We start from the raw sequence: 55,346 nt of genomic DNA, 5'->3' as shown, positions 1-55,346 counted from the left end.
TCAAGATGGCCCTGCAGTACTGGCGGTCGCGCGGCCGTACGGACCGGACGCGGCTGTTCACGCTGCGCGGCGGGTACCACGGGGACACCTTCGGCGCGATGGCGGTCTGTGACCCCGTCGGCGGCATGCATCACCTGTTCACGGACCTGCTGCCCGCTCACGTCTTCGCGCCCCTGCCACCGGCCGCGTACGAGGCCGCGTACGCCGCGGAGCTCGAACGCCTCGTCGCCGCCCACGCCGGCGAGTTGGCCGCCATCATCGTCGAGCCGGTCGTCCAGGGGGCCGGCGGCATGCGCTTCTACGACCCGGCGTACCTCCGCCTGCTCCGCGACCTGGCCGACGAACACGACGTGCTGCTGATCCTCGACGAGATCGCCACCGGGTTCGGGCGCACCGGCACGCTGTTCGCCTGCGAGCACGCCGGGGTCCACCCGGACATCATGTGCGTGGGGAAGGCGCTCACGGGCGGCTACCTGACGATGGCCGCCACCCTGTGCACCGACCGGGTCGCCCGCGGCATCGCCGACGGCGAGGCGGGCGTGCTGATGCACGGCCCGACGTACATGGCCAACCCGCTCGCCTGCGCCGTCGCGACCGCGTCGATCGAGCTCCTGCTGGAGCGCGACTGGCGGACCGAGGTGTCCGGGATCGAGAAGCTGCTCACGGCCGGCCTCGAGCCCGCGCGCGACCTGCCCGGCGTGGCCGACGTACGGGTGCTGGGCGCGATCGGCGTGATCGAACTGACCGGCCCGGTCGACGTCGCCGCCGCCGCAGAGACCGTCATGGCGCACGGCGTGTGGCTCCGGCCGTTCCGCAACCTGATCTACACCATGCCGCCGTACGTGACGTCCGACGTCGACCTGGCGCGTGTCACGACCGCCATGGTGGCCGCCGCGCGGGAGCACGCCACGGCCGTCTGACGGGTCGCCCCACTCCGGCACGCGCGCGGCGGCCGCCGTCAAGTCAGGGCCGCCCTAAAGGGTGTTTTCGGCCGCATAGCCGGGACGGCCCGGAGGCGTCTTAGGGGTGACGCAACCCGGAGGTGACGAATGTCCACCGCAAGCCACGTGGTGTCGTTGAGAGCCGAGGCGCGGCCGACCGCCGAAGACGGCCCACACGAGGAAGTGCCGGCGCGGGGCCGGATGACGCGGATGATCGAAGTCCTCAGGCGGAACGTCGCGTTGGTCCTCGGGCCCGAATCGCATCTCCACGCCGGAGACGACTCGCACGGCCTGAACCCGGACGGCGACCCGGACGAGCTGTGGTGACGGTATTCGCCGAGCTCATGCGGGAGACGGTGGACCGAGAGATTTTCGGTAGGTGCCGACGCATAGCCGCGGCGGCCCGGAGGCGTCTAAGGGGGCTGACGCACTTCGGAGGTGACGATGGATGACGCGGCTGAGCGACATTTCCAGGAATTCGTGGTGGCACGGTCGCCCGCACTGATGCGCCTGGCCTACCTCCTGACCGGCGGCGATCAGCAGTCGGCCGAGGACCTGCTGCAGATCGCGCTCGCCAAGACCGCGAGCCGCTGGCGCGCCGTCGACGATCCCGATGGTTACGTCCGGCGCGTGATGTACCACCAGCAGGTCAGCTGGTGGCGACTCAAGTGGCGGCGGCGCGAGACCCAGGTCGCGCTCCCGCCCGAGGAGGCACGGGACGACGACACCGCCGCCGTCGACCTCAGGGTCACCGTACGCCGGGCGATGGCGCGGCTCACCGCCCGGCAGCGCACCGTTCTGGTCCTTCGCTACTTCGAGGACATGCCCGAGTCCGAGGTCGCCCGGGTCCTCGACTGCAGCGTCGGCACCGTACGCAGCACGACGCACCGATCCCTGGCCCGTCTCCGGCAACTGGCGCCCGAACTCGCCGCCCTGAAGAACATGACGGAGGTCCCCCAGTGAAGCTCGAGACGCTGATCCAGCGGTCGCTTCAGGAATGGTCGGCCGAGGCCCGGGTGCCCACCGGCCTGGCCGATCGGGCGCTGCGCCGACGCACCCGCCGGCGGATCCGGAGCGCCGCGCTGGTCGCGGGGGCGGTGGCCGCGGTCGCGACGACGGTGGTCACGGTCGACCTCCGGACCGAGTCCGCGTCGCGTCCGGCGGCGCCCCTCATGCCGAATGACACCTCGCTGCACGCGGACCCCACGCACGCGCCGCCTCGGCGCCTCGTCGCGGCGGGCCGGGTGGCGATCTCCGCCTACTACATCGGGCAGCAGTCGTCCGCGGGCGGAAAGGCGGTGCGCCAGAACATCTGGTACCTGTACGACCCGGCATCAGGCGGCTATCGGAGGACGTCCTGGACGTACGTCGACGTGGCCCCCGGCCTCGGGCAGGCCGCCGTCCTCGAGGGGCCGCTCCCGGCCGCCCGGGTCGGTCTGCTGGACATGCGGACGCAGAAGGTCACCCGCTGGATCACCCTGGGGCGCCGGGCCGGCGGCCTGGCGTGGTCCCCGGACGGCCGGCGGCTGCTCGTGACCACCTACGACAGAACTCCGGACGCGCCCGGTGGGGTGGGGACGAGTTCGCGGACCGGCTACTACTTGGTGACCGCCGCGTCGGGCAAGGCGGCCTTCCATGCCCTCCCGGCGGACCGGAACACCATAGGCGCCAGGCAGGACCTCGGCTGGAGCCGCAACGGGAGGCTGCTGTGGGCCCCCACGAACACAGAGCCGGCCAAGCACTTCTACGACCTGAACGGCAGGCCGCAGCCCGCGCCGCCGCACGAGGACGAGACCTACGTGGGTGACGCCGGACTGTCCCCGAGCGGTCGCTTCCTCTCACGCGGAAATCCCCATGCTGTGCCCGGGAAGACCATCGCCGACTGGCGCAGACACAACCTCGGGCTGGATCCGGCCACGGCCGTCCAGGACGTCACGACGGGGAAGCAAGTCGGCGTCCAACCGGTGGAACAACTCAAGGCCTGGGCGGACGACAGGCATCTGATCGCGGTCGCGTGTCAGACCAAGGCATGCTCGGGAAGAGGGGAGTTCTACAACCGGTACGTGCTGGTGAGCGTCGACGGAAAGACCATCACACCGCTCACCGGATACCAGAACAGCGACGCGGTCGGCGCCTGGCACCCGATCTTCACACCTCGCTGACGACCACTTCGGAGTTCCGAGAGGCGGGCCGGTCAGACGGCCAGGACTCCCACGCCCGCCTCGCCTTCGATCAGACTCTTGAGGTCATTCGGATCACTGGTCAAGATGATGACCGGCCGCGTCTGGACGAGTGCCGTCGCCACCACCATGGCATCGATCGTCGCGGTGGCCGGAAGGCCACTGCGGCCGAGGAGCGCACCAGCGGCCCGTCCGAGCTCCCGCGTCAGGGGTACGACCTCCACCTTTTTGAGGACACGGTGCACCGCCGCGTCGCGAGGAGTGCCGCGAAGCACCTCCGCGAGCGTCACCGCGCTGGCCACCACCGGAGCCTGGCGCTTGCGTGCTTCGACGATGTGCGGGACGACTGCGGGATCCTCTTGGGCGAGCTTCGAGAGCCCTTCCGAGTCGAGCACGAGAGTGCGGGCTAGAAACCTTCCTCGGCCCATTTGGCCTCGAGTTCGTTCCACGCCTTCTCCGCTTTGTCGAGTGCCTCTTGGGGCAGGGGGCCGTGCCGTGTCACGTAGTCGGCGATGAGGTCGTCGAGGTTGTCCATCTGGAGCTGACGCATGACTGCCTCCGTGACGTAACGGCTGAACGACCCGGAATCTACGCGCTCTCTGACCTGCGTGATGAGCGATTCCGGCATCGAAACGCTAACTTTCCGCACTCGGTCGGATACGGTACGTTCGGAGTTGTCTGCCCTGTGAGGGTCACTCATGGCGTCAGGTTACTACCGGCGGTAGCAACTTCAGAAGTGTCTTTGGCGGACAGCCAGTAGGCGAGAGCTGCCAGGGCGTAGCCGCCGCCGATGAGGGCGAGTACGCCGTACGACCTGCCGTTCGCGGGCAGCAGGGCGGCGGCCAGGGCGAAGCCGGCGACGTACAGGCCGTTGAAGATCATGTCGTAGAACGAGAAGACCCGGCCGCGGAAGGCGTCGGCGATGGACGTCTGCACGATCGTGTCCACGCACAGCTTCACGCCCTGCGAGACGAGGCCCAGCACGAAGGCGCCCATGATGAACGGCACCGGCGAGAACGGTGCCGCGAGGATCACCTCGGCGACGCCGGCGAACGCCAGCTGGGCCGCGATCCACGCCTCCTTGCGGATCCGCGCGGTGACGAGCGGGGTGATGACGGCGGCGAGGAAGTATCCGACACCGGACACGACGAGGACGACGGCGAACCCGCCCAGACCGGCCTCCGCGCTGCTCGCGAAGTAGTTCCGGAACAGCAGCACGGTCATGATCGTGGCGATGCCGTAGAGGAACCGGTGGGCGCCGATCGCGCCGAGCGCCGCCGCGGCCGGGCGCCGGTCCCGTACGTGCCGGGCGCCGTCGAGCAGCCCGTGCAGCACCCGGCCGAGCGCCTCGCGGGTGTCGGTCCGCAGCTCGCTCATCTCCGGGCCGAGCCGGTCGCGGTCCATGCGTGTGGCGATGAGCGCGGTGGCGACGTAGAGGGCGGCGGCGGCGAAGAGGATGCCGGCCGTGCCGCTCCGGCCGGCGCCGAACAGCACCCGCAGGACGTAACCGACCCCGGCGCCGGCGAACGTCATCATCGTCCCGGAGGTCACCGACACGGCGTTGGCGGTGATGAGCTCCGGCGCGCCGACGACGCGGGGCAGCGCTGCCGACAGGGCGGAGAGGAAGAACCGGTTGACGGCGAAGACCATCAGCGCCGCGAGGAAGAAGGGGATGCCGTCGTCGCCGCGCGTCAGCAGCAGCGCCGTCGCCGCCACGGCGACGGCGCGGATGAGCGGGGCGCGGACGAGGATCTGACGGCGCCGCCACCGGTCGATGAAGACCCCGGCGAACGGGCCGAGCACGGAGTACGGCAGGAGGAGCACCGCGGCCGTGGCGGCGGCCTCCGCGGCGGTGGCCTGCTGCTCGGGGGAGAACAGGACGTAGCCCGCGAGGGCCACCTGGAATACGCCGTCGGCGAGGGCCGAGACGACGCGCGTCGCGAACAGACGGCGGAAGTCCTGACCCCGGATGACCAGACGCAGGTCGGCGGCGTAGGACATCGCCCCAGACTAGAGGAGCGAACGGCCGGCCGCCCCCGAGGGGACGACCGGCCGTTCGCGGGCGGAGTGCCGCTACTCGAGACGGACGCGGGGGTCGAGGAAGGAGTACACGATGTCGACCACGATGTTCGCGAGGACGACGAAGAACGACGCGATGAGGACCACGGCCATGATGACCGGCAGGTCGCCAGTGGTGAGCGACCTGACCGTGAGCTGGCCGATGCCCTGCAGGCCGAACACCGTCTCAGTGACGAGCGTGCCGCCGATCAGCACGCCGACGTCCACGCCGAACTGGGTGAGCACCGGCGTCAGCGCCGAGCGAAGGCCGTGGCGGTAGATCACCTTGTTCTCCGGCAGGCCCTTCGCCCGCGCGGTGCGGATGTAGTCCTCACCCAGCACGTCCAGCAGCGAACCGCGGGTCAGCCGCGTGTAGATCGCCGACTGCAGGAGAGCGAGCGTCACCCACGGCAGCACCAGGTGCTGGAACCAGCCGGCCGGGTTCTGCGTGAGGGCGGTGTAGCCCGGGCCGGGGAAGATCGGCAGCTTGCTGGTGAACACGAGCAACAGCGTGAGCGCGACGACGAACGCGGGCATCGAGATGCCGACGAGGACCGCCGCGGTGATGCCGCGGTCGAGCAGCGTCCGGGCCTTTGTCGCGCTGATCACCCCGGTGACGATCCCGGTGAGGAGCCAGATGATCGCGGCCCCCAGAATCAAGGACAGGCTGGCGGGCAGCGCGCTCTTGATCATGTCGTTGACCGGGCTCTGAGTGACGAAGGAGTACCCCAGGTCACCCTTCAGCAGACGCGTCAGGAAGTGCCAGTACTGCACGGTGAGCGGTTGGTCGAGGCCGAGCTTGTGGCGCACGAGTGCGAGCGTGTCCGCCGTCGCCGACTTGCCGGCGAAGCGGGCGGCCGGGTCCTTCGAGGTCGCGAAGAACAGCAGGAAGACGCCCAGGGTGACGATCCACAACACCACCACGCCGAAGACGATCCGCCGGATCAGGAAACGAAGCATGTCGGTGGTCCCTTACTTCTTCTTTTTCCGGCCGGCCTTCTGGGCCGCGAAGAGACGCTCGGAGCGGGGGTCCAGCGCGTCGCGCACGGCGTCGCCGAGGATGTTGAACGCCAGCGTCGTGATCAGCAGGAAGGCGGCTGGCACGACCAGCGTCCACCAGGCGACCTGGTAGGTCTCGGTGGCGTCGCTGAGCATGTTGCCCCAGCTCGGCGTCCGGGGGTCGATGCCGGCCCCCAGGAAGGACAGCGTCGACTCGAAGACGATCGCGACCGGGATCGTCATCGTGGCCAGCACGATCAGCGGGGCGAGCAGGTTCGGGATCACGTCGATGAAGATGATCCGTATGTTGCCCGCGCCGAGGGATCGTGCCGCCTCGACGAACTCCCGTTGTTTGATCGAGATGACCTGCCCGCGCACGATCCGGCCGATGGAGGCCCACGAGAAGAAGGTGATGACCAAGACCGTCAGCGGGGTGCTGGCCCCGAACGCCGCCGCCAGCGCGATGGCGAACAGCAGGTACGGGAACGACAGCGTCACGTCCATGAAGCGGGCCAGGACCGTGTCGATGACACCGCCGAAGTAGCCCGCCATCGCGCCGACGACGACGCCGAGGATGGTGGCCAGGGCGGTCGAGACGAGGCCGACGATGAGCGAGATGCGCGCGCCGTACACGGCCCGGACGAGGAGGTCACGCCCGAGGCGGTCGGTGCCGAGCGGGTGGTGCCCGTTGAGTCCGACCGGCAGGCCGTCCTCGGTGATACCGAGTTTCCGGTCGCCGAAGGCGGGGGCGTACCCGATCCACTTGGAGATCAGCGGGGCGATCAGCGCCATGACGATGAGCAGGACGATGATCGCGAGGGATATCATCGCCGCCTTGTCGCGGCGCAGTCGTGCCCAGGCGAGCTGCCACGGGCTGCGCCCCTGGATGGGGCCGGCCGCCGCTACTTCTTCCGCGGCCGGAAGCGAGGCGTCGGCTTCGAGGTCGGTGAGGCTCATGGTCGCCGCCTATGCACTCGGGAGCGTGGGCTCGGTGGACAGCTGCTCGATCGCCGCCTGCTCACGGGCGAGGTGCTCTCCGGCCTCGACCGGGAAGTGACACGCCGTGACGTGATCGGCGGGGTCGCCCGCACGCGCGATGAGGACGGGGACCTCGCCGACGCACGTCTCCTGTGCCTTCGGGCAGCGCGGGTGGAAACGGCAGCCGGACGGCGGCTTGATCGGCGAGGGTACGTCGCCGATGAGGACGATGCGTTCCCGCTTCTCGGCGGCGTCCGGGTCGGCGACCGACGCGGCCGACAGCAGCGCGTTGGTGTAGGGGTGCCGGGGCCGCTCGTACAGCTCCTCGCCCTCCGCCCCCTCGGCGATCTTGCCGAGGTACATCACGGCCACCCGGTTGGACACGTAACGGACCACCGACAGGTCGTGGGCGATGAAGATGTAGGTCAGGCCAAGCTCGTCCTGCAGGTCCTTCAGCAGGTTGATGACCTGCGCCTGGATCGACACGTCGAGGGCCGACACCGGCTCGTCGCAGACGATGAGCTTGGGCTTGAGCGCCAGGGCCCGTGCGACGCCGATGCGCTGCCGCTGCCCGCCGGAGAACTCCGCGGGGAACCGGTTGAAGTGCTCGGGGTTCAGACCCACGAGCTCCATCAGCTCCTGCACCCGACGCTTCCGCTCGGCACCGGAGGCGGTGCCGTGGATGTCGAACGGGTCGCCGATGATCGAACCGACCCGGCGGCGCGGGTTCAGCGAGCCGTACGGGTCCTGGAAGATCATCTGAACGTCGCGCCGGAACGCCTTGCCCGGCGACCTGCCGATGTCCTGCCCCTCGAAGAGGATGCGCCCCTTCGTGATCGGGTGCAGACCGGTGATGCAGCGGGCCAGCGTCGACTTGCCGCAGCCGCTCTCACCGACGATGCCCAGGGTCTCTCCGCGGCGTACCTCGAGATCGACGCCGTCGACCGCGTGGACGCGGCCGACCTCCTTCTTGAAGAAGATCCCCTGCTTGATGGGAAAGTGCTTGTAGACGCCTTCGAGCTTGACGAGGGCGTCACCACTCTGGCTCACTGTGCCTCCGCCCCCTGGGTGGTGATGTTGGTCGCCGTGGTACGTCCCACCGCGACCGCCTCCTGGCGAATCCCCTCCGCCTCGGGTTTCAGGCCGATGGCCTCAATGGGGAGCCAGCACGCCGACCGGTGGTTCGGATTGGTTCCGCCGTCCGCATCGAGCACCGGCCTCAGCTGCGGCTCATCCGTGACACACCGGTCCATGATGTACGGGCAGCGCGGGTGGAACGTGCAGCCCGTCGGCGGGTTGATGAGGGAGGGCGGCTGGCCGGGAATCGGCTTGAGCCGGTCCTTCGCGCCGCTGGACCCGGGGATGGACTCGAGCAGTCCCTTGGTGTACGGGTGGTGCGGCCGGTAGTAGAGGGAGCGCCGGTCGGCTTGTTCCACGGGCTTTCCGCCGTACATCACCAGCACGTTGTCGGCGAGGTCGGCGATGACTCCCAGATCGTGTGTGATCATGATGAGCGCGCTGTCGAACTCACGCTGCAGGCGCAGCATGAGGTCGAGGATCTGCGCCTGAACGGTCGCGTCCAGCGCGGTCGTCGGCTCGTCGGCGACGATCAGCTTGGGATTCAGCGAGAGCGCCATCGCGATCATCGCGCGCTGCCGCATACCGCCGGAGAACTGGTGCGGGTAGTCGTCCACCCGCTGGTCCGGCTGCGGGATGCCCACCATGCCGAGCAGTTCGACGGCCCGCTTGCGGGCCTGCTGCTTGGTGACCTCCGGCTCGTGCTGGCGGATCATCTCCACGATCTGCCGGCCCACCTTGTACAGCGGGTGGAGGCTGGAGAGCGGATCCTGGAAGATCATGGCGATCTCCTTGCCACGGATCCGCCGGAGGTGGTCTTCGCTCATGGTCAAGAGATCTTGACCTTCGAAAAGAGCCCGCCCTTCGATCCGTGCGCCGCCGGTCAGCCCGAGGAGCGTCTGGGTGGACACGCTCTTACCGGAGCCCGACTCGCCGACGATGCCGAGGGTTTGCCCCCGGTCGACACTGAACGACACCCCGCGGACGGCTTTGACCACTCCGTCAGAGGTGTCGAAGGAGACCTTTAGGTCATGGACCTCGAGAAGGCTCATGTCCTCCCCTTCGAGAACTGTTTAGAGAGCAGAGCCACAGCATGTTTACCTGATGAGAGCGGTCTCGGCGACTCGGCCGGGCAAGGAATGCGAGGCGATCTGCGGGGGGGTGCCATGTGACGCGGCCGGGCACCGGAGTCCGGGGCCCGGCCGCATCGCGTGGGGAGATGCGTGGATCAGCTACCGCTGAGCCACAGGTTCGTGAAGTCGAACTGCTGCGCGATCGGGAGCCAGGTGGCGCCCTTGACCTTCGAGGAGTGGTACCACGGGGTCTTCTGCGCCATGAAGGGCACGATCGCCGCGTCCTTCATGATCTGCTGGTCGGCCTGGTGCCAGAAGTTGGCGGCCTCGTCGACCGTCTTGGCCTCGAGGGCCTTGTCGATCAGGCCGTTGGTGACGGGGCTGTCGTAACCACCGTAGTTCGAGGTTCCGTCGGCCCAGTTGCGGCCGTCGAACAGCGGCGAGACGACCGACCGGCCGTTGTTGCCGAACCAGTCCGGCACCCAGCCCGGCGCGGCGACGTCCCACTTGCCCGCGATGGTGTTGTCGGTCTTCTGCAGGAACTGCGAGTAGAAGTCCGCCTGCGGCACCGGCACGCCCGTGACGGTGATGCCGCACGCCTGGAGGTCCTGCGCGTAGCTCTGGAAGATCGCCGGGTGGTTACCCGCCTGCCGGTACGCGGCCTTGATCTTGAGCCCGTTCGGGTAGCCGGCCTCGGAGAGCAGCTGCTTGCACTTGTTCGCGTCGCCCTGGCTGCCGTTGGTCGGGTACAGGTTGTAGTCCTGGTAGCCGACGCTGTCCGGCGGGATGATCGTGTTCAGCGGCGTGTTGTACTTCGGGCCGCCGTAGACCTTCGCCAGCGCGACCTTGTTGATCGCGTACTCGATGGCCTGCCGAACCTTGAGGTTCTGCATGGCCTTCTTCTCGTTCGGGCTCTTCAGGTTGAAGACCAGATACGGGTTCGAGATGGGCGGGCCGTTGACCGTCAGGTTCGGGTCGTTCTTGGCGGCCAGGCGGCCGAGCGCGGACGCCGGCACCGGCTGGTCCAGCGAGATGTCGGCCGAGGTGCCCCCCTCGAGCTGCTGCTGGACCGCCTCGGGCGAGCCCTGGCCCTCGGTGACCTGGATCTTGTCCACGTACTGGTGGCGGAGCGGGTCCGTGTCCGCCTTCCAGTTCGGGTTCTTGTCCATGGTGATCGACTTGTTCGGGTCGTACGAGGTGATCTGGTACGGCCCGGCCGAGACGAGGTGCTTGAACTGGTTCACGCTGCCCGGAATGTACTGGTAGTACTCGACCGGCACCGCGGACGCGAACGTCATGGCCAGCAGGCTGATGAAGTCAGAGGCCGGCTTCGTCAGGTCGAACTGGATCGTGTAGTTGTCCAGCGCCTTGACGCCGGAGATCTCGTGACCGTTCTCGTAGTCCGCGATCCCCTTGGCGTCCTGCTGGAGCTTCTTGTCCTTCAGGAAGGGGTCGCAGTAGGACTGCATGCCCTTGATGTTCGGCACGTAGTAGTTCGGCGCGCCGACCGGCGAGGCCGGGTTGCACATGTGCTTGAAAGCGCGGACGAAGTCGCCGGCCACCATCTCACGCGCAGGGCTGCTGTTCCACATGACGCCGTGCCGCAGCTGGATCTTGTAGGTCAGCCCGTCCTTGCTGATCCCGCCGTTGTCCAGCGTCGGCATCGACGCTGCGACGTCGGGGACCGGGGTCGAAGCGGCCTTCGGGTCCTTCGACGCCGGGTACGCGAAGAGCTGCCGTGAATACGTGCGCTGGAGGGCGCTCGACACAGTGCTGTAGGCGCTCGTGGGGTCCAGGTTGTCCTGTCCGCCGGCGCCGACGACCTTGAGGATGCCCCCCTTCTTCGGCTTGCCATCGTCCGAACCGCTGCTGCCACCGGAACCTCCGCCGCAGGCGGCGAGGCCCAGGGCAAGGGTGCCGATCGCGGCGGCAGCCGTCAGCCCTGACTTCCTGCCAATCATGTAGCCCTCCATCCGGCCGTTGCGGCCGTCTTGCACCGTGTTGAGATGCACCAGGTCATGGCGCGTCCAAGGTGGAAGAACACCGTGAGTTACGGCTTCTGTCCAGCTCAGCCTGGTAACGAGTGGTACCAGTTACTCAACCGTTGAGATCGCGCAATAAGTTTGTTATTGCTCATGCACTATGGGTGAGATGGGCGCCGCTCTCAGTATCTACCGAGGTCAGCGGCGCTAGATCACCGTTCGACTCTGACCACAGCGCCTTCTCTCCCCCGATGACACGGCGAACGCCGTCTCCGCGCGACCACCTACCAGACCGGACGTCAGCGCGTCGACGTCCGGCCGCGGTCCAGGGTATGACCCCAGCTCAGGTGGGGGGAACACCGGGTTGTGGCGTGGACGGACCCACCCGGGCCGCGACTCCACCGGCTCATGCGCGAGGCCCGCACGCCGGGTGGCGTGCGGGCCTCGCTGGACGGCACTCGAACCGCCGTACTCCTCGGTTCAGCGCCCCTGCTCGACGATCACTCGATGGTCGCCTGAGCCTTGTCGTTGACTATGCGGTCAGCGCTCCACGTCCCCGCGGATGAATGCCTCCACGGCGTCGCGGGCCTCGTCGTCGCTGTACTGCACCGGCGGCGACTTCATGAAGTAGGAGCTCGCCGACAGGATCGGCCCGCCGATGCCGCGGTCCATGGCGGTCTTGGCGGCACGGACCGCGTCGATGATGACGCCCGCGGAGTTCGGGGAGTCCCAGACCTCGAGCTTGTACTCGAGGTTCAGCGGGGTGTCGCCGAAGGACTTGCCCTCCAGGCGGACGTACGCCCACTTGCGGTCGTCGAGCCACGGCACGTGGTCGGACGGGCCGATGTGGACGTCGGCCCTGGCCATCTCGTGCGGGATCTGCGAGGTGACCGACTGGGTCTTGGAGATCTTCTTCGACTGGAGGCGCTTGCGCTCCAGCATGTTCATGAAGTCCATGTTGCCGCCGAAGTTGAGCTGGTACGTGCGCAGCAGCTCGACCCCGCGGTCCTCGAACAGCTTGGCCATCACGCGGTGCGTGATCGTGGCGCCGACCTGGGACTTGATGTCGTCACCGACGATCGGGACACCGGCGTCGGTGAACTTCTGCGCCCACTCCGCGTTGCTGGCGATGAAGACCGGCAGCGCGTTGACGAACCCGACCTTGGCGTCGAGGGCGCACTGGGCGTAGAAGCGGTCCGCGTCCTCCGAGCCCACCGGCAGGTAGGACACGAGCACGTCGGCCCGGGTGTCCTTGAGCACCTGGACGACGTCGACCGGCTTCTCGTCCGACTCCTCGATGATCTCGCGGTAGTACTCGCCGAGACCGTCGAAGGTGTGACCGCGCTGCACGGTGACGCCGGCCGGCGGCACGTCGCAGATCTTGATCGTGTTGTTCTCACTTGCGACGATCGCCTCGGACAGGTCGCGGCCGACCTTCTTGGCGTCGACGTCGAATGCGGCGACGAACTCCAGGTCGCCGACGTGGTAGTCGCCGAACTGTACGTGCATCAGACCAGGGACACGAGTCTCGGGCGAGGCGTCCTTGTAGTACTCGACTCCCTGGACGAGCGAGCTCGCGCAGTTGCCGACACCGACGATGGCCACGCGCACTGAACCCATCCGGATGCTCCTTTGCTTTCTGTGCGGGGGGACGACCTTGCGCCCTCAGCCGTTGTTCTCATCTGCTTGCTGTGCGCGCTCGCGCCCGATCAGCTCGTTGAGCCACCGGACTTCGCGCTCGACCGACTCCAACCCGTGCTGCTGAAGCTCGAGCGTGTAGTTGTCCACACGCTCCCGCGTACGTGCCAGCGCGGCGCGTACGCTCTCCAGCCGTTCCTCGAGTCGGCTGCGCCGGCCCTCGAGGATCCGCAGCCGTACGTCGGCGCGGGTCTGGGCGAAGAAGGCGAAATGCACTCCGAACCCCTCGTCCTCCCAGGACGCCGGGCCGGCCTCGGACAGGAGCTCCTGAAGGCGCTCCTTCCCCTCGGCCGTGAGCTTGTAGACGATCTTCGAGCGCCGGGTGCCCCCCGGACGTGCCGCGACGGGCTCCTCGTCATCCTCTGTGATCAGTCCCTGCTCGAGCAGCTGCTTGAGGCAGGGGTAGAGGGACCCGTATGAGAACGCGCGGAACATGCCGAGCAGCGTGTTGAGCCGCTTGCGCAGCTCGTACCCGTGCATGGGGGCCTCGTGAAGCAGCCCGAGCACGGCGAGCTCCAGCACGCCGGCCTTGCTTCTCATGGCCCCTCCGTTCGACCGCTCGATTCGATGTATCGATCGAATGTATCGACTCGATACATCAGGAAGATACGTCCCCCCCGGCGCCCCTGGCAAGCGCGGCGTCCGGACGACGGGGTCGCGGCCCAGGTCGGGGCCGGAAGAATCGCCCTTCGGCACCGGCTACGAAAGGGCGAATCTCCCGAACTCGACGGAGGCGGCCCGGGCTCGGGACGGCGGGTGTGTTCAGGGAAGACGCACGTACGGTGCCTGGAATGTCACGGATCGGGGATTGCCGACCGTCGTAGTCTGCTGACATGTGGTCCCAGCGACTGGTCGTCGACTACGGGCTCGCCCGGCGGGCCACGTTGGCCGAGCTGTCATCCGGCGGCCTGACCGTCGCGGACGCGTGCGACGCGCACCCATATCTCCTGCGAGCGGCGAAGTACCATGGCGAGCCCACCGACCGGCCCTGTCCCGTCTGCCGGAAGGAGCGGCTCACCCATGTCACCTATGTGTACGGCGACGAGTTGGGCCGGTACGCGGGACGGGTCAAGGTGGCGGACGAGCTCCAGGCCATGGCCCGTGAATTCGGTGAATTCCGGGTCTATGTGGTTGAAGTGTGTCAGGGTTGTTCCTGGAACTACCTGACACTGTCCTACGTCCTTGGGCACGGAGAGACCGCTCCCGACCAGGGACATAGCGTCCGAGAGTAGTCGCACGACAGCGCGGCGTACCCGGCAGGCGGTCCTCGCTCACTTGCCTACACAGTACTGTCGGACGGATTGAAAAAGCCGTACCCCAGTGAACGAGGTCGCGTGAGTTACAGCAGCGATTACGGGCCAGAGTACGGTCGATCGGGGTCTGCTGGTCCTGCCCCGACCCGGCCGCAGCCGCAGGTTGAGGGATCCAACCTCCCCGCGCTCCCCAGCGGGCCACGCCCGGGTGGCCCGGGTCGACCCGGTGGTCCCGGCGGTCCCGGAGGTCCTGGCGGACCCGGAGGCTCAGGTGGCGGCGGTGGCCCGGGTCGCCGGCGTCCTGGGGGCGGCGGCGGTGACGGCACCCGCCGCGGCTCGGGCAAGAAGGCCAAGAGGAAGGGCTGGCGCCGCCTCCTGTCGTGGAAGCTGTGGCTCGCCGTCTTCGGCATCGGCACGCTTGCGTCCATTTGCGCGGTGGGCGTTGCGTACGCGATGGTCAAGGTGCCGAAGATCAACGCGAGCGTCCAGGAGCAGGGCACCACCATCTACTGGGGCGATAGCGCCAAGAACCCTAAGGTCATGGGGCGGTTCGGCGCCACGCGCCAGATGCTGCCCAGCCTGGACAAGGTCAGCCCGCCCATGCAGGCGGCCGCGCTCGCGGCCGAGGACCGCCATTTCTACCACGAGGCGGCGATCTCGCCTACAGGCATCGGCCGCGCGGTGTACAACAACCTCACGGGCGGCGACACCCAGGGCGGCTCGACCGTCACCCAGCAGTACGTCAAGAACGCCTACCTGGAGCAGGAGCGCACGTTCACCCGGAAGTTCAAAGAGATCTTCATCGCGGTGAAGGTCAACAAGCAGAACAGCAAGGACCAGATTCTGCTGGACTACCTGAACACCATTTACTTCGGCGCGCCGGTGAAGGGGAACCAGGGCGCCTTCAGCGTGGAGAGCGCGGCCCGCATCTGGTTCGGCACCACCGCCCAAAAGCTCACGATCCCGCAGGCGGCGCTCCTCGCGTCGAACATCAAGCAGCCCGGGTACTACACGCCCCTCGGCAAGGGACAGCAGCACACGGACACCCTGGAGCGCTACAACTGGGTGCTCCAGGGTATGCGCACGATGGGCAAGATCTCCGACGCGGACGTCGCCCGTTACCAGAACCACCTGCCGTCGGTCCGCAAGTCCAAGGGCAGCGCCTGGCAAGGGCAGAACGGCTACATCCTCGAGCGGGTACGCCAGGCACTGCTCTCCATGAAGACGATCGATCAGACCAAGATCGAGACCGGTGGCCTGCGGGTCTACACGAGCTGGGACCCCGATCTGCAGCAGAAGGCCGCGGCGGTGGTGAAGCAGAGGCTGCGCGGAATGCCCAGCGACACGCGTGTCGGCGTGGTCACGATCGACGCGAAGACCGGCGAGGTCAAGGCGGCATACGGCGGCAAGGACTTCACCAAACGATCCGTGGACGACGCCTACTTCTCGACGGCGCAGGTCGGCTCCTCGTTCAAGCCGTTCGTTCTCGCCACCGCGCTCAAACAGGGCATCAGCCTTAAGACGACGATGGACGCGACCAACCCCGCTTACATCAACACCAGCGGTGATCGCGTGCCTCGCTCGGATCCGAGCGGCCACGCCTTCTACAACGACGAAGGGAACACCAACAAGGTCGTCAACCTGGTCGACGCGACGGCGGACTCCCTCAACACGGTGTACGTGCCGCTCGGGTTCAAGGCGCATTGGCAGAACGTCCTCCAGGTCGCCGAGGACGCCGGCCTTCCCAAGGCGGCGCTACAGCGAGGGCACCCGGGCGAGGGTGGTTTCTTCCTGGGGCAGTCGGACATGCGCCCGTTGGACCTGGCCGGCGGATACGCCACGCTCGCCAACGACGGGACGTACATCGTCCCGCACAGCATCCGCAGGGTCGAGGACTCCAAGCACAAGATGCTCGCGGAACCGTCGAAGAGCGGGAAACAGGTGATCCCCTCGGAGGTCATCAAGGACGTCCAGTTCGCCATGCAGGCGGTCGTCAAGCGCGGTACCGGCAAGAACGCCCAGCTCGCCAACCGTGAGGTGGCGGGAAAGACCGGCACGACCAACGACAACTATGCCGCCTGGTTCTCCGGTTTCACGCCGCCGACCACGGGCTCCAAGCCGAAGCAGTACGTGACGACGGTCGGCATGTGGCGGTATGTCGATCAGGTCACCAAGGGCAAGCACAAGCATGCGGGCTACTACAAGAAGCTGCAGAACGTCGGCGGATACGGCCACATCAACGGTGGTGACCTGCCCGCGCGCATCTGGCACGACTACATGACCCAGGCGCTGGACGGCACGACGACCGGGTCGTTCCCGCCGCCGGCGTACGTCGGCGAGAACAAGATGTTCGCCACGCCGAGCCCGACGGCGACCACGCCGACGCCGTCGCCGACGCCGACGTGCCAGGAGGGTCAGATCCCGCAGCTCGACCACTGCAAGCCGAGCAAGACGCAGGACCCGACCGACCCGCGGGGGTGCATCAAGCACCCGAACCGCCCGCAGTGTCACTCGACCGGGCCCACTTCTCCGACTCCGACTGGCACGTGCAAGCCGTGGGACCTCAACTGCTCGTCGCCCACGCCGGGCTCGGGCGGCGGCGGGGGAGGGCGTAACGAGACGCAGGGACGGGCGGCGCGGCCCTTCAGGGAATAACCTGCTGGCATGCCGGAGTCACAACTGATCGACGGGGCCGGGGGAGCCGCGGGCTCCCCCGGCCCCGCCGGTGTCCGTACGGGCCTCCGGCAGCTGCTGCCGCTGCTCGTGTCCACGACCGCCGTCGTGTCCGTCCTGGGGTACCTGCAGAAGGTCCCGTGCAAGCGGGCGGGCTTCGACTTCATCCCGACGGTCCGCAACGCCTGCTACACCGACATCTATCCGCTGTACTTCGGGCGCGGCCTGGCCGACGGCAAGATCCCGTACCTCGACAAGATCCCTGAGCCGGTCGAGTACCCGGTGCTCACCGGCGGCCTCATGCAGGCCGCGGCGACGCCGGCGCGCTGGTTCGGTGGTGCCGACGTCGTTTCACGCGGCATGTGGTTCTTCAACCTGACCGCCGTGCTCCTCGTGCTCTGCGCGGCGGTGACCGTGCTCGCGACGGCGCTGGTCGCCGGGCGGCAGAGTCGCCGGGCCGGGCTGATGGTCGCGGCGTCGCCCGCGCTGCTCCTCACCGCGTACATCAACTGGGACCTGCTCGCCGTCGCCCTGTCCGCGCTGGCGCTGGCGGCCTGGGCGCGCCGTCGCCCCGGTCTCGCGGGCGGATTGCTGGGTCTCGCGGTCGCGGCGAAGTTCTATCCCCTGATCTTCCTCGGTCCGCTGTTCCTGCTGTGCCTGCGCGCGGGGAAGTGGCGGGAGTTCGGCCGGTTGCTGGCGGGCACGGTCGTCGCGTGGCTGGTCGTCAATGTGCCGATCATGCTGGCGGCCTGGGACAGCTGGAGCCGGTTCTACACGTTCAACCAGAAACGCTCGGTCGACTGGGGCTCGGTCTTCTTCCTGGCCGAGCGCAAGGGCATGTCGTCCGTCGACAACGTGCCGACACTGAACCTGATGGGCGAGGTCGGATTCGTCGTCCTCGCGTTGGCCGTCGCGCTGCTCGTGCTGTTCGCCCCGCGCCGTCCCCGGCTGCCGCAGGTGCTGTTCCTGACGCTGGCGGCGTTCCTGCTGACCAACAAGGTCTGGTCGCCGCAGTACGTCCTGTGGCTGGTGCCGCTGGTCGCGCTGGCCCGGCCTAAGCTCCCTGCCTTCCTGCTGTGGCAGGCGGGGGAGGTCGTCTACTTCTTCGGCATCTGGTGGTACCTCCTGGCCGGAGCGAAACAGCATCCCGGCGTGGGGCTGTCCGCCACCCTGTCCGCCGTCTTCTCCGGGCACGCCCCGGCGGCGGGCATCGATGACAACGTCTACTACATCGCCCTGCTGGCACGCTTCCTGACCGTGCTGCTCCTGGTCGTCCTCGTCGTGGTCGACATCCTCGTGCCCCGGCTCGACGTCGTGCGAGCCGACGGCGTGGACGATCCGGCGGGCGGCGTCCTCGACGGCGCCGAGGACCGCGTCGCGCTGGTGCGCCGTCCCGCTCCGTGGCCCGCCTGACCCATGGACCAGGCGAGACGCCGGTACGGCATCGGCGCGGACCGGCTCCGCCATGGCGACCGTCTCGCCCTGGGCGCCTGGGGCGGTACGCGTATCGCCGTGCTGGGGATCTCGCTCCTCGCCTCGGCGCTGTGGTCGCACGGTGACCTGCACGACTCCTTTCTCGATCGATGGACCCAGTGGGACGTCGACCATTTCATCGAGATCGCCCAGTACGGCTACGGCGGGAACCCCGCTCACCCACCGGACGCCGGGCTGCCGGCGTTCTTTCCGGGCCTGCCGCTCATGCTGCGCGCCGTCCATCCGCTCATCCCCGACTGGCGGCTGTCGGCACTGCTGATCGGTTTCGTGGCCGGAGCGGTGGCCATGGTGGCGCTGTCCCGGCTCGGCGAGAACCTCGCGGAGACGGACGGGGCCGCGGCGGCCGGTGCGCACGCCGACCGCCGCCCGAGGCTGGGGGCGCACGCCGGCTCGTCCGGGAGCACCGGTCTCGTGGGTCCGCGGGCGGTGCTCGCGCTGCTGCTCAGCCCGTATGCCGTGTTCCTGTTCGCCGGTTACTCCGAGAGCCTCTTCCTGGCGTTCGCCCTGCCGGCCTGGCTGCTGGCGCGGCAGCGGCGATGGGCGGCCGCGACCCTGTGCGCCGCGGGCGCGACGTGCGTGCGGGTGACGGGACTCTTCCTCGCCGTCGCGCTGATCGTGGAGTTCGTCACCGCGGACCGGCGGTGGCGGGCGGCCCCGTGGCTGGCCGTGCCGTTCCTGCCGGCCCTGGGCTACACCGTCTACCAGTGGCGGCGTACGGGCGACTGGTCGGCGTGGCAGCACGCGCAGCAGGCCGGCTGGGGACGCTCGACGGTGTCGCCGTGGACCTCCCTGCGGACGACGTGGCAGGCGGCCTTCGATACGCACGATCAGTTCACCACGGCCTTCCGGGTGGAACTGATCGCGGCCGCCGTGGGCGTCGCGCTGACCTGCTGGCTGCTGGCCCGGCGCCGGTGGGCGGAGAGCGCGTACGTCGGGTTGCAGCTGGCCTCGCTGCTGACCTCGGCGTACTACCTGTCGATCGGCCGGGCGACGCTGCTGTGGTGGCCGCTGTGGCTGGCGGCCGGCCGGTGCCGGCGCCCCGCGTACCTCGTGTTGATCGCCGTCTTCGTGCCCCTGATGACGGCCGAAGTCGTGATCTACAACTCCGGAGGATGGGCGGGCTGACGCGGGACGGGTGTACGGAGGATCATCGAAGGTAGAACAGCGACCGGTACGACCGTCGAACCTTCGAGCGGGTGACTCATGATCGCGGAGCTGCTGGCCGGACACCGGGAGCCGGGCGTGTACACCTGGCCCGTCGACCGGAAGGAGGCCGCGCGTGGTGTCACCGAGGCCGAACGCGCCGGATGGCGGGCCTTCTGGCTCAACGGCCACGGTGTCCACGACAAGCAGGCGCTCCTCGACCGCTGTGTCGAGGAGTTCCTCCTGCCGTCCTACTTCGGCCGCAACTGGGACGCCCTCCAGGACAGCCTGACCGACCTGTCCTGGGTACCGGCGAACTCCGGTTACCTGGTGGTGTACGACCGCTGGCGTGAGCTGGCCGACGCCGACCCCGAGGCCCACCGGACGCTGCTGGACGTCTTCGGCACCGCCGTCGAGTCCTGGCGGAACACCCCGACCCCGATGGCCGTGCTCCTGCTGGTCACCGAGGAGGACCGCGAGGACACCCCGGTAGGACTTCCGGACGACTGAGCCGTCTCCCCGTTTTCCACAGGCTGTGGAGATGCGGGCGACGTGTGCGCGGCGTATCGGGCGGTCCACCACGGCGGCAAGTCATCCACAGGCTGTGGAAAAGTCTCGCCCGCCGATCGCCTCAGCCGAGGCGTGACGCCGACGCCACGATCATGGCCTTCGCCCTACCCGCACCACGTCCCCCGCGCGAGGTGTCCCCCTCCCCCCTCGCTGGAGGGAGGGCCGGGACCGGTTCCGATGGCGTCCAGTGCGGACCGGGTCCCGGGCCGAACCGGGACGCTCTTCAAGCGGCCGCAGGCGTCCAGGAGGCCATGATCGGCGAGGGTTTTCGCACCGATGGAAGCGAAAACCCTCGATGATCAACCGTATGGCCCGGATAATCTGGGACTGGGATTCCCTCTCCTCCGGAGGGCTCATGGAGCTACGTGCCGACTTTTCGACGGGTGAGCGCATTCGTCACTTCCGTGAGAAACGTGGCATGACACGTGCCGTTGTGGCGAATCTCGTCGGTTACTCCTCGGACTGGCTCAAGCGAATCGAGGCGGGGCAACGAGGAGTGTCGATCCCGGCGCTCGTCCGGCTGGCGCGGGTCCTGAAAGTCGATGATCTGTCCGAGCTCATCAACGGCGCCATGCCGATGCCCGTCAGTGCGTGGGAGGGGCCGGCGCACCCGGCTGCGACAGCAGTCCGGACGATCGTCGGTGAGACGAGATTCCGTCTGGCCCGGACCGACACCGCCGCACCGGATGTGCAAGAGCTGTCTTCTCGAGTACGGCGAGCCTGGCAGGACTGGCATTCCCTGGCCGACAACCATTCGGTGGTCGCGAGTGTGCTGCCCGCTCTGATCGGCGAACTCGAGCGGTCGGCGATCGTTCTGGAAGGAGCCATGCGGCGTGCGGCCAATGCCGCTCTTGCCAGCGCCTATGGCCTGGCGCAGCACTTGGCGGTGGACCTGGTCGAGCCTGAGATCGGCCGGGTGATCGCCGACCGGGCGGCCCGGGCGGCGCAGGCGGCCGACGACCCGGTCAGTCTGGCGTTCGGCGCATGGACGCATGGCCACGTGCTGCGGTCCGTGGATGCCGACGCGGCTCTGCGCACCGTACGCGAGGCCGCGACCGAACTGCGGAGGCACATGGAAGGCGACAACGACGCCGCCGGTCTTTACGGCAGTCTCTGTCTGCATATGGCGATCAGCGCCGCCTATCAGGGACGGGACGGCGAGGCCTGGCAGCTTTGGGATGTTGCCGACGAGGTCGCCAGAAATCTTCCCAATGGTTATTTTCATCCGCAGACGATATTCGGGTCTTCCAACGTGGACATCCACGGTGTGAGCCTCGCGGCCGAACTGCGCCGTTTCGGTGAGGCGGTCGCCAGGGCGGAACGGATCGTCCCGGGCGAGGTTCCGTCACGTGAACGCCGAGGACGTCTCTACGGAGAGATCGCTGCGGGCCACATGCAGCGGCGCGAACTTGAGGACGCTCGGCGCTATCTGGAGCTGGCGTATGTCGAGTCGCCGGAGGAAGTGCCGTTCTCCCCGTTGACGCGCGGAGTCGCCGTCGAATTGGTGCGTACTTCGCGGGGCGGTCTTAAGGCCGACGCCGTGAGGCTGGCGGAGCGAATCGGGGTTCTCCCGGCCGGTTAGCCGGAATCCTCCCGGCCTGTCGAGGCGAATGGGGACGGGCTGTCCCTCCTGGGCTTCCGGTGTCTGCCTACCGTTTCCATTGCTACGCAGCGCGATCCGTCGATCGCCATGTGTGAACGGGTCGGAACTCGGCAACGGAAGGTGGATGGGTCATGGGCGAGGAGACGCCTGCCGGAACGATGATCCGTCATCTGCAGAATGTAAAGAAGTGCGCCGAAGAGACCGGATTGGTGGGGCGCGTCGTACAGATCGATCCGGCGAGGCCGCCGGTGCTGGTGGTGATCAATCCGTACGCCCACGCGATGTCGGAGGAGATCGCGTGCAGCCTGCGGGACGATGGCGACTGGTGGCTGCACTGGTCGTGGGGCGAGCCGATCTGCCGCGCCGACGACCTCGACGCCGCAGCCGCGGCCGTACGGCGGGTCGTGTGGGGTGACCACCGTTGATCGCCTGGTCCGATGAGGCGATCGATCCGTCAGTGTGGCTGTATCACCTCCGCCGCACATTCCCTCACGTCGGTTTTCTTTGGGACGGCCGGCGGTGGATCGCCATCCAGGGCAGGGATCGCGTCATGGTCGCCATGAGTCCGACCGAACTGTACGACCGGTTGATGGCCCGCCGGGAACAGACGAGCGCTCATCGGCGATAGGGGGCCGGCGGGCTTCAAGACGGTGATTCATGCTGCGGTCTCGACGGAGGGGGGCTCGCGCCGGGAGGCGTCTTCCGGCGCGAGACGCCCTGGTCAGCAGCCGAGGTCGCCGGTGGTGGCGTCGGGTTCATCGCCGAGCAGCGCGGCGATGATGCCGAGGCCGTGCGACTGCACCGCGCGGGATACGTCGCGGCACGCGCCATCGGCGACCCCCGTGCGGTCGCCCTCGCCGTCGAGGGACTCGCCGGGGCCGAGGCGTGCGCGGGCCGGGCCGGACGCGCCGCGACCCTGCTCGGGGCGGCCTCGGCGCTGCGCCGCTCCATCGGGGCTCCACTGCCGCCCGGCGAGCGCGGCGACGTCGACCGGATCGCCACGGCGGCCCGAGTCACTCTGGGCGACGAGGCGTTCCGGGCGGCGTTCACCCGAGGCACCGGCCTGGACGCCCACGCCGCGGTGGATGGGGAACCCGGATCCGCCTGACCGGCCGCCTGGCCCTCACCGGTGCACGGACGGCGGCGAGGTCAGAGGTGCTCGCGGAGCCAGGCGATGTCGGCGGCCTGCCCGTCGCCGGGCGTCTCCACGATCACCGGCGCTCCGGCCGCGCGTATGACGGCGAGGATCAGCTCCGGGTCGATCTGCCCATCGCCGATGTTGGCGTGCCGGTCGGCGCCGGAGCCGAAGGCGTCACGGCTGTCGTTGCAGTGCACCAGGTCGATCCGGCCGGTGATGGCCTTGACGCGCTCCACGACGTCGACGAGATCCTCACCCGCCGCGTGGGCGTGGCAGGTGTCCAGGCAGAACCCGACGTCGAAACCGTCGAGGGCCTCCCACAACCGGGCGATCCGGTCGAGCTTGCGGGCCATGGCGTTGTCGCCGCCCGCGGTGTTCTCGATGAGAACGGGGACCGGGCGGTCCTCCATCCGCTCGAAGACCTTCCGCCAGTTGTCGAAGCCGGACTGCGGATCGTCGTTCTTCAGCACGTGGCCGCCGTGCACGATCAGACCCTTGGCGCCGATCTTCGCCGCACCCTCGAGTTGCTGCGTGAGGATCTTGCGGCTCGGGATCCGGATGCGGTTGTTGGGCGACGCGACGTTGACGACGTACGGCGCGTGGACGTACACGTCGACGTCGGAGTCGCGGATCGCCTCGTGGCCCTCGGGCAGGACGGGGGCCTTCCAACCCTGGGGATCTCCGAGGAAGAACTGGACCGCCTCGGCCTTCTTCGCGGCCGCGGCGGCGAGCGGGTCGGTCTGGTCGACGTGGGCTCCGATTCGCAGCATGACGACGAGCCTACGCGTGCGGTCGGACGAGGACGGCGACCGGCGAGGATCCGGTGACGCGGAACAGCCGGTCCGGTGAAGAGGACCGGCGGCCGGGGTCAGATCGCGAAGCCGCCATGGGACAGGCCGAGGCCGACGCCGACGAACGCCATGCCGATCCCCAGGACGTTCAGCCAGCGCTCGGGGGTGGTCGCGGAGACCATCTGGGAGTAGAGGCCGAAGAAGAACGCCGCGATCCCCACGCACACGGCGATGAAGTGCGTGTCGTGGACGGCGCCGAGAACGAAGGCGACGAAGCCGGCGACCACGGTGGCGATCGCGAGGGAGTTCTCCAAAGGATGTGCCTGGCGAGCGGTGAGGCGTCGTGGAATCGCTGCTGGTGACATTCGGTCTGCCACCTCCTCCGAGGGACGGTTTCTCCCAGGGTGTTCCTCGTCGCGGTGCTGGTCAAGCCCCTGGTCGGGGTCGTCGGGGCGGCGAGCGTTCTGTCGGTCCCGCGCGATAGTGTCGAACGTGGTTTCGAACGGAGGATGCCATGACGATGATCACTCGTGACCTGGCCGGCATCGACGACGCCGAGTTGGTCGAGGAGCTGTCCATGCTGACGACCCAGACGGCTCGCATGCGGTCGCGGATGGCCGACATCATGTCCGAGCTCGACCGGCGCCGGGGCCGTTAGCCGGTCACCGCAAGCGTGCCGATTGAGCTGCCGGTTGTTGGTAGCCTGTGTCGGTCTCGCGTTCCGATACGCGGGGCGACGCAAGAGCCCTCCTGTCACGGAGAGACCGTGACCGCACCAGTCCAAAGGAGGTTGGGACCCGCATGCGTCGTTACGAAGTGATGGTCATCCTCGACCCGAACACCGAGGAGCGCACGGTCCAGCCGTCGCTCGACCAGTTCCTCACCGTGGTGAAGGACGATGGTGGCAGCGTGGAGAAGGTCGACGTCTGGGGCCGCCGGCGCCTGTCGTACGACATCGCCAAGAAGTCCGAAGGCATCTACGCGATCGTCGACCTGACGGCCACGCCCGCCACGGTCAAAGAGCTTGACCGGCAGCTGAACCTGCAGGAGACGATCCTGCGCACCAAGGTCATCCGCCCCGAGGCCCACTGACCGTCTCCTGCTAGCCCAGGACCTGTCAGCCCACGACACGAAACGATCCGTAACCGGAGAGCCGCATGGCAGCAGGCGACACCCAGATCACGATCGTCGGCAACCTGGTCGCCGACCCCGAACTCCGCTTCACCCCCAACGGGCAAGCGGTGGCGACCTTCCGCGTGGCCTCCACCCCTCGCTTCCGCGACCAGCAGTCCGGTGAGTGGAAGGACGGCGAGAGCCTGTTCATGACCTGCAACGTCTGGCGGCAGGCGGCCGAGAACGTCGCCGAGAGCCTCCAGCGCGGCATGCGGGTCATGGTTCAGGGCCGTCTGAAGCAGCGGTCGTACGAGACCCGCGAGGGTGAGAAGCGCACCGTCTTCGAGATAGAGGCCGACGATGTCGGCCCGTCCCTGAAGAACGCCACCGCCAAGGTCAACAAGAGCCAGCGGCAGGGTGGCGGAGGCGGCTTCGGCGGGGGCGGTGGCGGCGGCTTCGGCGGCGGGGGTCAGGGCGGCGGCGGTCAGGGCGGCGGCTTCGGCGGCAGTCAGGGCGGTCAGGGCGGTCAGGGCGGAGGCGGCTTCGGCGGAGGTGGCAACGCACCTGCCGACGACCCCTGGGCGACCGGGGGCGGCGGCGGTGGTGGATTCTCCGACGACCCGCCGTTCTAAGTCTTCACGGGCATCACTCATCATCCGACCGACCATTCCCGCGTAAGCGGGGCTCTCTTCTTAAGGGGCACCACGATGGCGAAACCACCACCACGCAAGCCGAAGAAGAAGGTTTGCCTGTTCTGCCAGGAGAAGCTCTCCTACGTCGACTACAAGGACACGGCGCTGCTGCGCAAGTTCATCTCCGACCGCGGCAAGATCCGCGCTCGCCGGGTGACGGGCAACTGCACCCAGCACCAGCGTGACGTCGCCACCGCGATCAAGAACGCCCGCGAGATGGCGCTGCTGCCGTACACCAGCACGGCTCGCTGAGAAAGGAGTCACTCTTCATGAAGCTCATCCTGACTCAGCAGGTCTCCGGCCTCGGCGCTCCCGGCGAGGTCGTCGAGGTCAAGGACGGTTACGGCCGTAACTACCTGATCCCGCGCGGCTTCGCGATCCTGTGGACCCGCGGTGCGGAGAAGCAGATCGACTCGATCCGCAAGGCCCGCGCGGCCCGTGAGATCGCCAGTGTCGACCAGGCGGAGGCCATCCGCGGCGACCTGGAGAAGCTCAAGGTCCGGCTGCGGACGCGCGCCGGTGACAGCGGCCGGCTGTTCGGTGCCATCACCCCGTCCGACATCGCCGGTGCCGTGAAGGCGTCCGGTGGCCCGGTGCTGGACAAGCGCCGCATCGAGGTGAAGAACCCGATCAAGACGGTCGGCTCTCACGAGGTCGCGGTGCGCCTGCACCCTGAGGTGAGCGCGAAGATCTCTCTCGAGGTTCTCGCCGGCTGACCTTTCGATCAGCATGAAGGGCCGGGTTCCCCACGGACCCGGCCTTTCGCGCGTTCTCGGGTGCCGTAGTTCCACGTGAAACACCCAATTCGGCCTCCTCGCATTCCGTGCTCTGATCACTACGCTTGGCGATCAGTCGTCCACGGGGGGTGGCCGCGGTCGTGGGTGAGGGGACGCTGCGCCGGAATGTGCTGCGGGCGATGCTGGGTGTCGTCGCCGCCGACGTCATGATGGCCGGCGGGATGATGTGGGCGAACGCCGACGTGACGCCGAGGGTGTACACGCGCAAGGAGTGGGGTGCGGCGCCGCCCAGGCGCCCGTCTCGGGTGCTCGACCGCGCGCCGGACCACATCATCGTGCACCACACCGCGTCGCCCAATGTGCCGAGCCTGTCGCGGGCTCACGCCTTCGCGCTTTCGCGGCAGATCCAGCATGACCACATGCAGTCCCAGGGCTGGGACGACATCGGGGAGCAGCTGACGATCAGCCGGGGTGGTCACGTCATGGAGGGGCGGGCCGGTTCGCTGCAGGCCATCCAGCAGGGGCGGTTGGTCGTCGGCGCGCAGTCGCTGCATCACAACGATCACACGATCGGCATCGAGAACGAGGGAACGTACCTGAAAGAGGACGTGCCCGGCGGCCTGTGGGAGTCACTGGTCGGCGTCTGTGTCTGGCTGTGCACGGCCCACCAGCTCGATCCGGCCGTCGCGATCATCGGTCACCGCGACTACAACCAGACGGACTGCCCGGGCGATGTGCTGTACCGGCGGCTGCCCCGCCTGCGGGAGGAGGTGGCGCGTGCGCTGGACGACCTGGCCCGCCGCACCGGGCCGCCGCCGCCCGACGAGCGACGGCGCATGACCTCGCGTCATCACCGCCGGCTGCGGGATCATCCGGGCTGACGGGCTGACGGGCTGACGGGCTGACGGGCTGACGGGCTGACGGGCTGACGGGCTGACGGGCTGACGGGCTGACGGGCCGGTGCGGCGGACGCGGCGGGTGCTCGGCGTCCCGGCGAGGAGGCCCGGGCCGCGCCGGGCCGCGCCCGGCCCCATCGCTCAGGACTCCACGGTCGAATAGCAGGCGCGGCGGCGGGCGATCTCGGGGTCGAGCCCCTCGACGAGGGCCCAGATGCCAGCCACCCGCTCAGCCCACGCGTCCGGCGGAAGGCCGCCCAGGCCTTCGGCCGCCAGGTCGTCGATCGCTCGAGTGAGGCGAGCCAGGCGCTCCCCTTTTGTAGAACACATGTTCGAAGTCTAGCGTCACCGACCGACACGGGAGCGTATTTCCGCGCCTTCGACGCGCGGTCATCTTCGCCGCCGGACATGGCGCTCACGTGCCGCGTCGAGGTAAGCCTGCCGGAGGCCACCGACATCCTCGCAACCCCTTTCCGGCTCATCGGGCGACGCCGGCGACGGTCGGAGGCCGGGATCAGGCGGCCACGTGTGCGGTCCCGCGGCGTGGGGTGACGCGGTCGCGTACCCGTCCGACCGCGGCGGCGGCGGGCCAGAGGCGGGTCGCCAGGTTCCGGGCCGCGATTCCGGTGCGGGTGGCGGGGACCATCAGTGCGGCGGCCGTCGCGACGTTGTTCTGCTTGGGATCGACCAGGGTGCGGTGCCGTGCCTCGTACCGCGCGAAGGCCGCCTGCGGGTCGGCGGGGGTGGCGGCCAGTTCCTCGGCGAGGGTGTACGCGCCCGCCATGGCGAGGGTGGAGCCGTCGCCGAACAACGACACCGATGAGGCGGCGTCGCCGAGGAGCGCGACGCGGCGACCCCGACCTGCTCGGCAAGCTGGTCGCCTCCCGTGACACCGCCATCGATGAACGGCACGGCAGGATGGCCCACGCCTACCTGAAGCTGCTCTCCGCACACGGCCTGCTCCGCGACGACATGGACATCGACGAGCTCGGCTACGCCTACCAGGCGACCTTCGAGGGCTTCCTGCGCGCCGAGGAATCCGGCCCCGAAGACGGCCTCGACCGGCGGGCGGCCCTGCTCGCGCAGACCGTCCGGCGGGCGTTCGAGGTCGATTCGGTCTCCCCTGACGCCCCGCTGGAGGACGTCGCCGCCGCCACCGTCACCCTGCTCGACGAGCTGATCGCCGCCGACCGCGCCGAATCCGACATCCCCGAGGCATGACGCCCACGCCCCGTCCGAGTGAGCGGACCGGGTGGTCCTGAGTCTCGGCCGGATGGTCGTGCGAGTGCCGGAGATCTTCGCCTCCGCCGACAGCTCCGCTGTTCCCATCGCTATGTCTACGCTGTAGTCTACGCCGTAGATGCAGGGGTCTACATCGTAGACACGTCTGTCGGCGACCAAGGGAGTGTGGGGCGATGGAGGCCGCGGAGGAACTGGTTCAGACCAAGGGGGCGCTGCTGCACGTCGAGAGGGCCGGCGAGGGTCCCACGTTGGTGCTGATCCCGGGCGGTGGAGGCGACGCGGCCATGTACGAGGAGGTGGTTCCGCTGCTGGCAGGGCGGTTCACGGTCATCACGCTCGACCGGCGCGGGAACTCCCGTAGCCGGTACACCGAGCCCGACAGCGCGATCGGCATACCCGACCAGGCCGGCGACGTCGTCGCGATCCTGGACCACTACGGGATCGACCGCGCGTACGTCTTCGGCAGCAGCGGTGGGGCGGTCATCACCGTGGAGCTGGTGGCCCGGCACGCCGACCGCCTGCTGGGCGCCGTGGCCCACGAGCCTCCCCTCGTCCAGCTGCTGCCGGACGACAGCGCCGAACGACGGGAGCTGGACCACATCTTCCGTCTCTGCCGGGACAAGGGGCCCATGCGGGCGTTCGCGGCGTTCGGCGCGATGACGATGCCCCACCCGCCGTGGATCTTCCGGTCCGCGGCCGGGCAGGCGGTGATCGCCGTCGCCACGCGGTGCGGGCTGGCCGTGGGTTCGATGGTGCGGCGGCTCACCGGCCGTGAGCCGTCGCCGATGACCCGCATGCTGGGCAACGCCGGTCTGAACATCGGGCGCGAGCTCCCGGAGATCTGCTTCGCCTACCGGCCCGACCTCACCGCCCTGCGCACGGCGGACGTCCGCTGGTGCACGGCCGTCGGCGACGACAGCACCGGCCGTCCGTACCATCGGCCTGCGCTCGTGCTCGCCGAACGGGTCGGCGTATCCTGCGAGCGGTTCCCCGGAGGCCACATGTCGTATCAGGAGTCTCCGGAGGAGTTCACCACCCGGCTCACCACGATCCTGGACCGCTACTCCTGATGACACCCAAGGGCCGTACCAACGGGACACCGCCGTCGCGACCTGCCCGGGCGCCGCTCGACCGCGGCCAGATCGTCTCCGCCGCGCTGGCCCTCATCGACGCCGACGGCCTGCCGAAGTTCTCCATGCGCAGGCTCGGCGCCGCGCTGGGAGTCGACCCCATGGCCGTCTACCGTCACGTCGCGGACCAGGAGGCGCTCTTCGACGGCATCGCCGAGGCGATCTTCGACGAGGTCGACGTCGCCTCTCTGCCGTGGGACGGCACCTGGCGAGAGCTGGCCGAGCGGTACTGCCACCGCCTTCGTGACGCCCTGCTGCGACACCCCCACGCCGTCACGATCTTTGCCACCCGGCCGGTCCGCTCCCCGGCGTCGATCGACGCGGGCGTCGCGATGGTCACGCGACTTCAGGACGCGGGCTTCGCGCCGGACGCCGGCCTTCGGATCATCCGCTGCCTGCGGGAGTACACCCTCGGACACGCTCTCAGCGTGGCCGTCCTGCGCCTGGGCGCCGGCGCCCGAAGCCGGCGACCCGCCCCGGGCACGCCCGATTACAACCTGCTGGCCGAGGCCGCCGACGCCACCGAACCCGGCGATCACTTCGAGGTCGGCCTCACCGCGATACTGACCGCTTTCACCCCAGCAGGCGGCGCTTAGGGCGTGTCCTGAACAAATCCCGTTCGTGCAGTCGGACAGCGGATTTGTCAGACAGCCCCTATGCCGCGGTGGGCGGGAGGCCGGGCCCGTACGGCCGGTCAGCGCGGCGAGCCGAACCAGCGCGCGCAGGCCCGCCGCAGGCCGTCGGCGTCCTCGCCCGCCCAGGCGACGTACCCGTCCGGCCGTACGAGCACGACGGGGGCCGGAACCTCCTCCGCCCGTGCCGTCACGACCTCGAGCCGGTCCGCCCACGGACGTACGGTGTCCCGCAGGCTGGAACGGTCGTCGAGGTCGAGCAGCAGGGGGCCGCCGCTTCGTGACAGGTCCGCCACGGTCGTCGCCGTACCGGAGACGGTCAGGGACAGGTCCGGGCAGTAGCGGCCGGCGAGCGGGTGGTCGCAGTCCACCTCGTACCGAAGGTCGAGATCGCCCATGAGGTCGGTGAGCAGGCGGTTGGCCTCCTCTGTGGACGCCAGGGCGGTGAAGACGTCGCGCAGCGCGTCGACACGCGGGCCGGGGGCCAGCAGTGCCACCTGCGCCCGCGTGTTGTGCAGGACGCGCGCCGCGGCCGGGTGCCGTTCGGTCGTGTAGGTGTCGAGCAGCCCGTCCGGTGCTCGGCCGGCCACCTCGGCGGCGAGCTTCCATCCGAGGTTGGCGGCGTCTCCGAGGCCGAGCGTGAGGCCTTGGCCACCGAAGGGCGGATGCACGTGGGCGGCGTCACCGGCCAGCAGGACCCGGCCGACGCGGTACGTCTCCGCCTGCCGCGTGTTGTCGGTGAATCGTGTGGCGCTGTGCACGGCGGTGACGGTGACCTCGGTGCCGGACAGCCGCCGGAGCGACGCCTGCAGCTCCTCGCGGGTGACCGGCGCGGAGCGGTCGACGGGCGGCCCGTCGAACTCGGCGGCCAGGACCCGCTGCGGCATCGGCCCTCGTGCCAGCAGCCCGTGCTCGGTCCGGTGCCAGCCGAACGGGAAGAAGTCCGGGGCGTCGACCTCGACGAGCGCCTGGTGGCCGGTGATCACTCCGTCGACACCCGGGAAGGCGAATCCGGTGAGCTTGCGGACGGCGCTACGGCCCCCGTCACAGCCGACCAGCCATCCCGCGCGCAGTTCGTACGCCTCGGGTCCCTCGACGGTGAGCGAGACACCGGTGTCGTCCTGGTCGATGCCGGTGAGAGCGTGGCCGCGCCTTACGTCGGCGCCCAGCTCGATCGCGTACTTCTCGAGGGCGACCTCGAGCGCCTGCTGACCGGCGATGATCGGCATTCCGGCCGGAGTCGAGCCGCCGCGCAGGATCCACAGCCCGGCGAAGTGCCCCACGGTCGGCGGGCCCGCCTTCGCGGTCTTGGCCTGCAGGCTCTGGGCGGCGGGCTTCCTGCCGCCCATCAGGTCGGCCATCGAGGGCAGGTCGCCCAGCAGCTCGACGATGCCCCGGCGGGTGAGGATGTCGGCGCCCCGGCCGCCGACGGCGCCGGCCTTGAGGGTCGGGTCGATCTCGGTCCGCCGCTCCAGGACGATCGTGCGCACCCCCTGCAGCCGGAGCTCACAGGCGAGGAAGAGGCCGATCGGGCCGGCACCGACGATCACAACGTCGTACGACATCGTTCGCTCCTTAACAGTGTTAAATCCTTAACGGTGTTAAGGATGATTGAACGGTGTTAAGTTGTCAACAGGAGGAGGAGATCCATGGCGCTGGAACGTGAGACGGTGCTCCGTACCGCCCTGCGGCTGCTCGACGAGGTCGGCCTGGACGGGCTGTCGCTGCGCCGGCTGGCCAAGGAGCTGGGCGTCCAGGCACCCGCGCTCTACTGGCACTTCAAGAACAAGCGGGACCTCCTCGACCACCTGACGCTCTTCGCCAGGGACGAGGCCGGCATCACCATCGAACCCCCGGCGGCCGGCCAGTCGTGGGACGAATGGCTCGCCGAGGGGATGCGGATTCAGCGGCGAGGGTTGCTCGCGCACCGCGACGGCGCGCGGCTCGCGGCCGGAAACCGGCCGACACCCGAGAGCTGGCCGCGTCTCGAGCGCGTGCTGAGCGCCCTGGTGGACGCCGGGTTCAGCCCCGAAGACGCCGTACGCGCTGTGATCGTCCTCGGTCACTACGTGGTCGGGTTCGTGCTGGACGAACAGAATGACGCGGAGCGTGAGGACGACGCCGGCGTCGAGTTCGACGTGGAGAAGTTCCCGATCATCACCGCGGCCGGGGCCGCCGCCCTGGACCGTGACGCGCTCTTCGAGTACGGCCTGCAGCGGATGCTGGACGGCATGCGCGCCCAGGTCGCGGCCCGGGCCTCACGGGACGCCCCGCGCTGACCCCGGTCCCGGCCTCACGGGACGCCGCGCGCTGACCCCGGTCTCGATCTCACGGGAAGCCGCGTCCTGATCGCGGTTCCGGTCACGGGGCCGCGCTCACCCGCGTACGGGCGCCCGCGACGAGCCAGGCGTCGCTCCGCGCCCGCAGGCCCAGCGTGACCAGCCGGGCGAGCATCCAGACGCCCATCGCGAGCCACAACGACACGAGCCCGCCGCCCAGCGCGTACGCGAGCCAGGCGACCGGCAGGAACGCCGCCGTCTGGATCACCCCGGCCACCGCCAGAAAGCCCATGTCGCCCGCGCCGATCAGCACACCGTCGAGGACGAAGACGACCCCGGCGATCGGCTGCAGCAGCGCCACGATCACAAGCGCGCCCAGCAGCTGGGAGCGCACGGCCGTGTCGTCCGTGAACGGGTCCGGCAGCCACGGCCGGGCGGCGAGCAGCGCGAGCGCGAACACGACTCCGCAGGCGAGGCCCCACGCGACCATGCGGCGAGTCGCAGCGCGGGCGCCCCCGACGTCCCCCGCGCCGAGCCGGCGGCCGGTGATCGCCTGCCCGGCGATCGCGATCGCGTCCAGTGCGAACGCCAGCAGCGTCCACACGTTCGCCGCGATCTGGTGCGCGGCGATCTGAGCGTCGCCCAGCCGCGCGGCGACCATGGTGGCGACGATCAGGACGACGCGCAGGCTCAGCGTCCGGATCAGGAGACCGACGCCGGCCGTCGCGGACGCCCGGAGCCCGGCCAGGTCGGGCCGGAGCGGCGCACCGTGCCGTCGCGCGCCTCGCGCCACCATCAGGACGTACACGCCCGCGCCTGCGGTCTGGGCCAGTACCGTGCCCCAGGCCGATCCCGCGATGCCCAGCCCCAGGCCCAGCACCAGGGCGGCATTGAGCCCGGCGTTCAGGGCGAACATCCCGACCGACACGAACAGCGGCGTCCTGGTGTCCTGCATGCCGCGCAGCACTCCGGTGCCGGCCAGCACGATCAGCATGCCCGGCACGCCCAGCAGACTGACGTGGACGTACGTCTCCGCCTGTGGCGCGAGCACGGCCGACGCGCCGAACGCGCGGACGACGGCCGGGGTGAGCGGCTGACCGGCCACGGCGACGCCGACGCCGATGAGGACGGCGAGCCAGATGCCGTCGACGCCCTGGCGCACGGCCGCCCGCCGGTTCCCCGCGCCGATCTGCCGGGAGACGGAGGCGGTGGTGCCGTACGCGAGGAAGACGCAGAGGTTGACGAGCGTGCCGAGGATCTGGCTGGCGACCCCGAGCGCGCCGAGGGAGACGGTGCCGAGATGACCGACGATCGCCGAGTCGGTGAGGAGGAACAGCGGCTCGGCGACGAGCGCGCCGAGCGCCGGGACCGCGAGGCGGAGGATCTCCCGGTCATGGGGGTGCCGGAACGTCATGATGTGCCACTGTAACCGACAAATCTGAGTTGACACTTACTCGGACCTGTGGGTGGCCCTGTGGATGACTGCCGTCCGAACTTTCTTTCCCCCACAGGCGGTGGACGGAGTATCTCCAGGTCAGCGCCGATATTCGGGTGGTCGATCCGGCGATCCACAGGTTATCCACAGGCGATGTGCACAGTCGGATCGGCGTGTTTGCACAGGCCGTCCACAGAGCCCTCCACAGATCATTTTGCCTTCCTCTCGCACCGGCCGCAGACTGTCAGACCGGTGGGATAGACGTGGAAGACGAGAACGATTGAGACGGTTGAGGGGGTGCCGGAATGAGCGTCACCGAGATGCCGTCCCACGAGCGGGAGTTCGAGCGCACCCCGCCGCACGATCTGGCTGCCGAGCAGTGCGTCCTGGGCAGCATGCTGCTGTCCCAGACAGCGATCGCCGAGGTCATCGAGATCGTCCAGACGCGCGACTTCTACCGGCCGGCCCACCAGACCGTCTTCGATCGGGTCCTCGACCTGTACGGGCGGGGCGACCCGGTCGACGCCATCACGATCAAGGATGAGCTGCTCAAGCGCGGCGAGCTCAGCCGCATCGGCGACGCGCCCTACCTCCACACCCTCGTCGCCTCGGTGCCCACGGCGGCCAACGCCGGCTACTACTCGAAGATCGTTCAGGAGAAGGCGATCCTCCGTCGGCTCGTCGAGGTCGGCACCCGCATCGCCCAGCTCGGCTACAGCACCGACGGCGCCGACGCCAACGACCTGCTCGACCGGGCGCAGGCCGAGGTCTATGCCATCGCCGACAAGCGCACCGGCGAGGACTACGCCCCGCTCAGCGACATCATGCCGGGTGCGCTCGACGAGATCGAGGCGATCGGCAGCCGCGGCGGCCAGATGGTCGGCGTCCCGACCGGCTTCACCGACTTGGACGCCCTGACCAACGGCCTCCATCCCGGACAAATGGTCATCATCGCCGCAAGACCGGCCATCGGGAAGTGCCTGGCGGGGAGCACGCTGATCGTCGACCCCCGCACCGGTGTCCGCATCCGCATCGACGAGTTCGTACGGCGCGGACAGGCCGGTGAGGACCTCCGTGTCCACGCGCTGAACGCCGCTTGGCGGTTCGAACAGGTCCAGCCGAGTGACTTCCTCGATAACGGCGTCCGTTCAGTCCGGAGGCTCACCACGCAGCTGGGCCGCACCGTTACAGCCACGCCGAATCACCCGTTCTTCACGCTGCGGGGCTGGGTGCCGCTGGAGGATCTGCGGCCGGGTGACCGCATCGCCGCTCCTCGCGAGGTTCGGACTCAGGGGACCGAGAAGTTGCCGGACGCGCTCGTTGCACTCACCGCGTACCTCATCGGTGATGGATGTCTCACCAACGCCACGCCCCGGCTCAGCGTCCTTGATTCGAACATTAAGGAGGACGCCGAACACTGGGCGGCAGAGTTCGGCATTGCGGCACGCTCGCTGGCGATGCGACCGTGCCACGACAAGACCTGCACGGAGACCACCCCGGAGCATCGTCATCCGACCGCGCTCAGCTTTACGACGCCGCCGGGTCGGCCAAATCCGCTGACCGAACGTCTGGCCGCCTGGGGCCTCATGGGGCTGAACTCCCACCACAAGTACGTTCCGGATGAGGTCTTCCGACTGTCGGAACGGCAGATCGCGCTGTTCCTGTCCAGGCTCTTCGCTACGGACGGCTGGGCATCGGTGCAGACGGCGTCTGGCCAGCCGCAGATCGGCTACTGCAGCGTGAGCGAGCGGCTTGCCCGTGATGTCGCTCACCTGCTGCTCCGCCTCGGCGTCACGGCGCGCGTCTGCCCGCGGACGGTCGCCTACAAGGGAGAGCGACGGCCAGCGTGGAACGTCTACATCCACGACATCGACCAGATCCGGCGGTTCGCGCAGATCGTGGGCATCTTCGCCAAGGAGCAGCAGGTCGAGCGGCTACTCGAGGTGATCGGCGAGCGCGTCGCCAAGCCGAACGTCGACCTGATCCCCGGAGACATCTGGGAGCAGATCCTCGATGAGATGGGTGACATGCCCATGAGGGAGCTGAGTCGGCGCACTGGCCGCCCGGTGACCCACAAATGGCATGTCGGCCAGCAGATGAGCCGGCACCGATTGATGGAGATCGCCAAGGCGTTGGACTCCGCGGTGCTCCGCCAGATCGCCGACTCCGACCTGATCTGGGACAAAATCGTTTCGATCGAAGATGCCGGACACGAGCGGGTCTACGACCTGACCGTGCCGACTTGGCACAACTTCGTGGCGAACGACCTGGTTGTGCACAACTCCACATTGGCTCTCGACTTGGCTCGGGCGGCGGCGATCAAGCATCAGCTGGCGACCGTGGTGTTCTCGCTGGAGATGGGGCGCAACGAGATCACCATGCGCCTGCTGTCGGCCGAGGCGCGGGTCGCGCTGCACGCCATGAGGTCCGGCTCGATGAACGACGAGGACTGGACCCGCCTGGCGCGGCGGATGAGCGAGGTCGCCGAGGCGCCGCTGTTCATCGACGACTCGCCGAACATGTCGATGATGGAGATCCGCGCCAAGTGCCGGCGGCTCAAGCAGCAGCACGACCTGCGCCTGGTCATCATCGACTACCTCCAGCTCATGCAGTCCGGCAAGCGGGTGGAGAGCCGCCAGGTCGAGGTCTCGGAGTTCTCCCGGTCGCTCAAGCTCCTCGCCAAGGAGCTCGGGGTGCCGGTGATCGCGCTGTCCCAGCTCAACCGTGGCCCGGAACAGCGAACGGACAAAAAGCCCATGGTGTCCGATCTACGTGAATCGGGATCTATCGAGCAGGATGCCGACATGGTCATCCTGCTGCACCGCGAGGACGCCTACGAGAAGGAGTCCCCGCGGGCGGGCGAGGCCGACCTGATCGTGGCCAAGCACCGTAACGGCCCCACCGCCACCGTGACCGTCGCCTTCCAGGGCCACTACAGCCGCTTCGTCGACATGGCCCACTGACGACGGCCTCGCTGTAGGGTCCGCGTTTTCGTGAGCACTGGCGGCAGATCATGAGCACTGTCCGAGCAGATCCGGGTGATCATGAGCACTTGTGACGTTCGGTAGTTGCCCGTTAACGGAGATCGGTGTCTGGGGTGGGGTGACCGGTGAACGAGGCAGTTGGTCACGAGGACCGCGCCGGCAGTTCGTAATCGAGTACCACCAGTCTGCCCTGCGTTTTGAGTTGTTCGAGTTCTTCGGCCTCGGCGGGGAGCGTGTACAGCACACCGACGCGGATCAGGACGTGGATCGAACGCAGGAACCGGGGACGCTCCGCGCCCCAGTGCCCAGGGACGATGTCGAGGACCTCATCGACGGGGAACCAGTCCCGCTCGGCCAGCATGTCGCAGGCGATACCTGCGGTGTCCCAGCGGCGCCCGCGAGCCTCCTCGTACGCGATCTGGTCCATGCCGCTGTTCGCCAGTCCCGCCACCACCGTCACCAGCTTCCGTGGGTACCGAGCGGCGATGTCGTCAAAGGCGCGGGTGACCATGACTCGTGCTTGATCCGTGTCGAACTCGTCGCCGGGGCCGATCACACCGACTCGCAGATCCCACACAGCTCGTCTCCTTGTCTCTCTTTTGGGGACGCCTTCTCAATGGACGTCTTTACTGCGGACCGTCCGCCGAACGGATCGTGCTGCACAACCGAGATCAGGCCGCGGACGTCAACTCCCAACGAGGTCGCTGACCTCATCCAGGCGTTCGCCCGTGATGTCCCGCGTTGAGCAGCGGTGATCGGCTTGGTACCAGCGCACCAAGGAGGTCGTCGTCATCATCATGTTCGGCAGATAGGCATGGGTCCGCGTCAAGGCGCGAGCGTGGAAGCGGAACGCCGCCACGGCCGACCGGACGGAACAAGAATCAGCCCAGCGCTACTGAGTCCGACGGGACGCGCAACGTGCCCGAAGGGCGGCGGTGGCGGTCAGCGTGTCAGGGCGCACCGGCGCCGCCCTGCAGGTCGATGTGGACGCGCCGCCGATGTTCCCGCCATCGAGTCGTTCCTCGGTCACCAAGAAATCGCTCGATCATGGGGCGTCACGGCTGTTCCGGCGTATCGGGGTGAGCAGTCCCCGGTTGAACGCCTCGGCGACCGCCGCGGCGCGGTCGCCGACCTCGAGCTTGGCGTAGATGTTCAGCAGGTGGGTCTTGACGGTGGCTTCGCTGATGAGCAGCTTGGCCGCCGCGTTCCGGTTGGTGGTCCCGGCCGCGACCAGTTCCAGGATCTCGAGCTCTCGCCGGCTGAGCGGCTTGGTCTCGGGCTCCCGGACCCGGCTCATCAGCCGGGTCGCCACCGACGGCGAGAGCACCGCCTGGCCGTGGGCCGCCGCGCGTACCGCTCGCAGCAGTTCGTCGCGGGGAGCGTCCTTGAGCAGGTAGCCGGTGGCACCCGCCTCGATCGCCGGCAGGACGTAGCTGTCGGTGTCGTAGGTGGTCAGCACGAGCACACGCGCGGTGATGCCCCGCCGGGCCAGCTCGGTGATCGCGGTCAGGCCGTCCATGCCGGGCATCCGCAGGTCCATCAGGATCACGTCGGGTGTGAGGGCCTGGGCGAGCCGGATCGCCTCGGCGCCGTCGCCGGCCTCGCCGAGCACCTCGAAGCCGGGGTCGCGCGCGAACATGCCGCTCAACCCGTCCCTGACCACGGGGTGGTCATCCGCGATCAGCAGCCTGATCGGGGCGCCGGTCGCGGGGCTCATGCGCCGGCTCCCGCGGGCGCGGCCGGAATGCAGGCCGAGATGGCCGTGCCGGCACCCGGTTCCGATTCGACCTGGAGCGTCCCGGACAGGCTCTCGATACGCTGCCGCATCGCGACCAGGCCGAACCCGCCGCCCGGTACGCTCGCGTCCAGACGCCGCGGGCCGTCGTCTCCCACGCCCGGCGGATCGCCGCCGTCGTCGAACCGGTCCGGCTCGAAGCCCCTGCCGTCGTCACGCACGTCCAACGCGACCTCGTTCTCCATGTAGGACAGTGTCAGCCCGACCTTGGTCGCCCGCGCGTGCTTGGCGACGTTCGCCAGCGCCTCCTGTGCGGTACGCAGCAGCGCGACATCGGCCTCCGGCGGCATCGGCCGTGCCGTGCCGGTCGTGGTGACCTGGACCGCGATGCCGTGCAGCGCCGACCAGCGCTCGGCGACGCCGGCCAGCGCCTCGCTCAGCCGTGCCACCTCCAGCGCCTCGGGACGCAGCGCGTGGACCGACCGTCGCGCCTCGGACAGGCTTTCCCTGGCCAGCCGGGTCGCCGCCTGAACATGCCGGCGCCACAGCGCCTGATCATCGGCGAACTGCTCGGCCGCCTGCAGCTGGGTGACGATCCCGGTGAGCCCCTGCGCCAGCGTGTCGTGGATCTCGCGGGCCATCCGCTGCCGCTCGTCGGAGACCCCGGCCTCCCTCGCCTGGGTCAGCAACTGCTGCTGCAGGCCGGCGTTCTCGGCCAGGCTCGCCTCGAGCCTGCGGTTCGCCTCGCTCACCTCCGCGAGGGCCTGCTCACGCAGTTCGTCGTGCTCATCGCCCTTCTGGCCGAGCCAGGCCAGACCACACATCGGAACGACGTTCACGGCGAGGACGGCCAGGTAGGCGAGTACGCCGTAGACGTTCGTCTTGGGTATGCCGGATGCCTGCGCGGTGCCCGCCACGATCGCCACCCCGCTGATGGCGGCCAGCTCCGACGGCCAGGAGAAGAACCGGAAGGAGTAGAAGTAGCCGGCGGGTGTGAAGAACCCGAACCAGGGATCCCTGACCACCAGGATCGCCATGAGCACGATCAGCACGCCCACGAACAGCCCCATCACCCGCGGGCGCTCCCGCCAGGCCGGATGCAGCGTGAACATCCACAGCATCCACGCCGCCGTCAGCGCGCACAGCGCGAGATCGATGACGAAGGAATCACCGTTGGACCGTCTGATCGCCACCGTGACACCGGTCAGGATCGCCAGCAGCACGTAGGGCACGACGGTCACTAACGGAAGCAGTCGCCGAGCCTGTTGAGCCTGCTGGGTGTGCAGCATCGGATCGCTCATCTGCATCCTTCCCGCTGCAACCTACTCCCAGCGGAACAATTTAGCCGCGGCCAGCCCGAACGCCACCGCGTACGCCGCCATGACCAGCAGTTGCTGCGCGTGCGGCCAGTGCCCCTCAGCAGCCCCCTGCAGCGCCTGGACCGCCGCGCCGAGCGGGGTGCCGTGGCTGATGTAGCGCAGGAGCTTGGGCATTTGTGCGATGGGCACCCACAGGCCGGCGAAGAACATCATCGGGAAGAACAGGATCGTGCCGATCGCCTGCGCGGCCCGCCCGCTCCCGGCCGTCGCGGCGACGAACAGGCCGACCGCCAGTAGCGCGGCGGCGGCGAGCAGCACGGCGATGGCGAACCCGGCGAGCTGCTTCGGCAGGGCCACGCCGTACCCCAGTCTGGCCACCACAAGGATCACGATCACCATGACCACCGTGACGGCGAAGTTGACCGCGAGCTGGGCGGTGAGCAGCCGGACCGGACCCATCGGCGTCGTCTGCAGCCGGCGCAGGATGCCTTTCTCCCGGTAGCCGGCCAGCACCATCGGCAGCGCGCTGAGCGCGAGGATCGCGATCGAGAACACGATCAGAACGGGCACGTAGATCTCGAGCGTGGTGGCGCCGCCGAAGTCCTTCTGCGGCTTGTTGAAGGAGTGGATGCTGCCGAAGATGATCAGCAGCAGCAGCGGGAACCCGACGCCCCAGATGGGCCCGACCCGCTCGCGGATGAAGAGCTTCAGCTCGGTGACGGTGAGCCGCCCGAGCCCGGGACGCGACGCGGCCGCCGGTGGTGATGCGGTGGCGGTGACGGACATGAGCATTCCTCCTGATCCTGGTCTGACCGGGTCGGCTAGTTCTGGCCGGGCCGGCTCTCGCGCGCGTGCTGCTCGCTTTCCGGGTGCCTGCCGGTCAGCGCGACGAAGGCGTCCTCCAGGCTGGCCTGCTCCACGCGCAGCTGCCGCGCCACGATGTTGTTGCGGGCCAGCACGGAGGTGACCGCGTTCAGCGCGTTGTCGTTGCCCGTGACCACCACGACATCGCCCCGGTGGATGACGCTGGTCACGTCGGGCAGGCTGGTCAGCAGCCGGTCGTCGAACGGCACGGACGGCTGGAAGCGGATCCGGTGTTCGGTCTGGACCCGTTCGGTCAGCCCGGCCGGGGTGTCCACCGCGACGACGCGGCCGGTGTCGATCAGCGCGATCCGGTCACACAGCCGCTCGGCCTCCTCCATGAAGTGGGTGACGAGCACGATCGTGACGCCGCGGGAGCGTACGTCCTCGATCAGCTGCCAGGTGTCGCGTCTGGCCTGCGGGTCGAGGCCGGTGGTCAGCTCGTCGAGCACCGCCACCCGCGGGTTCCCGACCAGCGCCAGCGCGATCGAGAGCCGCTGCTTCTGGCCGCCGGACAGCTTCCCGTACCTCGTCGAGCTCTTGTCGGCGAGCCCGAGCGTGTCCATCAGCGCACGCCAGTCCGCCGGGGTCCGGTAGAAGGAGCTGTAGAGCGCGAGCGCCTCTCCGACCTTCAGCCGGCCGGGCAGCTCGCCGTCCTGGAGTTGCGCGCCGAGCCGCTGAGTCAGCTCGGCGCGGTCCCGCTGCGGGTCCAAGCCGAGCACGCTGATCTCACCCCGGTCCGGCCTGCGCAGCCCCTCGACGCACTCCACCGTCGTGGTCTTGCCCGCGCCGTTGGGGCCGAGGATCCCGAAGATCTCCCCCTCCTGGACGCTGAAGGAGACATCGTCGACCGCCACGGTGTCCCCGTAGCTCTTGTGCAGGTTCTGCACCTCGATCACTGCTGGCATGCGGTCACCCTCCCGGCATTCCGGTCCATCGCGGTCCTGTGCCTTCAGCCTCGCGAAATCCGCCCGGACGCGGTATCGACCGCCCGGCGAAATCCCGGAGGTCACGGGCTGAAACACCGGATGGGCCGGACGGTTGAGCCGATCCACCGATCGGTTGACCCGCGAACCGTGATCGTGAACCCATCAGCCGCTGGATGGCCGCCGCCCCGTGCGCTGGCGGCAGCCTGCGTGTTCGTCGGTACACGCCATGCTCATGTGCCGAGGAGCCCCTGCCACCCGCTCGCCGGGTCAGGACAGCGGCATCCCCATGGCGCCGGCGAGGCGCGGGGCCGTGGGAGGCGTACCGCCGCTCAGTGACGTCTGGGCGACCGCGTAGAAGATGCGGCGGTCGCCATCACCGGATCCGGTCGAGGTGCGGAAGAACGCGCCGGCGTAGCCGAGGTCATGCCCGGTCTTACCCCACAGTGTCGTTCCGTTACTGAGCCTGATGCGTTCGAGGCCGAGGGCGTAACAGGCCTTCCCCTTGTCGGGTCCGATGACGCAGTCGCTCGGGTCGGCATAGGCGACGTCCGGCACGGTCACCATCTCCCTCCACTGCGCCGGCCGCAACAGTTCGCCGCCGAACAGACCGGTGAAGAAACGGTCGATGTCGCCCGGCGTCGAGATGATGCCCGAGTCGTCGCCGGCCTGCTGGCTGACGTCGACGAGCGTTCCCTTGCTGTCGGGGACGTATCCGTGCAGGTAGGGGCGTGGCATCGGTCGGACCCGGCCGGCCGGTGAGACGTCCGGGAACGTCTGCGTCAGTCGCAGGGGGCGGAGGATCCGGGTGGCGAGTTCGTCCGCGTACGAGTGCCCGGTTCGCTTCTCGATGAGGTCGGCGACGATCCGGTAGTTCAGGGTGTTGTACGACTGCTCTGTGCCTGGTGCGAAGTGCGGACCAGGCCACGGCCGGTCCTCGGGGCGCAGGGTCCCCTGGATCAGCTGGTCGAGGGTCTGGTAGTCGCCTCGGTGCGCGATCACTTGATCGACGGTCTCGGCGGGGGCGCCTTCGCCGGGGCTCGGAAGACCGCTGGTCATGTTGAGGAGCTGCCGGATGGTGATCGGTTGATACTGGTCCGGCAGCAGCCCGGGCAGGTAGCTCTGAATGGTGTGGTCGAGGTCGATGACGTGCTCGGCGCCGAGTTGGAGTGCGATGGTGGCCACGAATGTCTTGGAGATGCTGCCCACCCGGAAATGGGCGTTCAGCGGGATGGGCTTGCCGGTCACGCTGTCCGGCGCCTGTCCGGCCCACCGCCCGGTCCCCTGTCGTACGCGGGCGACGACTCCGGCCAGGTGATCGTTCGGCTGGATGTCGATCGCCTTCTGCAGGGCTGCCGGGTCCAGTCCGGTCGCCGTGACGTCGGCGGCTCGCTCCGCGGCGATCGGACTGGCGGCGCCGGCGGTGGTCCCGGCCGTGATGGTGGTGACCGCGAGTGAGGTCACACCGGCCAGGGCCAGCGCCGCGCGGCGTCGAGATATGCCCGTCATCTGTTCGTCTCCCTGCGAGGTCGGCTGCGTGCCCACCAAAACTGCCATTCCGGACCTGCTGGGGGCACGGTCACCTGCACCACAGTTGAGGGTGGAGTTAAGACCACCGAACCGCCGAGTCGAGGGGTCGGCGGCAGCATGGCCTCCTCACGAGCCGGGCGCGCTCTCAGTACAGGCCCATCACCCGGTCGACCGCGATCTCGATCACGACCAGACCGGACGGGGCGGGCGGTGGTGACCCGTAGCGGTCGGCGTATCGGCGTACGCCCTCGGCCAGTCGGCGGGGGTCGTCGGACACGGTCGCGGGGCCTTCGAGTGTGATCCAGCGGGAGCCTGCCACCTGGCAGACCGCCACGCGGGTCCCGGGAGCGGCCAGGAGGTTCCCGGCCTTGCGGCGTGAGGCGACCGTCATGACCCGCGCCGTCCCGGTCGCGGCGTCCCAGGTGAACCGGACGGGTGCCACGTGCGGGGTGCCGTCGGGGCGGAGGGTCGTCAGCGTGCACACGTGAGGCTCGGTCAGGAACGCCTCGGCCGAGGCCGGCAGCGGGAGGGATTTGGCGTTCGCCCCGCCGTCACCCGGCCGGGACACCGTGCGGCCTTCACGCGACCGGTACGCCGTGCGGTCGTTACGCGACGGGGACAACGGATTCTCCGTTCGCGTGCTCCGGCGCCCTCAGCCTGGGCAGCGACAGTGCGACGAGGACGCCCACCGTCGCGAAGCAGGCCGCGATGAGGAAGGCCTCGTGGAAGACGCTCGCCCGCGCCGCCAGGACGAGCGCGGGGTCCCCGTGGGCGGCCTTGGTCAGGGCCGGGACCCGGCTGAAGACGATCGTCGCGGCGATGGCCACGCCGAGCGCTCCACCGGCCTCCTGGCTGGTGTTGATGAGCCCGGCGGCCAGGCCGGACTCGGTCTTGCGGACCCCGGCGAACGCGGCGACCTGCAGCGGCACGAAGGACATGCCGAGGCCCAGCCCGGCGAGGAGGAACGCCGGCAGGACGTCACTGACGTAACCACCGTGGACGGGCAACCGCCAGAGCATGAGCATCCCGGCGACGGTGATGACGATGCCGGTGATCAGTACCGGCTTGGCCGCCATCTTGGTCACCAGTTTCGAGGAGATCCCCGCGCCGACGGACACGATGATGGCGAGAGGGACGTAGGCCAGGCCGGTCCGGATCGGCGAGTAGTCCAGGACCTGCTGCATGAACAGGCTGGCGAAGAAGAACAGGGTCACCAGCGTGCCGAACAGGAGCACGGCGGTGATGTTCGCCGCTCGGAGGGCCCGGAGCCGGAAGATGCCGAGCGGGATCAGCGGTGACTCGGCCCGCCGCTCGATCACCAGGAACGCCGCCAGGAGGACGCCGGTGACGACGAGACCGCCGATGGTCCGAGCCGATGTCCAGCCGACGTCGACGGTCTGGCCCAGGGTGTAGATCAGCAGCATCAGGCCTGCGGTGAGGACGACGGCACCTGCCGTGTCGAAGGCACGGGGCCGCTTCTCGGCGCGACTCTCAGGGACGACGAACGGCGCGATCGCTGCGGCCGCCAGCCCGATCGGCACGTTGATGAAGAAGATCCACCGCCAACCGGGTCCTTCGGTGAACAGCCCGCCGAGGACCACTCCGGCGACCGAGGCGATGCCGCTGAGCCCGCCCCAGATCCCGAGCGCGCGGTTGCGCTCCGGGCCCTCGGCGAACGTGTTGGTCAGCAGGCTGAGGGCTGCAGGGGCGATGAACGCCGCTCCCAGTCCCTGCAGGCCGCGGGCGGCGATCAGCATGGTGGAACCCTGGGCGACCCCCGCGAGGAGGGACGCCGCCGCGAAGACGATCAGGCCGGCCCGCAGGATGCGGCGACGCCCGAAGGTGTCGGCGAGGCGCCCACTGAGCAGCAGGAACCCGCCGAGCACCGTTCCGTAGGCGGTGACGATGTACTGCAGGTAGCTTTCGGAGACGCCGAGGTCCCGCTCGATGGACGGGAGGGCGACGTTCACGATCGAGACGTCGAGGAACGTCATGAACCCGGCGACGCAGAGGAACGCCAGGATCAGTCCGGGATGGCCGGCGGCCCGTGAGCGCGGCGGTGACGCCGTCCCGGATCGGGGTTGCGCTTCTGTAATCGACACAGGTGCTCCTTGAAATGAGGCCGGGCTCGTCGTCCGGCCGGATGAGTGCATGGGGACGGCCGTGCCGGACGGCGTCGGGTCGAGAGGGCCCGGTCTCGCGCCCCCACCCCCGCGGGGCGAGTACGGGCGCGAGACCGGGGCGGGGGCTCAGCGGAAGGCGGCGATGTTGCGGGCCGCCCAGTCGGCGAACGAGTGGGGCGGGCGGCCGAGAAGGTGCTCGATGTCGGGGCTCACGCGCTGCTCGGCGGGCATCGGCTCGCCGAGGATGGAGAGGGTGCCCTCCACGACCGGCTCGGGCATGAACTGCAGCATCTGCGCCCGTGCCTCGGCGCGGGTCTGCTCGACGAACGTCACCGGGGTTCCGAGGGCGTCCCCGATCACCTGGGTCCGCTCGCGCGGGTTGGTCGGCTCCGGTCCGGTGAGCTCGTACGTCCGGCCGGCGTGCTCGTCCTTGACCAGGACCACGGCCGCGACCTCGGCGATGTCGTCCGGGTCGACGGTCGGCAGGCCGACGTCGCCGAACGGCGCGGCGACCATCCGCTTCGACCGCACCATCTCGGCCCAGGCGAAGGCGTTCGAGTCGAAACCGCCCGGCCGCAGGACCGTCCATTCGAGGCCCGACTCTCGTACGGCGTCCTCGAAGGCGCGCGGGTGGCGGTAGGACTCCGGCCGGGTGCCCGCGCCCTGGGAGGACAGCAGGACGATCCGGCGGACGCCGCCCGCCCGTGCGGCGTCGAGGATGCCCTGCGGGTCCTGTCCGGCGACGAGGAGGAACAGCGCGTCGGCTCCGTCGAGGGCGGGCTTGAGGCTCGCCGGGTCGTCGAGGTCGGCCGGCACGTGCCGGACGCCCTCCGGCAGATCCGTGGCCGGGGCGCGGCGCGAGACCGCCGTCACCTGCTCGCCGGTCGCGGCGAGGATGCTCACGAGGCGAGCTCCGACGTTCCCGGTGGCTCCCGTGATAACGATCATGGCCTTCTCCTGTCGATCGATCCGTACTGAGTTAGTTGGCTAACTGAGAAGGACCATAGCCAATCCATCGGCGGTTGTCTATAGTTAGTTAGGTGACTGACTCGAAGAGAAGCGGCAGCGGTGAGGTCGCCACCAAGCGCGGCAAACGAGAGCGGCTGACGGCCGCCGCGGTGCGGATGCTCCACGAGCAGGGCGTCGAGAAGACGACGCTCGCCGACATCGCGCGGGCGGCCGACGTCCCCGTGGGCAACGTCTACTACTACTTCAAGACCAAGGACGAGCTGGTCGAGGCGGCCATCGGCGCACACGCGCAGAGCCTCGAGGCGATGATCGCCTCACTCGACCAGCTCCCCGCCCCGCAGGACCGGCTGAAGGCGCTCATCGGCGGGTGGGTGGAGCAGCGCGAACTCGCCGCGCAGTTCGGCTGCCCCTTCGGCACCCTCAGCTCGGAGCTCGACAAACGGGCCGACGGCCTCGACCGCACCGCGGCCGAGGTCATGCGGATCCTGCTCGACTGGGGCGAGCGGCAGTTCCGCGAGATGGGCCGGACCGACGCCCGTGACCTCGCGGTCGCCCTGATCGCCAGCTATCAGGGGATCTCGCTGCTCACCAACACCTTCCGTGACCCCGAGCTGATGGCGCGGGAGGGCGCGCGGCTGGAGCGCTGGATCGACTCGCTGGTCTGACCGCCCCGGAAGAAAGAGGGAACCGCTCCGGGAGATCCGGCTGTCGGCGCGCCCGGCCGGCGCTCCTGACCGTGGCTCATCGCGGCGGGGGCGTCACGCCCACCGCCGGGAGGAGGTTCGCCTCCTCGTACGCGAAGTGGTCCTCCAGGCCGGCGACCACGCGGTCGAGCTGCGCACGGAAACGCTCGACGTCGCGGCCGGAGGGCCCTTCTTCCACGAGGGTCTCGAAGTCTGTCAGGGCCTTCTCCATCACCTGGTGCTCCGCCCGCAGCCGCTCGATGGCGGGTGCCAGGTCGGGGAACTCGTCCTCGAAGGCGGAGAACGCGCCGTTCTCGCGCGTGTGGTGCATCTGCAGGTCGTGGCAGAAGGTCAGGCAGTGCCGGCGCAGCTGAGCGGCCAGGTCCGCCGGGCGGCCGGGGTCCGCGAGCCCCGGTCCGCCGGCGAGGAGATCGTCGATCCGGCCCCGTACGTCGCGCAGTGCGGCGCGGAGTTCGTCGTGGTGGCGGATCAGTTGTTCACCGATCATCCGGTTGCGCGCGGCGTCGGTGGACAGGTCGAGGGGGTACAGGGCCACCACGGGAATCTTCCGGGCCGCCTTCTCCTGGTACTGGCGGAAGGCCGGATCGAGCGCGCACTGCCGTTCGTACCAGTGATCCCGCTCGTCGCCGTCGAGGGCCACCGCCCGGGTGGCGAGGGGTCGGACGTGACCCTTCTCGGTGTCGATCTCCATCGTGACCTGGGGGTTGGCCAGCACGTTCTGGTACCAGTCGGGGTGGTTCGGCCGGCCGGCGTTGGACGCGAAGACGAGATGGCGGCCCTCGTCGCGGAGGTGGACGACGGGGGTGGTGTGCGGCCGTCCGGTCTTCCGGCCGGCCGTGGTCAGCAGGACGAGGGGGACGCCGTCGAACATCCCGCCGACCTTCCCGTTGTTCGCGCGGAACTCCCGGATGATCCGTTCGTTCCAGCTCGTTTCCGAGGGGGTTGCGCTCATGGAGAGAGACCTCCGCCGATATCGTGTGGACGCCAGACATGTTTGCTTTGAAAGCAAATATGATTTGATCGCAAACGTATAGGGATGATCGCGGGGATGTCAACGGAGCAGTCGCCAGAGCCCGGCCTGCGCGCGGACGAGGCGGTCCGGGCCATGCTGTTGCTGATGCCGCGCCTGGCCGCGCGGCTCAAGCGCACACCGATCCCCGAACGGCTACGGTCCTTCAACCTGGCGCCCCGGCACCTGTCGCTACTGGCGTACCTGCTGTTCGACGGGCCCATGGCGGTCGGCGAGCTCGCCTCCCGCCTGCAGGTCGCCCCGACCACCGTCAGCCTCATGGTCAGCGACCTGACCAAGCAGGGCGTCCTTCGACGGAGCTCCGACCCCGCCGACGCCCGCCGCACGATCGTGGACCTCACCGACGACGCGGAGACCCGTTCCGCGATCGAGAGCTGGCTAGCCAACGGGGCGAAGGCCTGGCGCACGGCGTTCGACGCGCTGTCCCCGGAGGAGCGCGCGATGTTCGTCCGGACCATCGAGACGTACGAGAGTCTGGTCTCGGGTCCGGCGGAGTGATCCGCGGCCCGGCCCTGCCGGGTTGACCTTCGAGCGGGTCGAAGGCGCACGATGGCCGGCATGGATGACACCGAAGCGCTGGTGAGCATCGGGGCCTTCGCCCGCCGGGTGGGGCTGACCCCGAGCGCCCTGCGGTTCTACGACGACTGCGGCGTCCTACGGCCCGCCCGCGTGGACCCCGCGACGGGATACCGGTACTACGCCCCGGACCAGGAGCCGCGCGCCGTCCTCGTGCGGCGGCTCCGCGAGGCCGGGCTGCCGCTGGTCGACGCGTCGGTGGTCCTCGACGGCAGCCCCGAGGAGGCCCGTGCGGTGCTGGCGCGGCACGCGCGCCGTACCCGGGCCACGGCCGCGGCGGCCCAGGCGGCGATCGACGACATCCTCCGCGACCTCTCCGGTGACGCGGGGCGGGGCGAGGCCCGCGTCGGCGGGGCCGAGCTGGCCGGCGCGGTCCGTCAGGTGGCGCCGTCGGCGGCCTGCGGCGCGGTACGGGAGGAGTTCCCCGTGCTCGGCTGTGTGCTGGTCGAGCTCACGGGCCAGGAGGTACGCCTGGTGGCCACCGACCGGTACCGGCTGGCCGTCCGGGTGCTGCGCCCCACCGCCGTCACCGGCGGACCGCGCGATGCGCTGGTCGACGTGGCGACGATGAAGGAGGTCGCGTCCTGGGCCGTGCGCCTGCCGGAGGTCGGCATCGAGATCGACGGCCGGGGCGTCCGCGTCCACGGTGGCGGCGACCAGCGGGACATCCCGGCCGCCGACGGGACGTTCCCCTCGTACCGCGTGATCCTGGACGACCTTCCGGCCGCCCGGCACCGGCTCATCGTCGACCGGGACGCCCTCCGAAGGGTCCTCGCCGACGAGGGGCCGGTCATCCTGTGCACGGACGAGCGGCACGGACTGGTCGTACGCCACGGAACGGCCGAGACCGCGCTCCGCGCCGTTCGTACGGGCCCGCCGCTGCGCATCGCGTTCGACCCGGATGTGCTGCTGCCGGCGGTCGAGGCGAGCGTCCGGTGACCACCTGTGTTGATCGCCGGATGTTCCGCCGCCACATCACGCCGTCGGTCGACGGGCGGCTTTCCTGCTTCTCGGGACTACTCGTTGCCGACGCGAACCTCGGCGACTTCGACGCACTGGCCCTCTTGGCTGCTCCGGCTGGACTTTCGCCATTCGGCGTCGATCAACTTACGGGGGTTGGACATCTGCGTTTCTCTCGGGTCGGATGCGATCAGGCTCTCGCCATGTCGGCGAGCAGCGTGATCGTATCCCCGGGGCTGGCCGCCGAGCCAAGGAGATGCTGGAACGCCACCTGGAAGCGGTCGATCTCCCCAGGCTCCTCGATGAACAGCTGCCCGGCGGGCGTGTCCACGTAGACCGCTGTCGGGTCATCCGGCTCGGGGAACTTGAGCACGGCGAAGCCTCCGGTCATGCTCGGGTGGGCACCGGCGCCGTACGGGATCACTTGGATCGTCACCCGGGGCAGCTTCGTCGCCTCCAAAAGATGCTCCAGCTGTGCCCTCATGACGTCGGGACCGCCGACCTGCCTATGTAGCGCCGCCTCATCGAGGATCGCTACCAGGCGCAGCGGTGGCTTCTGGTGAAGCGCCTCCTGGCGCTTCAGCCGAACTTCGACGCGCGCCTCCGCCTCCTCTTTACCGATTTCGGAGAAGGGGCCACGGAACAGTGCGCGGGCATAGTCCGCCGTCTGGAGCAGGCCCGGGATCATCAGCGGCTCGAAGTTCAACACCTCGGCCGCCTCTGCCTCCAACCCGATGTACGTCGCATACCGCTCCGACAGCATCGCGTCGTACGGATCCCACCAGCCGCGCTGGCGGCCATCGCGCGCCAGCTGTACGAGGTACTCGCGCTCTCGCTCGTCGCCGACTCCGTAGGCGTCGCACAGATCCCGCACGTCTCGCGGGTTCGGCCGCTTGCCGCGATTGCCCTCGATCCAGACGACCTTGGACGGTGTCCACTCGACGACGCGAGCGACCTCTTCGACCTTCAGCCCGGCCTGCTCGCGCAGCTGGCGTAGCCGTGCCGCGAGTCGCCGACGGCGCAGTGTCGGGCTGATGCGCTCGGCCATCGGACCCCCTTCGCTGTTACCGGAGATCGTAGGGCAGGCGTAACGCGCTGTAAGGGAAAAGAGCGTCTCCGGCACAAAAGCTCTTGGATGGACTCTCCTCTTGAGAATTAGCTCCAGAGGGTTCATGATACGGAACGTATCTGTCCCGTCTCGCTAGGTGATCGAGCCTGGCGCCCTGAAGGGGAGCTGATCCCCCGTGACACCTGACCCTGTGGTCGTCGACCGCGCCGCATCTCCCACCGTCCTCTGGCCCGCCATCGCCGGCCCGTACCGGCCGTCCTGGATCGCGCTTCGGGCCGAGCCGGAATCCGTGGCTCGCGCCCGTTGCTTCGCCGGCGATGTCGTGTCCGGGCACACCCTCGACGTCGATCACGCCTATCTGATCCGCCTCGTCGTGTCCGAATTGGCCACGAATGCGGTCAACGCGGCCCGCGCCCTGCGTGACTGGCCGTACGACGCGTTGCCCCTGCGCTTGGACGTCGCCGCCTGCAACCGGTGGACCTTCCTCGCCGTCACCGATCCCGACCATCGGCCTCTGCCGGCGTCAGACAAGGGCGGCCAACTCGCCGATCATGGGCGCGGCCTGGCGATCGTCGACCACGTGGCCGCCGCACGTTGGGTGACCTATGCCGAGCACGGCAAGACCGTGCACGTCATCGTCGCCGCACCGGACGCCGAGCTCACAGCCGCCGAACTCCAGCAGATCGGAGTGCCGACGTGACGGGCATCGAGCGGGAACTCGTCGCACCCCAACTCGTCATCGACACGATCCATGTCGAGGGACATCCGCCGCGCGGAAGCGCCGGACAACTTCGGCGTCTCTGGCTACTCGATTCGGACCTGGCCAAAAGGTGCCAAGTGGAAGGCGGTGACTCGGTGGGTAGGCGAGGAGGGTCGTACGCCGCATCCCCGCCACCGCTGGGCTGCCTGCGAGGCCCTTGGAGTTGATGAGTCGATGCTGTGGCCGGACGCCATCCGCAATACCGTGAAGACCGGACCGGATCGAGAGATCGTCAGCGTGTACCCGTTCCGATCCGCGTGCCCGAAGTCCGTATGGCGGGATTTGATCACAAAGGCCACTAATGAGCTGACCTTTGCCGGCTATACGAACTACTTCCTGTGGTTGGAGCACCCGAGCCTGCGAAGCGTACTGCGCCGCAAGGCCGAGCGCGGTTGCTCGATCAGATTCTTGATCGGAGACCCGGACAGCGAGGTCACGCGGCACCGCGAAGAGGTCGAAGCGGTGCCCTTGACGGTCGGCACGCGGATCAGGGTCACGCTCGACGAACTCTCCAAGCTGTCCGGAATTCCGGGTATCGAGGCCCGCTTCAGCGACGATCACATCGCCATGAGCGTCTTCATCTTCGACGAAGAGATGCTCGTTACTCCGCACCTGGCGAGGCTCGTCGGACACGATTCACCGATGCTGCACATCCGGCGGCACCAAGACGAGGGGCTCTACGACCGCTTCTCTTACCACGTCTCCGAGCTCTGGAAATCCGGACGCCCTACCTCGCTCGGCGGCTAGCCGGGCCGCCCAGGACGGTCGTGAATCTCGGCGGTATCGGCGAGCCGACCGGGAAGCTCGTCGAAGCGCCATGCCCGGCCTGCGTGACCTGACCCCGAACAGCGCGAAGCCGCCCCGCCCGGCCTGGGTTTCCGATCGTTGCCACGCCCGAGGCAACGTTGAGTTTGGGGTTATCGCCGTTCTCGACCCCGCCGAAAGGGCGATTTTCCCGAGGTCAACGTGGCGCTCAGTGGCGCGACGTGTGGTGGTCGACGATGCGGGTGAGGAGGTGCGTCAGCTGCTCGCGTTCGGCGGCCGAAAGGGGGGCGAGCAGGGCGTCCTGGATCTGGGTCAGCACGCCGGTCAGGTGTTCCAGGTGGTCGGTGCCGGCGGATGTGATCGTGACGATGTTCCGCCGGCGGTCGGCCGGGTCGGGGGAGCGTTCGATGAACTTCTTGTCGGCCAGCTCGTTCAGGGCCGCGACGACGTCGCTGCGGTCGACGCCGGTGCAGCGGCCGAGTGCGGCCTGGCTGGCCGGCCCGAACTCCTGCAGGGCGGCGAGCAATCGGTAGTGGTAGCCCCGGGCGTCGGCGGAGGCGAAGTGCTCGGTCACCAGCCGATGGCCGTGGATGGAGGCCTGGCCGAGCAACCAGCTGGGCGCCTGCCTCAGGCGCGTCGGCACCGTGTCTTCGGCGGTCATGGATCACAGTCTAATCGTTGGCCATCCCCACGATAAATGCTATCGTTGGCCGCACCAATGTTGGTGTCACCCACAAATTGAGGTGTGTCATGGCGCAGACCGACAATGCCCTGCTCGTCAACCTGGTCACCCGCCTGGGGACGTGGCTGGACGAGAAGCGGTTCCACGAGGCGCGCACCGTCTTCACCGAGGACGCGACGGCCGACACCCCGGGCGGCTCGGTGCACGGTATCGATGCCCTCGCCGAGCAGGCTCGCCGATCGCATCCAGACGACGTGGCGACGCAGCACTTCATCACCAATCCCCTCATCGAGGTGGACGGCGACAGGGCCGCCATCGACGCCAACCTGCTCGTCGTCTTCGCGGCACCCACGGGACAGCGGATCCTCGGCGAGCGGTACCGGCTCGAGGCCGCCCGCACCTCCGACGGATGGCGGATCTCCCGGGTGGCGGTCCGCCCGATCTGGGAGTTCTCCCCGGCCTGACCGGAATCCGCCGCGACCGTGCGCGGGTTGACGTTGCCGTTACGTCAACTCCTATCGTCGAAGCCGTGGCCGGAACGCCCGGCCGCATCGGTGAATGGGACGGCTCATGGCCTGGTCGATCGCTCACGTCGCCCGCATGTCCGGGGTGACCTCGCGGACGCTCCGGCACTACGACGAGATCGGCCTGCTCGCTCCCGCGTACGTCGGGGTCAACGGCCACCGCTACTACGAGGAGGAGCAGCTGCTGCGACTGCAGCAGATCCTCGTGTTGCGGGAGCTGGGCGTCGGGCTGGCCGAGATCGCCGAGGCGATCGACTCGGAGCCGAGCACGGTGGCGGCGCTGCGCCGCCATCACGTCCGGCTGCTGGCCGAGCGCGACCGTCTCGGCGTGCTCGCCGACACCGTGGCCCGGACCATCGCCGAACTCGAAGGAGGAGGTGACATCGTGGCACCGAAGATCAACCGGCCGGAGAACCTCTTCGCGGGGTTCGACGCCTCGCAGTACGAGGACGAGGCCCGCGAGCGGTGGCCGGAGCAGTACGAGCAGAGCAAACAGGTCCAGGCCGGCTTCACCCCGGAGCAGATGGAGACCTGGCAGCGGGAGATGACCGCGCACATGGTCCGGATGGGGGAGCTCAAGGTCGCCGGTGCGGCGCCCGACGACCCGGTCGTCCTGGACGAGGTCGACTGGCACTACCGGTCGGTCAGCCGGTTCTGGCAGCCGGATGCCTGCGCGTACCCGAAGCTCGGGGACATGTACGTGAAGGACGCCCGGTTCCGCGACAACCACGAGAAGATCACCGAGGGCCTGGCCGAGTTCCAGCGTGACGCGATGGTCGCGTATGCCCGCGCCCGGTTGAGCTGACGGGCTCACCGGCCGAGACGGCCGGTCTCCCGGAGGAGCTGCAGATCCTCCGGGATGCGGGGCGCCGGTCCGTACAGTGCCGCGAGCGCCCCCGGCGAATAATGAGCTGCCTCCTCTAGAACCCCTTGTTAGGCTCCGGCCGCATCGGCGTCGCGTGGACGCCGTCGTCGTCCGTACGAGGAAATGAGGCTCGGCGATGCGCCAGTGGTCAGAGGTCATCACGACGGAAGATCACTCGACGGCATCGAGGACGACGCTTCATGACGACCCTGAACATCGGGGTGCTCGCGCATGTTGACGCGGGCAAGACGACGCTCACCGAGCGGCTGCTGTTCCACGCCGGCGTCATCGACGAGCCCGGCAGCGTCGATCGGGGCACGACCCAGACCGACTCCATGGAGCTGGAGCGGCGGCGCGGGATCACCATCCGGTCGGCGGTGGTCTCGTTCACCATCGACGACCTGAAGGTCAATCTGATCGACACGCCTGGCCACTCCGACTTCATCTCCGAGGTCGAACGCGCGGTGCGAGTCCTGGACGGCGCGGTGCTGGTCGTCTCGGCCGTGGAGGGCGTCCAGGCGCAGACGAGAGTCCTCATGCGCGTGCTGACCCGGCTTCGCATCCCCACGCTGATCTTCGTCAACAAGATCGACCGGATGGGGGCCAGGCATGGTGACCTGGTCGGGGACATCGCCCGCAGGCTGACGCACGGCGCCGTGGCGATGAGCACGGTCACGAACCGGGGCACCCGAGACGCCGCCACCCGGCCGTACGCATTGGACGACGCGGGTCACCTCGACCGGGTGGTGGAGGTGTTGGCCGACACCGACGATTCGTTCCTGACGGCCTACGTCCGCGCCGACGGCCGGGTCGATGCGGAGGACTGCCGGCGCCGGCTCGTCGAGCAGACCGGCCGGGCGTCGGCGCACCCGGTGTTCTTCGGCGCGGCCGCGACCGGCGTGGGCGTCGCCGACCTCGTACGCGGCATCCGCGAGTTCCTGCCGCCCGCCGGTGGCAGCCGGGACGAACGGCTGTCCGGCACGGTGTTCAAGATCGAACGTGACTCCTCCGGCCGGAAGGCCGCGTACGTTCGGCTGCGTTCCGGGTCCATCGGCGTCCGGGAGCGCGTCACCCTGCACCGCGGCGGCGGGCGGCCGGACCGTGTTCACGACGCCGCCGCGTGGGAGGAGCACATCGGAAAGGTCACCGCACTTCAG

General features: G+C 69.1%; 60 protein-coding genes (2 of these 60 running past the window's edge). 31 read left to right on the top strand and 29 right to left on the bottom strand.

Annotated features, from left to right (window positions below; translation table 11 throughout):
* The 4 genes from NE236_RS20105 to NE236_RS20090 all read left to right on the top strand — a co-directional run.
* Positions 1-920, top strand: partial view of an adenosylmethionine--8-amino-7-oxononanoate transaminase gene (locus NE236_RS20105; RefSeq protein ID WP_252843572.1) — the 3' portion only. The gene continues 361 nt to the left of window position 1, outside the view; only the last 920 of its 1,281 coding nucleotides appear in the window; its start codon lies beyond the left edge, outside the window; the stop codon is at positions 918-920.
* A gap of 129 nt (positions 921-1,049) precedes the next feature.
* A complete protein-coding gene (locus NE236_RS20100; protein ID WP_252843571.1) occupies positions 1,050-1,268 on the top strand; it encodes a hypothetical protein in 219 nt (72 codons plus the stop codon).
* 117 nt (positions 1,269-1,385) lie between these two features.
* Positions 1,386-1,904, top strand: a complete 519-nt coding sequence (locus NE236_RS20095) for a SigE family RNA polymerase sigma factor (RefSeq protein WP_252843570.1) — start codon at positions 1,386-1,388, stop codon at positions 1,902-1,904.
* Complete coding sequence (locus tag NE236_RS20090) at positions 1,901-3,103, top strand: WD40 repeat domain-containing protein (protein ID WP_252843569.1); 1,203 nt, start codon at positions 1,901-1,903, stop codon at positions 3,101-3,103. Before NE236_RS20095 ends, NE236_RS20090 begins: the two co-directional genes overlap by 4 nt.
* 32 nt (positions 3,104-3,135) lie before the next feature.
* Here NE236_RS20090 and NE236_RS20085 read toward each other — a convergent pair whose 3' ends face one another.
* The 10 genes from NE236_RS20085 to NE236_RS20040 all read right to left on the bottom strand — a co-directional run bounded on the left by NE236_RS20085 (position 3,136) and on the right by NE236_RS20040 (position 13,526).
* Positions 3,136-3,516: a type II toxin-antitoxin system VapC family toxin gene (locus NE236_RS20085; protein WP_252843568.1), complete on the bottom strand. Its 381-nt coding sequence runs from the start codon at positions 3,514-3,516 to the stop codon at positions 3,136-3,138.
* Between the two features lie 11 nt (positions 3,517-3,527).
* Positions 3,528-3,671: a hypothetical protein gene (locus NE236_RS20080; protein ID WP_252843567.1), complete on the bottom strand. Its 144-nt coding sequence runs from the start codon at positions 3,669-3,671 to the stop codon at positions 3,528-3,530.
* Between the two features lie 146 nt (positions 3,672-3,817).
* Complete coding sequence (locus NE236_RS20075) at positions 3,818-5,122, bottom strand: MFS transporter (RefSeq protein WP_252843566.1); 1,305 nt, start codon at positions 5,120-5,122, stop codon at positions 3,818-3,820.
* A gap of 72 nt (positions 5,123-5,194) precedes the next feature.
* Entirely contained in the window at positions 5,195-6,139 is a 945-nt protein-coding gene (locus tag NE236_RS20070) for an ABC transporter permease (protein WP_252843565.1), read from the bottom strand.
* Between the two features lie 12 nt (positions 6,140-6,151).
* Positions 6,152-7,135, bottom strand: coding sequence for an ABC transporter permease (locus tag NE236_RS20065; RefSeq protein WP_252843564.1), 984 nt, complete (start codon positions 7,133-7,135; stop codon positions 6,152-6,154).
* A 9-nt stretch (positions 7,136-7,144) separates the two neighbouring features.
* Entirely contained in the window at positions 7,145-8,206 is a 1,062-nt protein-coding gene (locus NE236_RS20060; protein ID WP_308209125.1) for an ABC transporter ATP-binding protein, read from the bottom strand.
* Positions 8,203-9,285: an ABC transporter ATP-binding protein gene (locus NE236_RS20055; protein ID WP_252843563.1), complete on the bottom strand. Its 1,083-nt coding sequence runs from the start codon at positions 9,283-9,285 to the stop codon at positions 8,203-8,205. The genes NE236_RS20060 and NE236_RS20055 overlap by 4 nt, the downstream gene beginning before the upstream one ends.
* Positions 9,286-9,461: 176 nt before the next feature.
* Positions 9,462-11,267: an ABC transporter substrate-binding protein gene (locus NE236_RS20050; protein WP_252843562.1), complete on the bottom strand. Its 1,806-nt coding sequence runs from the start codon at positions 11,265-11,267 to the stop codon at positions 9,462-9,464.
* Between the two features lie 561 nt (positions 11,268-11,828).
* Positions 11,829-12,908, bottom strand: coding sequence for an inositol-3-phosphate synthase (locus tag NE236_RS20045; protein ID WP_252843561.1), 1,080 nt, complete (start codon positions 12,906-12,908; stop codon positions 11,829-11,831).
* A 45-nt stretch (positions 12,909-12,953) separates the two neighbouring features.
* Positions 12,954-13,526: a PadR family transcriptional regulator gene (locus NE236_RS20040; protein WP_252843560.1), complete on the bottom strand. Its 573-nt coding sequence runs from the start codon at positions 13,524-13,526 to the stop codon at positions 12,954-12,956.
* A 293-nt stretch (positions 13,527-13,819) separates the two neighbouring features.
* On the opposite strand from NE236_RS20040, the gene NE236_RS20035 reads away from it, so the two are divergent.
* The 8 genes from NE236_RS20035 (at position 13,820) to NE236_RS20000 (ending at position 22,830) form a co-directional block, all read left to right on the top strand.
* Entirely contained in the window at positions 13,820-14,218 is a 399-nt protein-coding gene (locus NE236_RS20035) for a DUF5318 family protein (RefSeq protein ID WP_252843559.1), read from the top strand.
* 456 nt (positions 14,219-14,674) lie between these two features.
* On the top strand, positions 14,675-16,894 hold the full coding sequence (locus tag NE236_RS20030) for a transglycosylase domain-containing protein (RefSeq protein WP_252843558.1): 2,220 nt from the start codon (positions 14,675-14,677) through the stop codon (positions 16,892-16,894).
* A 9-nt stretch (positions 16,895-16,903) separates the two neighbouring features.
* Positions 16,904-18,325, top strand: coding sequence for a glycosyltransferase family 87 protein (locus NE236_RS20025; RefSeq protein ID WP_252843557.1), 1,422 nt, complete (start codon positions 16,904-16,906; stop codon positions 18,323-18,325).
* A 3-nt stretch (positions 18,326-18,328) separates the two neighbouring features.
* Complete coding sequence (locus tag NE236_RS20020) at positions 18,329-19,531, top strand: glycosyltransferase family protein (RefSeq protein ID WP_252843556.1); 1,203 nt, start codon at positions 18,329-18,331, stop codon at positions 19,529-19,531.
* 78 nt (positions 19,532-19,609) lie between these two features.
* The gene (locus tag NE236_RS20015; protein WP_252843555.1) at positions 19,610-20,059 is read left to right on the top strand and encodes a barstar family protein; all 450 of its coding nucleotides are present in this window, start codon (positions 19,610-19,612) and stop codon (positions 20,057-20,059) included.
* 415 nt (positions 20,060-20,474) lie between these two features.
* On the top strand, positions 20,475-21,701 hold the full coding sequence (locus NE236_RS20010) for a helix-turn-helix domain-containing protein (protein WP_252843554.1): 1,227 nt from the start codon (positions 20,475-20,477) through the stop codon (positions 21,699-21,701).
* Between the two features lie 152 nt (positions 21,702-21,853).
* Positions 21,854-22,147 carry a hypothetical protein gene (locus NE236_RS20005; RefSeq protein WP_252843553.1) on the top strand — a complete coding sequence of 98 codons (294 nt, stop codon included), beginning with the start codon at positions 21,854-21,856 and terminating at the stop codon, positions 22,145-22,147.
* Positions 22,148-22,512: 365 nt separating this feature from the next.
* Positions 22,513-22,830, top strand: a complete 318-nt coding sequence (locus NE236_RS20000; RefSeq protein WP_252843552.1) for a hypothetical protein — start codon at positions 22,513-22,515, stop codon at positions 22,828-22,830.
* A 41-nt stretch (positions 22,831-22,871) separates the two neighbouring features.
* Here NE236_RS20000 and NE236_RS19995 read toward each other — a convergent pair whose 3' ends face one another.
* Both NE236_RS19995 and NE236_RS19990 read right to left on the bottom strand, forming a co-directional pair.
* On the bottom strand, positions 22,872-23,630 hold the full coding sequence (locus NE236_RS19995; RefSeq protein WP_252843551.1) for a deoxyribonuclease IV: 759 nt from the start codon (positions 23,628-23,630) through the stop codon (positions 22,872-22,874).
* Positions 23,631-23,728: 98 nt separating this feature from the next.
* Positions 23,729-24,016, bottom strand: coding sequence for a hypothetical protein (locus NE236_RS19990; RefSeq protein WP_252843550.1), 288 nt, complete (start codon positions 24,014-24,016; stop codon positions 23,729-23,731).
* A gap of 149 nt (positions 24,017-24,165) precedes the next feature.
* Between NE236_RS19990 and NE236_RS19985 the strand changes: the two genes are divergently transcribed.
* The 6 genes from NE236_RS19985 to NE236_RS19960 all read left to right on the top strand — a co-directional run bounded on the left by NE236_RS19985 (position 24,166) and on the right by NE236_RS19960 (position 27,074).
* Positions 24,166-24,309, top strand: coding sequence for a hypothetical protein (locus NE236_RS19985; protein ID WP_252843549.1), 144 nt, complete (start codon positions 24,166-24,168; stop codon positions 24,307-24,309).
* 143 nt (positions 24,310-24,452) lie between these two features.
* Positions 24,453-24,743 carry a 30S ribosomal protein S6 gene (rpsF, locus tag NE236_RS19980; protein ID WP_252843548.1) on the top strand — a complete coding sequence of 97 codons (291 nt, stop codon included), beginning with the start codon at positions 24,453-24,455 and terminating at the stop codon, positions 24,741-24,743.
* Positions 24,744-24,808: 65 nt separating this feature from the next.
* Positions 24,809-25,396 carry a single-stranded DNA-binding protein gene (locus NE236_RS19975; RefSeq protein WP_252843547.1) on the top strand — a complete coding sequence of 196 codons (588 nt, stop codon included), beginning with the start codon at positions 24,809-24,811 and terminating at the stop codon, positions 25,394-25,396.
* Between the two features lie 75 nt (positions 25,397-25,471).
* The gene (rpsR, locus tag NE236_RS19970) at positions 25,472-25,708 is read left to right on the top strand and encodes a 30S ribosomal protein S18 (protein WP_141956231.1); all 237 of its coding nucleotides are present in this window, start codon (positions 25,472-25,474) and stop codon (positions 25,706-25,708) included.
* A 17-nt stretch (positions 25,709-25,725) separates the two neighbouring features.
* Positions 25,726-26,172: a 50S ribosomal protein L9 gene (gene rplI, locus NE236_RS19965; protein WP_252843546.1), complete on the top strand. Its 447-nt coding sequence runs from the start codon at positions 25,726-25,728 to the stop codon at positions 26,170-26,172.
* 161 nt (positions 26,173-26,333) lie between these two features.
* The gene (locus NE236_RS19960; RefSeq protein ID WP_252843545.1) at positions 26,334-27,074 is read left to right on the top strand and encodes a peptidoglycan recognition protein family protein; all 741 of its coding nucleotides are present in this window, start codon (positions 26,334-26,336) and stop codon (positions 27,072-27,074) included.
* Positions 27,075-27,230: 156 nt separating this feature from the next.
* Here NE236_RS19960 and NE236_RS19955 read toward each other — a convergent pair whose 3' ends face one another.
* Together NE236_RS19955 and NE236_RS19950 are read right to left on the bottom strand one after the other, a co-directional pair.
* Positions 27,231-27,419 (bottom strand): hypothetical protein, encoded by a 189-nt coding sequence (locus tag NE236_RS19955; RefSeq protein WP_252843544.1) that lies wholly within the window; start codon positions 27,417-27,419, stop codon positions 27,231-27,233.
* 184 nt (positions 27,420-27,603) lie between these two features.
* Entirely contained in the window at positions 27,604-27,906 is a 303-nt protein-coding gene (locus tag NE236_RS19950; RefSeq protein WP_252843543.1) for a Rossmann-fold NAD(P)-binding domain-containing protein, read from the bottom strand.
* Positions 27,907-27,908: 2 nt separating this feature from the next.
* On the opposite strand from NE236_RS19950, the gene NE236_RS19945 reads away from it, so the two are divergent.
* The 3 genes from NE236_RS19945 (at position 27,909) to NE236_RS19935 (ending at position 30,057) form a co-directional block, all read left to right on the top strand.
* On the top strand, positions 27,909-28,310 hold the full coding sequence (locus NE236_RS19945; RefSeq protein ID WP_252843542.1) for a hypothetical protein: 402 nt from the start codon (positions 27,909-27,911) through the stop codon (positions 28,308-28,310).
* Between the two features lie 194 nt (positions 28,311-28,504).
* Positions 28,505-29,401 carry an alpha/beta fold hydrolase gene (locus tag NE236_RS19940; protein ID WP_252843541.1) on the top strand — a complete coding sequence of 299 codons (897 nt, stop codon included), beginning with the start codon at positions 28,505-28,507 and terminating at the stop codon, positions 29,399-29,401.
* Positions 29,401-30,057: a TetR/AcrR family transcriptional regulator C-terminal domain-containing protein gene (locus tag NE236_RS19935; RefSeq protein ID WP_252843540.1), complete on the top strand. Its 657-nt coding sequence runs from the start codon at positions 29,401-29,403 to the stop codon at positions 30,055-30,057. Before NE236_RS19940 ends, NE236_RS19935 begins: the two co-directional genes overlap by 1 nt.
* A 98-nt stretch (positions 30,058-30,155) precedes the next feature.
* Here NE236_RS19935 and NE236_RS19930 read toward each other — a convergent pair whose 3' ends face one another.
* A complete protein-coding gene (locus NE236_RS19930; RefSeq protein WP_252843539.1) occupies positions 30,156-31,658 on the bottom strand; it encodes an FAD-dependent monooxygenase in 1,503 nt (500 codons plus the stop codon).
* 84 nt (positions 31,659-31,742) lie between these two features.
* On the opposite strand from NE236_RS19930, the gene NE236_RS19925 reads away from it, so the two are divergent.
* Entirely contained in the window at positions 31,743-32,372 is a 630-nt protein-coding gene (locus tag NE236_RS19925; RefSeq protein ID WP_252843538.1) for a TetR/AcrR family transcriptional regulator C-terminal domain-containing protein, read from the top strand.
* 82 nt (positions 32,373-32,454) lie between these two features.
* On the opposite strand, the gene NE236_RS19920 is transcribed toward NE236_RS19925, so the two are convergent.
* Positions 32,455-33,786 carry an MATE family efflux transporter gene (locus NE236_RS19920; RefSeq protein ID WP_252843537.1) on the bottom strand — a complete coding sequence of 444 codons (1,332 nt, stop codon included), beginning with the start codon at positions 33,784-33,786 and terminating at the stop codon, positions 32,455-32,457.
* 326 nt (positions 33,787-34,112) lie between these two features.
* Here NE236_RS19920 and dnaB point away from each other — a divergent pair, with 326 nt between their 5' ends.
* Complete coding sequence (gene dnaB, locus NE236_RS19915; RefSeq protein WP_252843536.1) at positions 34,113-36,770, top strand: replicative DNA helicase; 2,658 nt, start codon at positions 34,113-34,115, stop codon at positions 36,768-36,770.
* Positions 36,771-36,933: 163 nt separating this feature from the next.
* Here the strand turns inward: dnaB and NE236_RS19910 are convergent, their stop codons facing one another.
* From NE236_RS19910 to NE236_RS19870, 9 genes are all read right to left on the bottom strand, one after another.
* Complete coding sequence (locus tag NE236_RS19910; RefSeq protein ID WP_252843535.1) at positions 36,934-37,368, bottom strand: hypothetical protein; 435 nt, start codon at positions 37,366-37,368, stop codon at positions 36,934-36,936.
* A gap of 468 nt (positions 37,369-37,836) precedes the next feature.
* Positions 37,837-38,508, bottom strand: a complete 672-nt coding sequence (locus NE236_RS19905; protein WP_252843534.1) for a response regulator transcription factor — start codon at positions 38,506-38,508, stop codon at positions 37,837-37,839.
* Complete coding sequence (locus tag NE236_RS19900) at positions 38,505-39,827, bottom strand: sensor histidine kinase (protein ID WP_252843533.1); 1,323 nt, start codon at positions 39,825-39,827, stop codon at positions 38,505-38,507. The genes NE236_RS19905 and NE236_RS19900 overlap by 4 nt, the downstream gene beginning before the upstream one ends.
* 21 nt (positions 39,828-39,848) lie before the next feature.
* Positions 39,849-40,631, bottom strand: coding sequence for an ABC transporter permease (locus NE236_RS19895; RefSeq protein WP_252843532.1), 783 nt, complete (start codon positions 40,629-40,631; stop codon positions 39,849-39,851).
* A 35-nt stretch (positions 40,632-40,666) separates the two neighbouring features.
* Positions 40,667-41,614, bottom strand: coding sequence for an ABC transporter ATP-binding protein (locus tag NE236_RS19890; RefSeq protein ID WP_252843531.1), 948 nt, complete (start codon positions 41,612-41,614; stop codon positions 40,667-40,669).
* Positions 41,615-41,902: 288 nt separating this feature from the next.
* Positions 41,903-43,141: a serine hydrolase domain-containing protein gene (locus NE236_RS19885; protein ID WP_252843530.1), complete on the bottom strand. Its 1,239-nt coding sequence runs from the start codon at positions 43,139-43,141 to the stop codon at positions 41,903-41,905.
* A gap of 166 nt (positions 43,142-43,307) precedes the next feature.
* Complete coding sequence (locus tag NE236_RS19880) at positions 43,308-43,784, bottom strand: pyridoxamine 5'-phosphate oxidase family protein (protein WP_308209124.1); 477 nt, start codon at positions 43,782-43,784, stop codon at positions 43,308-43,310.
* On the bottom strand, positions 43,768-45,264 hold the full coding sequence (locus tag NE236_RS19875; RefSeq protein WP_252843529.1) for an MFS transporter: 1,497 nt from the start codon (positions 45,262-45,264) through the stop codon (positions 43,768-43,770). The genes NE236_RS19880 and NE236_RS19875 overlap by 17 nt, the downstream gene beginning before the upstream one ends.
* Before the next feature lie 147 nt (positions 45,265-45,411).
* Complete coding sequence (locus NE236_RS19870) at positions 45,412-46,233, bottom strand: SDR family oxidoreductase (protein ID WP_252843528.1); 822 nt, start codon at positions 46,231-46,233, stop codon at positions 45,412-45,414.
* A gap of 92 nt (positions 46,234-46,325) precedes the next feature.
* On the opposite strand from NE236_RS19870, the gene NE236_RS19865 reads away from it, so the two are divergent.
* Positions 46,326-46,919, top strand: a complete 594-nt coding sequence (locus tag NE236_RS19865) for a TetR/AcrR family transcriptional regulator (protein WP_252843527.1) — start codon at positions 46,326-46,328, stop codon at positions 46,917-46,919.
* Between the two features lie 76 nt (positions 46,920-46,995).
* On the opposite strand, the gene NE236_RS19860 is transcribed toward NE236_RS19865, so the two are convergent.
* Positions 46,996-47,910, bottom strand: coding sequence for a nitroreductase/quinone reductase family protein (locus NE236_RS19860; RefSeq protein WP_252843526.1), 915 nt, complete (start codon positions 47,908-47,910; stop codon positions 46,996-46,998).
* A 96-nt stretch (positions 47,911-48,006) separates the two neighbouring features.
* On the opposite strand from NE236_RS19860, the gene NE236_RS19855 reads away from it, so the two are divergent.
* Positions 48,007-48,486 (top strand): MarR family winged helix-turn-helix transcriptional regulator, encoded by a 480-nt coding sequence (locus NE236_RS19855; protein ID WP_252843525.1) that lies wholly within the window; start codon positions 48,007-48,009, stop codon positions 48,484-48,486.
* Positions 48,487-48,546: 60 nt separating this feature from the next.
* Positions 48,547-49,503 carry a DNA polymerase III subunit beta family protein gene (locus NE236_RS19850; protein ID WP_252843524.1) on the top strand — a complete coding sequence of 319 codons (957 nt, stop codon included), beginning with the start codon at positions 48,547-48,549 and terminating at the stop codon, positions 49,501-49,503.
* Between the two features lie 77 nt (positions 49,504-49,580).
* Here NE236_RS19850 and NE236_RS45095 read toward each other — a convergent pair whose 3' ends face one another.
* Positions 49,581-49,688 (bottom strand): DUF397 domain-containing protein, encoded by a 108-nt coding sequence (locus NE236_RS45095; protein WP_372494390.1) that lies wholly within the window; start codon positions 49,686-49,688, stop codon positions 49,581-49,583.
* 26 nt (positions 49,689-49,714) lie between these two features.
* A complete protein-coding gene (locus NE236_RS19845; RefSeq protein ID WP_252843523.1) occupies positions 49,715-50,698 on the bottom strand; it encodes a helix-turn-helix domain-containing protein in 984 nt (327 codons plus the stop codon).
* A 70-nt stretch (positions 50,699-50,768) separates the two neighbouring features.
* On the opposite strand from NE236_RS19845, the gene NE236_RS19840 reads away from it, so the two are divergent.
* Positions 50,769-51,293: an ATP-binding protein gene (locus NE236_RS19840; protein WP_252843522.1), complete on the top strand. Its 525-nt coding sequence runs from the start codon at positions 50,769-50,771 to the stop codon at positions 51,291-51,293.
* A 51-nt stretch (positions 51,294-51,344) separates the two neighbouring features.
* Positions 51,345-52,100 (top strand): hypothetical protein, encoded by a 756-nt coding sequence (locus NE236_RS19835; protein ID WP_252843521.1) that lies wholly within the window; start codon positions 51,345-51,347, stop codon positions 52,098-52,100.
* A gap of 226 nt (positions 52,101-52,326) precedes the next feature.
* On the opposite strand, the gene NE236_RS19830 is transcribed toward NE236_RS19835, so the two are convergent.
* Positions 52,327-52,779: a MarR family winged helix-turn-helix transcriptional regulator gene (locus NE236_RS19830; protein WP_252843520.1), complete on the bottom strand. Its 453-nt coding sequence runs from the start codon at positions 52,777-52,779 to the stop codon at positions 52,327-52,329.
* An 89-nt stretch (positions 52,780-52,868) separates the two neighbouring features.
* Here NE236_RS19830 and NE236_RS19825 point away from each other — a divergent pair, with 89 nt between their 5' ends.
* The 3 genes from NE236_RS19825 to NE236_RS19815 all read left to right on the top strand — a co-directional run.
* A complete protein-coding gene (locus NE236_RS19825; protein WP_252843519.1) occupies positions 52,869-53,264 on the top strand; it encodes a nuclear transport factor 2 family protein in 396 nt (131 codons plus the stop codon).
* A 94-nt stretch (positions 53,265-53,358) separates the two neighbouring features.
* A complete protein-coding gene (locus NE236_RS19820) occupies positions 53,359-54,129 on the top strand; it encodes a MerR family transcriptional regulator (protein ID WP_252843518.1) in 771 nt (256 codons plus the stop codon).
* A 260-nt stretch (positions 54,130-54,389) separates the two neighbouring features.
* Positions 54,390-55,346, top strand: partial view of an elongation factor G gene (locus NE236_RS19815; protein ID WP_252843517.1) — the 5' end (the start) only. The gene runs 1,011 nt beyond the window's last position; only the first 957 of its 1,968 coding nucleotides appear in the window; it begins with the start codon at positions 54,390-54,392; its stop codon lies beyond the right edge, outside the window.

The sequence above is a fragment of the Actinoallomurus purpureus genome, assembly GCF_024055795.1.
In the GTDB taxonomy this organism is placed as follows: domain Bacteria; phylum Actinomycetota; class Actinomycetes; order Streptosporangiales; family Streptosporangiaceae; genus Actinoallomurus; species Actinoallomurus purpureus.
The sequence above is the reverse complement of the archived record's forward strand: the minus strand, read 5'-3'. Positions and strand labels throughout refer to the sequence as shown.

Excerpts from the sequence above, each read along its gene's own strand:
- NE236_RS19835 (WP_252843521.1), top strand. The coding sequence starts at position 51,345 with ATGTCGAGGGACATCCGCCGCGCGGAAGCGCCGGACAACTTCGGCGTC.
- NE236_RS20040 (WP_252843560.1), bottom strand. The coding sequence starts at position 13,526 with ATGAGAAGCAAGGCCGGCGTGCTGGAGCTCGCCGTGCTCGGGCTGCTT.
- NE236_RS19905 (WP_252843534.1), bottom strand. The coding sequence starts at position 38,508 with ATGAGCCCCGCGACCGGCGCCCCGATCAGGCTGCTGATCGCGGATGAC.
- rpsR (WP_141956231.1), top strand. The coding sequence starts at position 25,472 with ATGGCGAAACCACCACCACGCAAGCCGAAGAAGAAGGTTTGCCTGTTC.
- NE236_RS20070 (WP_252843565.1), bottom strand. The coding sequence starts at position 6,139 with ATGCTTCGTTTCCTGATCCGGCGGATCGTCTTCGGCGTGGTGGTGTTG.
- NE236_RS19830 (WP_252843520.1), bottom strand. The coding sequence starts at position 52,779 with ATGACCGCCGAAGACACGGTGCCGACGCGCCTGAGGCAGGCGCCCAGC.
- NE236_RS19940 (WP_252843541.1), top strand. The coding sequence starts at position 28,505 with ATGGAGGCCGCGGAGGAACTGGTTCAGACCAAGGGGGCGCTGCTGCAC.
- NE236_RS19895 (WP_252843532.1), bottom strand. The coding sequence starts at position 40,631 with ATGTCCGTCACCGCCACCGCATCACCACCGGCGGCCGCGTCGCGTCCC.
- NE236_RS20095 (WP_252843570.1), top strand. The coding sequence starts at position 1,386 with ATGGATGACGCGGCTGAGCGACATTTCCAGGAATTCGTGGTGGCACGG.
- NE236_RS19975 (WP_252843547.1), top strand. The coding sequence starts at position 24,809 with ATGGCAGCAGGCGACACCCAGATCACGATCGTCGGCAACCTGGTCGCC.
- NE236_RS19955 (WP_252843544.1), bottom strand. The coding sequence starts at position 27,419 with ATGTGTTCTACAAAAGGGGAGCGCCTGGCTCGCCTCACTCGAGCGATC.
- NE236_RS19930 (WP_252843539.1), bottom strand. The coding sequence starts at position 31,658 with ATGTCGTACGACGTTGTGATCGTCGGTGCCGGCCCGATCGGCCTCTTC.
- NE236_RS19945 (WP_252843542.1), top strand. The coding sequence starts at position 27,909 with ATGAGGCGGCGTCGCCGAGGAGCGCGACGCGGCGACCCCGACCTGCTC.
- NE236_RS20050 (WP_252843562.1), bottom strand. The coding sequence starts at position 11,267 with ATGATTGGCAGGAAGTCAGGGCTGACGGCTGCCGCCGCGATCGGCACC.
- NE236_RS20025 (WP_252843557.1), top strand. The coding sequence starts at position 16,904 with ATGCCGGAGTCACAACTGATCGACGGGGCCGGGGGAGCCGCGGGCTCC.
- dnaB (WP_252843536.1), top strand. The coding sequence starts at position 34,113 with ATGAGCGTCACCGAGATGCCGTCCCACGAGCGGGAGTTCGAGCGCACC.
- NE236_RS19935 (WP_252843540.1), top strand. The coding sequence starts at position 29,401 with ATGACACCCAAGGGCCGTACCAACGGGACACCGCCGTCGCGACCTGCC.
- NE236_RS20045 (WP_252843561.1), bottom strand. The coding sequence starts at position 12,908 with ATGGGTTCAGTGCGCGTGGCCATCGTCGGTGTCGGCAACTGCGCGAGC.
- NE236_RS19900 (WP_252843533.1), bottom strand. The coding sequence starts at position 39,827 with ATGAGCGATCCGATGCTGCACACCCAGCAGGCTCAACAGGCTCGGCGA.
- NE236_RS19995 (WP_252843551.1), bottom strand. The coding sequence starts at position 23,630 with ATGCTGCGAATCGGAGCCCACGTCGACCAGACCGACCCGCTCGCCGCC.
- NE236_RS20010 (WP_252843554.1), top strand. The coding sequence starts at position 20,475 with ATGGAGCTACGTGCCGACTTTTCGACGGGTGAGCGCATTCGTCACTTC.
- NE236_RS20035 (WP_252843559.1), top strand. The coding sequence starts at position 13,820 with ATGTGGTCCCAGCGACTGGTCGTCGACTACGGGCTCGCCCGGCGGGCC.
- NE236_RS19890 (WP_252843531.1), bottom strand. The coding sequence starts at position 41,614 with ATGCCAGCAGTGATCGAGGTGCAGAACCTGCACAAGAGCTACGGGGAC.
- NE236_RS45095 (WP_372494390.1), bottom strand. The coding sequence starts at position 49,688 with ATGTCCAACCCCCGTAAGTTGATCGACGCCGAATGGCGAAAGTCCAGC.
- NE236_RS19825 (WP_252843519.1), top strand. The coding sequence starts at position 52,869 with ATGGCGCAGACCGACAATGCCCTGCTCGTCAACCTGGTCACCCGCCTG.
- NE236_RS20005 (WP_252843553.1), top strand. The coding sequence starts at position 21,854 with ATGGGCGAGGAGACGCCTGCCGGAACGATGATCCGTCATCTGCAGAAT.
- NE236_RS19820 (WP_252843518.1), top strand. The coding sequence starts at position 53,359 with ATGGGACGGCTCATGGCCTGGTCGATCGCTCACGTCGCCCGCATGTCC.
- NE236_RS19885 (WP_252843530.1), bottom strand. The coding sequence starts at position 43,141 with ATGACGGGCATATCTCGACGCCGCGCGGCGCTGGCCCTGGCCGGTGTG.
- NE236_RS20055 (WP_252843563.1), bottom strand. The coding sequence starts at position 9,285 with ATGAGCCTTCTCGAGGTCCATGACCTAAAGGTCTCCTTCGACACCTCT.
- NE236_RS20100 (WP_252843571.1), top strand. The coding sequence starts at position 1,050 with ATGTCCACCGCAAGCCACGTGGTGTCGTTGAGAGCCGAGGCGCGGCCG.
- NE236_RS20015 (WP_252843555.1), top strand. The coding sequence starts at position 19,610 with ATGATCGCGGAGCTGCTGGCCGGACACCGGGAGCCGGGCGTGTACACC.
- NE236_RS19855 (WP_252843525.1), top strand. The coding sequence starts at position 48,007 with ATGTCAACGGAGCAGTCGCCAGAGCCCGGCCTGCGCGCGGACGAGGCG.
- NE236_RS20065 (WP_252843564.1), bottom strand. The coding sequence starts at position 7,135 with ATGAGCCTCACCGACCTCGAAGCCGACGCCTCGCTTCCGGCCGCGGAA.
- NE236_RS19990 (WP_252843550.1), bottom strand. The coding sequence starts at position 24,016 with ATGTCACCAGCAGCGATTCCACGACGCCTCACCGCTCGCCAGGCACAT.
- rplI (WP_252843546.1), top strand. The coding sequence starts at position 25,726 with ATGAAGCTCATCCTGACTCAGCAGGTCTCCGGCCTCGGCGCTCCCGGC.
- NE236_RS19920 (WP_252843537.1), bottom strand. The coding sequence starts at position 33,786 with ATGACGTTCCGGCACCCCCATGACCGGGAGATCCTCCGCCTCGCGGTC.
- NE236_RS19860 (WP_252843526.1), bottom strand. The coding sequence starts at position 47,910 with ATGAGCGCAACCCCCTCGGAAACGAGCTGGAACGAACGGATCATCCGG.
- NE236_RS19870 (WP_252843528.1), bottom strand. The coding sequence starts at position 46,233 with ATGATCGTTATCACGGGAGCCACCGGGAACGTCGGAGCTCGCCTCGTG.
- NE236_RS19845 (WP_252843523.1), bottom strand. The coding sequence starts at position 50,698 with ATGAACCCTCTGGAGCTAATTCTCAAGAGGAGAGTCCATCCAAGAGCT.
- NE236_RS19850 (WP_252843524.1), top strand. The coding sequence starts at position 48,547 with ATGGATGACACCGAAGCGCTGGTGAGCATCGGGGCCTTCGCCCGCCGG.
- NE236_RS20075 (WP_252843566.1), bottom strand. The coding sequence starts at position 5,122 with ATGTCCTACGCCGCCGACCTGCGTCTGGTCATCCGGGGTCAGGACTTC.
- NE236_RS20080 (WP_252843567.1), bottom strand. The coding sequence starts at position 3,671 with ATGCGTCAGCTCCAGATGGACAACCTCGACGACCTCATCGCCGACTAC.
- rpsF (WP_252843548.1), top strand. The coding sequence starts at position 24,453 with ATGCGTCGTTACGAAGTGATGGTCATCCTCGACCCGAACACCGAGGAG.
- NE236_RS19925 (WP_252843538.1), top strand. The coding sequence starts at position 31,743 with ATGGCGCTGGAACGTGAGACGGTGCTCCGTACCGCCCTGCGGCTGCTC.
- NE236_RS19985 (WP_252843549.1), top strand. The coding sequence starts at position 24,166 with ATGACGATGATCACTCGTGACCTGGCCGGCATCGACGACGCCGAGTTG.
- NE236_RS20020 (WP_252843556.1), top strand. The coding sequence starts at position 18,329 with ATGGACCAGGCGAGACGCCGGTACGGCATCGGCGCGGACCGGCTCCGC.